Origin of the sequence: Limnoraphis robusta BA-68 BA1, assembly GCF_034932365.1 — a bacterium.
In the GTDB taxonomy this organism is placed as follows: Bacteria; Cyanobacteriota; Cyanobacteriia; order Cyanobacteriales; family Microcoleaceae; genus Capilliphycus; species Capilliphycus robustus.
On the sequence record NZ_JAYGHR010000068.1, the window covers coordinates 1 to 57,671 of the forward strand.

A 57,671-nucleotide genomic window follows, 5' to 3' on the forward strand; every position below is an offset into this window, starting at 1 on the left:
TAAATCAGCCTGAAATCTCGACCTATTCTTGTCAATTAGAGGGGCAACTTTTGTTGTTTCCTGATGGGGTGGGTTAGGGATAGAGCCTCTGCCAAAAGCTTTGCGTTGGCGATGGGTAGTTTACTAGATATGATGTAAGTCTAGCCTGAAATTACTGTCTGTTGGGGAGTGATGGAGAATTTAGAGAGTATCAAGTTTAATTTGTATTTTTAATTGTTTTTAGTTTTAGGTTGTCAACTACCCAGTTTCTTTTTTGCCCAAGATGGATCAACAAACCCTTCCCATCGACAATTCTGATATTCTCATTGTTGACGATCAACCTGCCAACCTGCGGCTTTTGTCAAGATTACTCAGTCGCAAAGGATATGAGGTTCGTCAAGCGATTAACGGTACAATGGCGTTACAAGCGGTTCAGGCGAAGTTGCCTCAGTTGATTCTGTTGGATATTATGATGTCAGATATCGATGGTTATGAGGTCTGTTCTCGTTTGAAAGCTAATCCCGAAACGGCTGATGTTCCGGTTATTTTTTTGAGTGCGCTTGATGATGTTTTTGATAAGGTGAAAGCGTTTACGGTGGGGGCTGTAGATTATATTAGCAAACCGTTTCAATCTCAAGAAGTTTTAGCTCGGGTACAACATCATCTCGCCTTACAAGCGGTGAATCAAAAAATTTCTCTACTGAATGCGGAACTTGAACAACAAGTTAAAGAACGGACTCATCAATTGGAGGAAGTTCATGCTAAATTGACTAAAATGGCGTTTCACGATGAGTTAACAGGTCTACCTAATCGAGCCTTATTTATAGATCGATTACAAGAGGCACTCAAACAAGCTCAAGCTGATTCTTCTTATAAGTTTGGATTGCTGTATATTGATTGCGATCGCTTCAAAGTGGTTAATGATTCTCTCGGTCATTCGGTTGGTGATCAGTTATTAACGGCTGTGGCTCATCGATTAGCAGAGGCTTTACCCGAGGTTAATATATTAGCACGGTTAGGCGGCGATGAATTTGCGATTCTCCTGACTCAAGTTGCAGATATTACGCCAGCAGTAGGGGTTGCTGAAAAAGTAATTGAAACTTTATCTTGTCCTTTCAAGCTGCGAAAATATGATGTTTATGTGAATGCGAGTATTGGTATTGCCTTGAGTAACAGTAGTTATACTCAACCTGAGCATATTCTCCGAGACGCAGATGCAGCGATGTATCGGGCTAAAAAACAGGGAAATCGCTATCAAGTTTTTGACCCGGCAATGTATCATAAAGCGGTGCAAACGCTGCAAATTGAAACGGATTTACGGAAAGCGATTTCTCTCAATGAATTGAAACTCAATTATCAGCCGATTATTGATTTAAAGACGGGGAAATTGATGGGGTTTGAAGCTTTAGCACGCTGGATACATTCAAATCTGGGTTTTATTTCACCTGCTGAATTTATTCCGATAGCCGAAGAAACAGGTTTAATTATTCCGATTGGTTATTGGATATTAGAACAAACTTGTCAACAACTGAAAACCTGGCAAATGAACGGTTTGGCGGGGTCAGAAATTACAATTAATGTCAATTTATCTGCGCGTCAATTTTCTCAAATAGATTTGATTTCGCAAATTGACAAAATTTTAGAAAAAACGTCTCTAGACTCTCAATATCTAAAGTTTGAGATTACAGAAAGTGCGATTATGGAAAATCAACAAAAAGCACAAAATGTTTTAGAACAACTTCGTGAGCGGCACATTCATATTTGTTTAGATGATTTTGGGACGGGTTATTCTTCTCTGAGTTATCTTGATTGTTTTTCGATTGATACCTTGAAAATTGATAAATCTTTTACAGGACGTTTAAATGGAACTGCTGAAAAACTGGGGTTAGTACCTGTTATTATTAATATTGCTCATCACATGGGGATGAATGTTGTCGCGGAAGGGGTTGAAACAGTAGAACAATTAAACCAGTTACAAGAACTCAATTGTGATTTTGGTCAAGGTTATTTATTCGCAAAACCATTGGATGTGGAAAATGCAACTCAGCTCTTAGAATCATCTCTTCAATGGTAAACCCCATGAGTCGCAATTGTATTTTTGAAAACTCTGGCATTACTACACATAAAAGGCTCAAACTGTGTAGCCTGAGCCTGTGAAAATTTATGCTAAAATCGGTGTAATTGAAAACACGATCTAAAAAATCATCAAACTCGAAAACAGAGAAAAAATGCGTTTTCTATAAGAGTTTTCATCCGTAAGGGCGGGTTGAATTGCACTTTATCGATTGATAGAATGGCGAATCTACCTATCCCAAATCGGCTGCAAAAACTCTATACACACAAGTTATGCCAGTCCAACTAATTTAGCACTTAGTTCCCACAACCGTTCGGCTTTACTATCGTCGAGGGCTTCATTGGATACCTCTTGAACAAAAGACTGGCGACCTTCTTTTTGTCGATTTCCCCAACTCCAATAAACACCAGATTTGTTGTATTCGGGGTCAGCTACAACCATCGCCACCCGTTCACCTGCGAGTTCTTCGGAGACAAATCCGCCTGTTATATTTTTTTGGAACCAAGGAAAAATCTTCTGAAACAGAGGATAATGATTTCTGAACAAAGCTGTTGTCGCGACACAACCGGGATACAGAGAACTAAACACAATTCCCGTCGATTCGTGATAACGACGATGCAACTCCCGCATCGTTAAAACATTGCAGAGTTTACTATCTTTGTAGGCTTTACCCGATTTAAACTTTTTACCATCAATCATCGTAATCGGGGCTTTAAATCCGGCTTCTAATCCTTGCAGATTTCCTAAGTCGGGAGGTGCAGGAATGGGAATTTTTCCGCCTAATTCTTTGGGGTTTGCGGTTACAGTTCCTAATATAATCAGTCGGGGTTCGGAAGTGCCTGAATGCTTCAAATCCTCTAACATCAGGTTACACAGCAGAAAATGTCCCAGGTGGTTCGTCGCCACACTTAATTCATAGCCATCTGCACTTCGTAACGGTTCCTTCTCTAAGGGGAGATAAACCGCCGCATTACACACTAAAGCATCGAGAGACTTTCCGCTTTCCCGAAATGTCTTGACAAACTGGCGAACACTCTCTAGGGAGGCTAAGTCGAGAGGCATGATAGTATAGCTGTCGGCGGGAATTCCAACGGACTGAGCGGCTTTTTCCGTTTTCTCTACATTCCGACAAGCCATCACCACATACCAGCCCTTTTTAGCTAAGGCATTTGCGGCTTGTAAACCCACTCCTGACGAGGCTCCGGTAATTACGACCGTTGACTTCTGATGTTGTTCCATGGTGTTCAGACTCAGTAGATCGCTATTAATTTTTTCAGGATCTAATACTACTCAATTACAAGATGATATTGTCTCATTCTTGGTTACTGATTACTTTTGTTGCTGAGGCGAAGTGTTTGGAAAGCTTGTCTGCTATTGGAAAACCGGAACGTAAAGAACTATTACAACTGATTTCAACTGATTTCTCTGTTCGTTAGCCGTTTCCGACAGCACCTCTGACTTGCGATAGAAAGGGCAAAATCGAAAAGTCTATCTTTAGACAGTGGTGCAATTGGGTTTGTCGATGTGATAATCAATCCAGAATGAATGCGTTTGTTTGTTCCTTATCGACAAGAAAGACTTGAGGGTATTTTTAAGGGACTGGGCAGTTAACCCAGTCCTTATTTTTTTGCAAAATCTCACGAACACCTTAGATTTGAGTGAACTTACTTCTGAGAATCTATCGAGCAAGTTTCAAAACTACATTGATTAAAGCGTTTTCTTCTAGATGCAACAAACTTGTAAATCTTAGGGCCAAAATTCGATGAACCTGGAAGATAGAGAACCAGTTGTAACGGCCATAAAATCGGAATATACCGCAAAATTTCTCGAAAGGCAAAAAATCCCTTTCTGACCGCTCCATTCGGTAAAATTAAGTGCATTTCCTCTAGACAAGCTTGCAGTGAAATCTGTGGATGAGTCTCAGCTATCCTTGGCCATCGTTGTTCTAAATCACTGTAAATTAGACGATTAAACCAATCAAAATAACACAATACTGTCATTGAGCGAATACACAGAGGACATAGACCATCATAGAGAATTTCCGGTTTCTGATTTGAGGCGGAAGACCAGGGACGAGTCGTGAATTTTTGAACAATAGAAGCCCAAGGAATAAACACCGCATAAAGTGCAATAAACTGGAAAAAAGGCGCTCTCTGGGCTAAATAAATGCCGATGTGAAGAGATGCTCCTAAAGGAATATAAATCCAGACAAGTTGTGGAAAAATCAGCACGAGAAAGAAAGTGGCTTCAAACCCAACCGCCATCAATGAAGATAGCACCGCCATTGTATGATTATGTGCGAGCCAGACTCCTAAATCACTTCCCCAGCGCAAACCATCTGTTAGCAAATAGTATTGCAGTGTATATCCATTGAACCAATCTAATCCATCATTCGTGAGTTTAGCTAGTCCTGCACTCAGATAAACCAATGCAAACATCCACTGAACAAACAGTAACGGCCAGCGAGCAAAACTGCTATTTTCCTCTACAATATTGAAGGTTTCAAACTTTCGTTTTTTCAGGTTAAATTGAATCCGTTTTCCGATGTCATCAATCGATAAAACTCGACCAGATGGACTGAGTGCCAGCACAAATAAAGCCATCATCATTAAAGCTTCAGGATGATGATATTTTCCAAAAGAATAGAGATATTTTTGCATCCAAAGACAGCCGAGTGAGAAGGGGATTAAACTCAAGTTGGTTTTGAAACCGAGTAAAGCAAAAAGCCCTGTTCCTACGGTAATCCAGTAAATCGCAAATATAAAAATATCGGGTGGCGGTTCACTCCAGCCAAAGGGTAAAGTTAGTAATTGAACAAAAGGTAAAGGAGTATAAACAGCATCAGGCCATGAGGCTCGATTCAAGATATTATTGAAATAGTCTGGTTTGAGAATATAGATGAGTTGAAAGGTGACAAAAATAATCCGACAAATAGCCAGATTAAACAAGGGTGCTGGACGAAACCAGTAATTATTCCAGATTTCTAAGATTGAATGTTGACGTTTTTGTATTTCCATTTTTTTCTCCAGACTATTTTTTAAATATAGTTTTTGTGACAGTTTCAGGAATGATTTTAATACCGTCTTTGGTAATTTTATAACTGTCCACGTTTAACAATAGTTCCTGAATCTGCTTTCCATTTTTAGCTTCATACAGTTTGATAAATTCAGATAATGTCTGCTCATCCTTTTGTATATTTGCTGTATAAGTTTTAAACTTATAATCTTTCATTCCCAGTGATTTATGATTGAAAACTCCTTCTGTTCCATCGGTTAATTTACCAACTAAAGTATACTTTTTGACGGTTTCTCCTTCATACTTTGCACTGCTATACATTGCATAGGATAAAAAAGGATAAAGTAGCGGATCACAACCTACATTAACAGCAGCAGGTAAAAAAGAAAAGATCTGCCCTAAGCAAAAAAATCTAACCGCAGCCCCTGTTTGCAAAATTAAGCAGATCAGGATCAACGGAGAGATGAGCTGTTTTGCTCTGTTTTCGAGATTTATGGAAAGTGTGGTTTTCATTGTTTTTCCCTGATATTAATGCTTGTTTCCGTTAAAAAACTTGAATCACGACTGAACTAAAGAAAAAATGAGAATGCTTTTTTGAATCGATAAACTGCTTGTTTAAACCCTTGGATAAATTGCTGAACACTTTTTAAAGCTAATCGTTTTAATCGATAACGAACAACTTGATAACGATGATCAATTGTCGGCATTCTGAGCAAGATATAAACAGCTTTTCGAGTCAAACGAGCGAGAAATCCTTTCAGTTCTATTCCAAAACTAGAGACAGTTGCAGAGTGAACTCCTAACGTTAACATCTGTCCTAAATGTAAATAATGAAACGCTCGTAAGGGTTTTTTATCAATTGCTGCTTTGAGATTTTTAGCCGCACAATTTGCTTGTTGAAATGCGGCTTGAGCCGTTGTTGGAACTTGTTGACCTTTGCGATCGCGTATATCTGCTAAATCACCTAAAGCAAAGACTTCAGGAAAATCAATCAGTTGCAGTGTCGGTTGAGTTAGTAGCTGTCCTTGACTATTATGTTGACATGAGAGAAGATGTAGCCATTCTCTGGCTTGAGTTCCAATGGTTCCAATCACTAAATCCACAGGAACAGTATAGGTTTGACTTCCCTGAATTATATTAATAGAATTTTCACCTACCGCCTCAACTTGGGTTTGAAACTTGATCTGAACACCCCGATTAATTAGGGATTTATACGCCACATTTTGGCAACAGGTAGAAAAGTTTTTGAGGATTTTTTGACCTCGAACAATTAAAGAAATCTCGCCTCGTTCTCCTAAACGATCTACTAATTTCCCTGCTAATTCAACTGCATTTGCTCCGCCACCGAGAATTCCAACTCTAATTTTAGATAAGTTAGAATTTTCGAGAATGTGTAGTTTCTCTTGCAAACGTATTGCATCACTTAGGGTTCGGAAAGCATAAGCATGAGTCGAGACACCTGGAACATCAGAATAGGTTCGTCTTCCAACAGCGAGAACTAAATAATCGTAGAATAAAGCAGGGCTATCTTGCAGTTGAATTTGATGTCTTTCTAAATCAACCCCTTGGATCGTTCCTTGACGAAATTGCACCTCAGTGTCTATTAATAATTTTCAAAAGGGAGGCGCAACTTCCCAAGTTTGAAGTTCTCCTGTGATTAATTCATAGAGAAAGGGAGTAAACAGGAAGCGATCTTTTTGATCAATTAAAATAATTTCGGGTTTGTTCGCTTTAGATCCAAATAGACGATCTAAGTACAAAGCTGTGTATAACCCCGCAAACCCACCCCCGAGAATACAAATTCGAGCTTGATTGCTCGACCCTGATTGTAAATTTTTCAGCATATATTAGCCTCTTACATAGAGAGGTTTGTCAATAGCTTAATTAGACCGATGAACGCTATCCAAGCGATAGCAGTGACTGGGTAAAGTTTAGAGGTTTTTTTGAAACTTTCAAGGATTTTATCAAACAATAGAAATGAGCTTATGCGGTTCAAATGACTAATACAAGATACTTATGTAAAATAATCCGGGTGGAATGTAAAGGGTTTGTAAAATCTCTCTTGATTTTTTAGGGATTTAGCTTAAACTTGATCCATTTTTCCAAGATTTGAGGCGATCGCATTTCTCGGGCTGAGGTTGAGGGACTGATGTTTTTCCCGAATTCCTCAAATTTATTGGATTTTATTGATTAATCTAAGTAGTCGGACATAAATCAACCAAGCTGTGTCAACAACTGTAAATCTTGCTCAATTCCTTACGGTTCCCAGATCCGCCGGAACCTGTTCCCTTGTCTTCACGATTAACTTGACTTTTCCCCGACGACTTATGCTATAATAGAATGCTAGGAATAAGCGGACGTGGCGGAATTGGTAGACGCGCTAGATTTAGGTTCTAGTACCGCAAGGTGTGAAGGTTCAAGTCCTTTCGTCCGCATTAACTTCATCAAAAAAAACACTTAAGGGACAAGGCTTTCACTTGCGGATTCACATATTTGCAGAATCTCAATGGTTTTGACCGTAATAAACCTAACTTGGTTTTATTACTAAAGACGTTATACAATATGTCGAGTATCAAATTATATTTCGTTTTCTCAAATTAATTTCGCTAGAATAAATTAGCTGAAATCATCTTATAGCAATACTTTCAAGGATTATAGCCCGATTTTCGCAACCCAATCAATTTCACAAATTAGTTTTCGTTTTTTAAAGAAATCACAAATTAGTTTTCGTTTTTTAAAAAAGCGGCGATTTTAAGTATTTTTCCATCGATCACAAATTAAGCTTCATTTTTTAAAATTTTTGTGATATCTTGATTTTATTGTGGCTGTTGACGAATTACTCTATACCAAGCAAGATTGCCCAAGACAAACCCATGAACGACTCACTCGTCAATAAGTCTAACGGTGATTCATTTCAACTCAATCTTTCTTCAATTTCAGAGGAGGTTCCCGAAGTTACAGAACCTTCACACCAAACGGAAGGGTACGAGATAGTAACAGAACTTTCCTCCGAAGCCAAGCTCAAGATGGAATGTGTTCAAAACATCTTATCTGCACCCAATCGCAAAATTAGAGGAGAGAGAGTTAAAGAAGCCGCAGCTAAGTTGGGGAAAACTGTCCGAACAATTCAGTATCTACTCAAAGATTATAACGAGAAAGGCATATCTGCCATCACCGTAACAGAACGCTCGGATAAAGGAGAATATCGGATTAGCCCACAATGGCAAGATTTTATTATTAAGACTTACAAGGATGGTAATAAACAGGGGCGTAAAATGACTCCCGCTCAAGTAGCGATTCGGGTAGCAGCAGAAGCGGATCGGCAGGGATTGACAGAATTTCCTTCTCGGATGAGTGTTTATCGGGTTCTCAACCCCATTATTGAGAAGAAACAGAAAAAGCAAAAAATCCGTAATATAGGTTGGACAGGTTCAACGCTTTCCCATAAAACTCGTGCGGGTTCAACAATAGAAGTCAAGTACAGCAACCACGTTTGGCAGTGCGATCATACCCCACTCGACATCATGCTCGTTGACCGATACGGTAAACCTCTAAGCCGTCCCCGGTTAACGAAAATCACCGATAGCTATTCTCGCTGCATCATGGGAATTTACCTGGATTTTGACTCACCCAGTTCTCAAGTGGTATCTTTGGCTTTGCGTCATGCAATTTTGCCCAAAAAATACAGCCCTGAATTCAAGCTCAATTGTGAGTGGGGAACTTATGGGGTGCCGGAACATCTGTTTACCGATGGAGGTAAGGAGTTCAAATCCGATCACTTGAAACAGATTGCTTTTCAACTCCAGATGGAGCATCATTTGCGCGATCGCCCTTCCGAAGGGGGTATTGAAGAACGTGGGTTTGGAATAATTAATACAGATTTTTTAGCGGGTTTCTCTGGATATCTTGGTTCTAATGTTCAACAACGCCCTCCCGAAGCTGAGAAAGAAGCTTGCCTAACTTTGGAAGAACTTCACCAATTGATTGTCCGCTATATTGTGGACAATTACAACCAAAAAATCGATGCTCGTAGTGGAAATCAAACTCGGTTTCAACGTTGGGAAGCAGGTTTACCTGCGCTTCCGCGATTGATCGGCGAGCGAGAGTTGGATGTTTGCCTGAAAAAACAAACCCGACGGACAATTTATCGAGGAGGATATCTAACCTTTGAGAATATCCGATACCGAGGAGACACTTTGGCTGCCTATGCAGGGGACAACGTAATTTTGCGTTACGATCCCAGAGATATTACAACCGTGTGGGTTTATCGCTTAGACAAGGGAAAAGAAGTCTTTTTAGCACCTGCCAATGCGATGGACTTGGAACGAGAATGTTTATCTCTTGAAGAAGCCAAAGCCGCAAGCAGAAAAATACGGGCCGAGGCGAAGACGATTAGCAACCATTCTATTCTCGAAGAAGTACGCGATCGCGATGCTTTTATCAAGGATAAGAAAAAGAAAAAAAGTGTTCAGCAGCGAAAGAAAGAGGAACAGAAATTGGTTCATCCTTCTCCAGAGCCAATCACTCAACGAGAAGAACCTGCTGTAGAACAAACTCTTTCTCCTGTTAAGAGGCGAGTTTTTGACTATGACCAACTCCGTAGAGATTATGACGGGTAGTTTGTTGAGCGTGTTGAGAGAGGATTTCAAGATTGTTTAATTAAATATTTTTGACCTTGGTGCAGAACTTAAAATATCATGGCAGATGATTTACGCAAATGGATAGAAAATCTCTGGGGAGACGAGCCTCTGACAGCAGAAACCCAAAAAGAACTGGAACGTTTAATCTCTCCCCAGGTGATTGAGCTTGATCATATCGAGAAAATTCATAGTTGGCTCAATGATTTGCGCCTGATGAAACAATGCGGCCGAATTATTGCACCGTCTCGAACGGGAAAATCTGTGACTTGCGACATTTATCGGCTGCTAAACAGACCTCAAAAACGCTTGGGAAGAAGGGATATTATACCCGTTTTATATACGCAAGTTCCGGGGGACTGTCAGTCGGGAGAATTATTATCCTTGCTACTGGAAGAATTAGGCTATGATGAAACCTCGGGCAACGTGACTCAACTTCGCCGCCGCTTACAGAGGTTACTCAAAGAGTCAAAGGTGGAGATGATTATTATTGATGAAGCCAATTTCCTCAACCTCAAAACCTTGAGTGAAATTGCGCGGATTCACGATATTTGCAGAATCTCAATGGTTTTAACTGGAACAGATGAATTAGATAATCTAATAAAAAAAAAGGAGTACATTCACAGGCGATTTGTTGAATGTTATCGGCTCAAAGCCCTAACAGAAAATCAATTCCCTAAAGTTGTTCAAATGTGGGAAGATGATATTGTTAAGCTGCCCGTTCCTTCTAACTTAACAAAGCCAGAAACCTTGAGACGATTGTACGAGAAAACGGGTGGCACAATTGGTCTCTTGGATCGAGTTTTAAGAAGGGCTGCGATTCTTTCATTGAAGAAGGGCAATTCCAAGATTGATCGGGAAACTTTGGATGAAGTTCTGGTTCGATATGAGTAATGAGATATGACTAATCGAAAACCTCAGCTTTTTACGGTTGAACCTCTCAAAGGAGAGAGTCTCAGCCATTTTTTGGGCAGGTTTCAGAGGGAAAATTATCTCAAGCCTGCTCAACTGGGCAAATTAACGGGATTGGGGGCTACAATCTCCCGGTGGGAAAAACTTTATTTGAACCCTTTTCCTCAACCTCAAGAATTGGAAGCATTGGCGGCTATTGTTCAAGTTGAAGTTGACAGACTGATGCTGATGCTTCCCCATCGAGGGATGACCTTACAACCCAGACCGATTTTGTTGTGTGGCGCTTGCTACCAAGAAAACCCCTGTCATCAAATTGTCTGGCAGTCGAAAAATAAGTTTGGGTGCGATCGCCATCAACTGCGTTTATTATCGAAGTGTACCAACTGTGGAACCCCCTTTTCAATTCCTGCTCAATGGATACAAGGAGAGTGTCCCCACTGTTTCCTACCATTCACAACAATGCTAAAATGTCAAAAGCACCTCTAAATACGGCTATGGACTCGACTACCGAAACGTTGGAAAACCCATATTCTCAGTTTCAAGCTGCCTGTTCCAAGATTTACATCGAATTGGTTGACATGGAGTTGACAGTCCAAGCAATGGTATCAAGGTCTGAGTCCAGCGCACCTGAGTATGAAGTGATCGCACCGTCTGAGGTGTCCCAAGAAGCTCAAGAAGGGCTAAAACTTTACTACGATAACGGTGGCCAGAAGACCTGGGTTTTATCGGAAGCTTTAGCGAATGGTCAACCGATTACGAATCAGCAAATTGACGAGATGGTATCATTTTTTAATGATGCGATCGCCAAAAGAAATCAACCCGAATGGAACGATATTAATGCTCCCTTTCAACCTTTGATTTGTTGGAAATTGATGGGAGGGGATTTTGGTAATCTTTGGTCAAGAACAACGAAGGAGTTGTATGTGAGTATCAAAAAGCAATTAAGTCAGCAATAGTTTTATCTTGAAAAAAGTGGCAGGGAGTTGTTAGAAAAACTTTTGATTTCGGAAAATTATTAAGCATCTAAATTAGATGCACTTGGAAAAGTAAAGCTGCAAAATAAAACGGGTTTCGTCTTTCATTGAACACAACACCCGTTATAGGCGATGGGGGAATTTGCGTTGAGATACAGATACTTTAGCTGAAACCCTTGGCTTATCGACTTCTGACTTCTGACTTCTGATTTCTGACTTCCGCGAAGCGGTATTAAGTCCTGGGGGGGACACATACCACACGAAACCCGATAGTGAAGTTGGCGCTGGCGGGGTTATTGATCCTGCGGAACGCGGAGCGGCAGCGGCTTGGATTGAGATCCGAGGAGCCGCCACGAAGGACTCTTGTGTTATATGCAATATATGTAGTTTTTTTATTTTCTGACAACCACGCACGACCATCATCGGGTGCGCCTTCATAATTGTCGTGGAAATTATCTTCGCACCATTCCCAAACGTTGCCGTGCATATCGCACAAGCCAAAGGGATTCGCCACTTGGAAGTAGCCAACCGGAGTAGTTTGTTCTCGATCTTCTCCTTTGGGGCCTCTGCCGTAGGAACCGCTATAGACGGTTTTGCCGCCAAATTCTTGATCCGTTCCACAATAGTTGGCCAGATCTGTGGTGATGGTTTCTCCAAAGTGAAAGGGTGTTGTGGTTCCGGCGCGACAGGCGTATTCCCACTGGGCTTCGCTGGGCAGGCGGTAATCTCTGCCCGTTTTTTGACTCAATCGGGCGCAAAATTCTTTGGCATCAAACCAGGAGACTTGCTCAACTGGGCGACTCCAACGGTCGTAATTTTCGTAGGCATCTTTGAAGCGGGAGGGGTCGGGCTTGAGATCCCGTTCAATCTTTTCAGTAGTTTCAACAACGGCTTTCCACTGACCCTGGGTGATAGGATAACGCCCCATAAAAAATTCTGAAATGGTAACTTCGTGTTGACGGCCTTCATCTTCGGAGCGTTCCAACTCATCCTCAGTCGAACCCATGAGAAACCTTCCTGCGGGAATTTTCATCATTGCCAGTTCAACATTATTACCCAACATTTCGACATAAAACTGGGCTTGTCCCGTTTGCTTGCGAATTGTTATTTTTGCCATTTTGAAGTCAGAAGTCAATTTTGAAGTCAGAAGTCAGAAGTCAGAAGTCAGAAGTTAAGAGTTAAGCTGTTACACATCTAAAATTACACGACACCCAACACCCGTTTGAAGTCAGAAGTCAGAAGTCAGAAGTCAGAAGTCAGAAGTCAGAAGTCAGAAGTCAGAAGTCAGAAGTTAAGAGTTAAGCTGTTACACATCTAAAATTACACGACACCCAACACCCGACACCGATCTCTACAATGCAGTTTAAATGCACAACAGCTTAGGAGTCAGAAGTTCTAGATTTATTCTTTGAGTTTTTTGAGAGTTGTCACTAATATTTTAATGATTTCTTCGGTTTCTTGGGTCAGTCCTTTGAACTTTTCTAATGATACCAGTTCTGCTTCTACGATAACTTCCAGCCAGAATCGCGTTTCTCTTGCTTCCTTAAGAGCAATTTCATATTTACTAATAAAATCTCTTTTAGATTGAGCGGACTGAGCTTCACTGCAACTTGTTGATTACTCACACCATCCGCCAACATTAATCTTTCTCCCTAATTCTATCTCATTACTTCTGACTTCTGACTTCTGACTTCTGACTTCATCTAGATTGTCCTTCTAACCAAGTGCAAGCTTTGACTATTCTAACCGCAAACTTTTTGGTTCTTTCCTGAATAGAAACTTGTTGATTACTCACACTATCCGCCAACATTAATCTTTTTCCCCAATTCTATCTCATTACTTCTGACTTCTGACTTCTGACTTCTGACTTCAATTGAGTTTCGGAGTTTGTGGGTGTCGCCGTGACGCAGGTGCGCCTCCCAACTTTGCATTCGCTGTTTTAATTTTTCCAGGGTAAGAGAACCCCGTTTGTACTCTTTCTGCATGGTTTTTAGCCTCAGCCTCCCCCGTCTCAAGTTATCGTTGCGAACCCGAATTTTCTCGGGAAATACTCTAAATCCCACGAAGTTTGCCCCGATGCGCGTTTCAAACAGTTGGCTTTTTATAGGATGAATTTTCAAGCGCAAACTTGCCAGATTTTCTTCGATTTTTTGTCGGGCTTCTGCTAACATTTCGCGATCGCCTGCAAAGAGCGCAAAGTCATCAACATACCTCAAATATTTCTGAACGCGCAGTTTTTCTTTTACAAAATGGTCGAAGCTATCGAGGTAGAAATTTGCTAAGAACTGACTGGTTAAATTTCCGATGGGCAAGCCTTTTCGTCGCACTACCGGAGTTAGCAAATCATCCCCCGGAAAATACTCGATTACGGGGTCTTGGGGGTTGCTACCATCAATTATAGTATCGATTAGCCACAGGGTATCTTTACACTTGATTTTGCGCCGGATTTGGGCTTTGAGTATTTCGTGGTCTATGCTGGGAAAGTATTTGCGAATGTCGCACTGCAATACATAGCTGCTGGAACGGGCAAATTGGGTGAAGCGTTGCAGCGCTCGGTGGGAACCGTAGCCTACTCGGTTGGCGTAGCTATCCCGAATAAATGACCGCTCTATCCGGGGGACGATAACGTTGCAGAGGGCGTGGTGAACAACCCGATCTCGGTAGGGTGCGGCCGAAATTAACCGGGGTTTGGGGTCGTAGATTTCAAAGGTTTTGTAGGCTCCGGGGCGGTAGGTTTTGTCTGTTAATTCGGTTTGGAGTTGAAATAAATTTGGCTCCAGGTTATAGTTGAATTCCAGTACGTTTTCTCGATATCGTTTGCCTTTTTGGGCGAGACGGGCGGCTAAATTTAAGTTCTCCCAGGCGAGAATTTCTGACCAAAGGTTTCCGTACCGCTTCATCCTATCTGTTTACCCCCTCTGCTGCTTGATCCATCCGCCTAGATCGTACCCTATTGCGCCGATTTGTTTGTTGATATATTCATAACGCTGTCCGGAAATGAGTTGAAAATCGTACAGCAAACGGGTTTGATATCGGATTATATCGAGTTGAATGTTAATACTTTCCAGGTGTTCTAATTTTTCTCCCCTGCTGAACCGGGCGCGAATTAATTTTTCCAGCAATTCATAGAGGTTGTTGATGATGCGATCGCCCAAACTAAATCGGTGATCCCTCGGCAAGCGATTCAAAATCGGAACGTACCACTTGATTAAATCATAGGTCTTCTGAATAATGGGCAGTTCGTTCATATTTTTTAACTTGAACTAAACATCAATATCTCCTCAAATTTTCGACTCGCCAAAGGCGAGCATCCCGGAGGGCAAGAGGGCAAAGGGCTAAGTCCTGGGGGGGACGCACACCACACGAAACCCGTTATAGTCGTCGACGTTGCCGGGGAAAGTGTCGATGCGGTACGCGGAGCGGCAGCTCCCTGGATTGTCGTTCCAGGAGCCGCCACGCCTAACCCTTGGGCGATCATCCTCTAAGGCGTTGATTAAAAAATCATTATCAAACCTTTGATAGAAACCGTCGCCATTTTTTTCGTCCCAGACCTGACCGTTGCGAGCGTTGCCTTCATAGTTATTATGCCAGGGGTCGGCACACCATTCCCAAACGTTCCCGTGCATATCGTACAGGCCAAAGGCATTGGCAACCTGAAAACTTCCTACGGGGGTGGTTTCATCTCGATATTGTCCTTCTAGCCCCTCTCCGTAGGTGTAGTTGCCGTTATAATTCGCCAAGTCGGTTGTAATCGTTTCTCCAAAGTGAAAGGGGGTTGTGGTTCCGGCGCGGCAGGCATATTCCCATTCCGCCTCGCTGGGTAGCCGATAAACTTGTCCGGTGTACCGGGAGAGTCGGGCGCAAAATTCTACCGCATCGTACCAGGAGACACTTTCAACGGGTCGATTGTCCCCTTTGAACGTTGAAGGGTAGGGGTTGAGGTCGCGCTGGATTTTCGGCACGCTGGTGGCGATCGCTCTCCATTGGGCTTGGGTAACGGGATATTTTCCCATAAAAAACTCTGAAACGGTAACTTCGTGTTGGGGGCTTTCATCTTCGTGGCGTTCGGGTTCATTTTTTGGAGAACCCATCAGAAATGTACCACCCGGAATTTGCACCATCTCCAATTCAACCCCATTGCAGTCTTCGGTAAAATATTGATTTTGTCGATCATCAAAGTGAATCCTTAAGCTAGGTTGAGAGTCCCACCGTTCTATGACTTGTCGGGCATTGTTTTTATTGACTGTTTCACCCAGAACCTCTGATAAAATTTTCCAAAGCTTTCTCCCGACACGAAGTAAAGAATTTCTAGAGTGGGGTGTTGATCCTGCTATTTCGTTATAGGTTTGATTGGCAAATGTTCCCTTTAAAATAAGCTGTTGAGGTTCATTCAAATGTTGTCCCGTTTTCTGAAAAACTTCCCCATCCAAAATTTTTATCAGATCCTCGGGGTTTGATGGAGTAGAGGGATTAACTTTTTCTATTCGCGCAACTTGGAATTTAAAGGGCTTTAGGTTAATCCCAGAAGGGGTGCTAGGCTCATCCTCAATCGATACAGTTGCAATTTTAAATTCAAGGGTTTGTAGAGGTGGAAAGTTTTCAATTGTATTACTCCTACTTTGATTGCGTAGTTCTTCGGCAAAAACCGCGTATTCTCTTCCCAAATTTTCTAAGACTTCTGCTGCGACTTGAGCGAAGGGTAATAGTTTTTCCTGTTCTGACCCAGTTAAGTTTTTGTATTTTGATAGAAATGCAGGAAAGTCCTTAATTGATGAATCTAAATTTTCGGCGACATATCTCGATACTACATCTAACACCTCTTCAGTTTTTTCTAAATGAATCGCCCGATTGAGTAGTTTTCTAACCTTTGGTACAAAATCATACTGGGGAGGCTCATTGTTCTCTAAAACATTGGTTCGCCGGATCATTCCACTTAGAAATACTTCGGCTACATTAACAGGCGTTGATTGATTGGGCAAGAATATTTTTTGAATGAGATTAATGACAGGTAAACTCACGGGTGCTGCTGCCATTAATCCGGCTAATCGTTGTGCCGTAGGTGAAGCGGTTGCCAAAAACCGATCTACTAGGTTTTCGGGTGATACTTTCTGGGGTTCATCGGTTTCTGCCGCTTCTATTTGTTCGCTTACGAAATCGAGATCCAGAACAAATCCCGGTGTTTCGGTATTTCCACAACCTGCTATAACTTTTGCCCATTTTGCGAGTGACGAAGCCTCTAGAGTAACAACAGGCAACTTCAAGATTTGTCTTTCTTTAATGTCTTCTTCCTCTTTAATTTCTGCCCAGAGCGACGGCAACACTAAATCTGAGTTCGGTACGCCAGGGTTAAAGGCGCCCAATGGCAATTTGTAGCCGAAACCTAGCTGACTGCTTTGCCATAATCTCTCCGGAAAAAGCTGCACGATAGCTGTGGGAACCTTTTGTGACCAATTTTGCAACCATCGGTAAATTGTTTTTTGCTTCCAGATACCAGAGACACAATCACTGACAACTAAAATTAAACCTCGTCCATTACTGTGAATGAGTTCTCGATAGTGATGCTGACAGCGACTTTTTTGACCATCTTTCTTCCGTCTCGTTAGTTGTAATTGCTGAGTTTCTGTACTTGATAAATTCCACGCTCTGAGGGTGCGAAATGCTCCCTGATTCTCCAACAGTTTTTGGAATTCATCAATGGTTTCTGTCCAAATAAATGAAGAACGAGATTCTTCAACGACTAATTCTAGATCCAGCCACCGTTCAGGTTCAGGTTGAGCCACAGGTAGCCAAATATTTTGTTCTACAATGCGGGTAACAGTGGCTTCAGCATCAAGAATTGTTCTCATTGTAGAAGGAACTTTCCGCATCAGGGGTCGCAAAGCTCTACCGATGGACAGTTTATTTTGCAAAGCGGGAGCCGCTGGCGCTTGAAAGGGTGAACTTTCGGCGCCGGTTTCATTCTCTGATTTTCCTGGGGGGCTTGGATCTTGAGAATAAAGGTTGAAAGTTGATTCTGTCTGCGTTTGCTGTTTTTCTGAAGTAGACGGAGAACTTGAATTTGTCTTCGATGGGGGATTTTTTTGGCTCGAATTTTGTGAGTGATTGGGTTGTTCTTTCGGGATTTTAGGTTCTACAACACCCATTTGTAAAGCCAACCAAATTGCATCAATGATGTCTTCATCACTCAGTTCTAAACGTTCTATTAACCCACTCAGTTCTAAGTGAGAAAGTAAGCGTTCAATGGCACGATGACAAGAGAATTCATTCATCTTCTTCTGTCTGACCTAAATCTTTAAGAAGTTGTTTGATCAGTCCATCTTTTGTAGATACTCGTCCTTTTGTTACCATAAATAGGGCATTAAGAAGTTGATCGTTTGCCAATGTTTCTGTTTTCCGATTTTCTATAAATTGGTCAACTAGGGCATCGAGATCTTGATCGGTTAATTTTTCAGAATTTTCTGCAATACCAATCTCCTTCCCTAACTGAGCCGCAATAATTTTAACTAAATGCGGTTTTTCAGGTTCTTTCATTGTTAAACGCAAACATCGTCTCAAAAACGGTGGCGGAAAATCTCGCTCTCCATTACTGGTTAAAAGCACAAAAGGAAAGGCGGTGCAGAATATGCGTCCTTCAGAAATATCTGCACTAATATCGGCAGTGTAAGCCGTGCGGACTGAGGCGGTTTTTACTTCTTTTTTTATTCTCACAAGTTCGGGAATTTTAAAGCTTCCTTCTTCAAAAATAGTTAAAAGATCGTTGGGGAGATCAATGTCACTTTTATCAATTTCATCAATCAACAAAACGCGGGGTTTGTCCGAAGGCAGCAAAGCCGTTCCTAAAGGCCCCAAAGTAATATAATTTTCAATACTTCTGAGTTGCTCTTTGAATCGTTTTTTTCGTTCATCAGGCGAAAGTTGTGAAAAGTTCGGGGGTTGCTGTTCCTTCTCTTCTTGTAATCGTTGTAGTCTGGCGATCGCATCGTAGTTGTACAGTCCATCTTTTAGCGTTGTTCGAGTTGTAATCGGCCAATACAAGACTTCTCCTAGTTTTAACTCTTTTGCCACTGCATAAGCTAACGAGGATTTCCCTGTCCCCGGTCTTCCCGTAACTAATAATGGTCGCCGCAAGTACAAAGCCGCATTCACCATTTGAATTTCTTCCTCTCTGGCTTGGAAGGTTTCTCCTCTGATTTCGCGCCGACTTTCTCCCGAAGTGATATCTTGACCGAATGGCCGCCAATTCGGAGGCTCTGGTAATTTCCAATTATCGTGAGGTTCGCTATTTCCGGTAAAAATTTTCCAATCATTCATAGCAATTTATCATAACTTGTTTTCAGTCAAAGCTTGTTCTGGTGGTATTATATTGGGGTCATCCCAAAGCAAACACAAATGACGACCAATATGATTTTCAGGGGGTTCACAATCCATAGCTTCTACTCTTTTTGATTTTACTTGGTTTGGTAGTGACTGTAGATAGCTATCTTTAAGAAGTTCATCTAGGACTGTCTGGTTGTTAATCTGAGGGAGTTGTTGTCGAATCCATAAGGCTAAAGGAACTGCTTTTCGCCAAAGTAAAGTTCCCGGCTCTTTTCCCTGAAAAACTGTTGTTATTTTTATAGCGATCGCTTGTTGATCTTGTGTGACTTTCTTTTGTAAGCTTCTGCAATTTACGCTATCTCCCAAAATAAAAATTTCCTCGGCAGGTTGAGCTAATTTAGACTTCAAAATCTCTCTTTTTTGATACCACCTAACCCTAGCTGGAGTATTGCCTTTTAATCTTTCTGAACACCGCAACAAAACTTCGTAATCTTCACCAATTGTTGTCATGTAGTCTTCGTCTTCATCCTCTTGCCAACTTTCCCACCAGTCAACCGCATGATTCATCAGTTTTGCAGGTAAAAAAATATGAATTTGTTCGAGGTCTTTTGAACACTCCTCTAAACTTTGAGAAATTAAATCTTTTAACAGTGCCGGGATATTTTTTAACGCTTCATCTGTTTGTATTGTATTATCTTGGTTGTTGAATTTAAGTCGTTTATAATTAGATGAGGATTTTTTAACATTGTAGTTCAACCAGGCTTCAACACTATAGCTTCCTTCCAGCTCTTGAATTACAATAAAAAGACCCGGAACATATTCCTCCTCTTGTTGTTGTTCTCGCTTTAATTGTTCAAGTAATTTATTACATTCTTCGATATTATTTTCTATCCACCTACTTAAGTCTTGTTTGAGTTTACAATTTATCTTTGGATTTAAAAATAAGTGACCGATAAATTTTTCTATACAAGTGTAATTTTCTTCCTGGCGAGGCAATTGTAAACTGTTAATCAACTCTTTTAATGATGCAGGTGATTCCGGATCAATTAAATATTTAGGTAAAGATAATCTATAGGCTTTTTTAATTTGATATTTTTCTTGATCATAGTAAGGTTCGATATTTTTTATGACCTCCTCTATGCTAAAATTTTGACTTTGTTTGTTTAGGTCTTCAAGCTCTTTCTCTATTCTATTTATATCTTCGCCTAATTCCTCTAATTGAGCTTCGAGACTATTTCTTTCTGCTGGATTCGTTTCTCTCCTATATTTGCGAGCAACATCTTCATAATCTTGTCTACGAGCTTCTAACTCGGCTTCCAAACTTTTTTTTTGAAGTCTGATATATAATAATTCCTTCATTACATGAACTGATTTAACTCTTTTTCAATCCGCTCAAGATCTTCGCCTAATTCCTCTAATTGAGCTTTGAGGCTATTTTTTTCTGCTGGATTTGTTTCTCTCCTATATTTGCGATTAACACCTTCATAATCTTGTCTACGAGCTTCTAACTCGGCTTCCAAGCTTTCTTTTTGAAGCTGCTGCGCCAAAGTTAAGGATTTGGAAAAATTGGAACTTTTTGGAACCTCAGTCTTTTTTGATCCTTCCTCTTCTGAATGAGCAAAAAGTTGTCCTCCTTCATTATCCTGCCAACGCAAATATAATACCGGACGATACCACTGGTTTCCTTCAATTCCGATTGCACTCTGTCCATGTTTTAATGCAACCGCCAACGGTTTTTTTTCTCCAAGAGAGCGGTAAAAATATTCGGAAAAAGCACAAGCAGCATCTACACGAATAGAATACTGCATGGCGACAACTGCCGGAATACCTTGACCAATCAGATTTTGTGCCACCCCATTGAAAACACTCTCACTCGAACGAGACATCCCACTTCTGCAAGCACTGAGAACGATCAAAGCTATTCCCGGTTCTGAGTTGGGTTGTTCTCGACGTTGCGAATTTCCTAGCAGTTCGCCCAGTTCTTTAGCACTTACAAAGTCAGCCGTTCCATCGGTTTGTTCAAAAACCAAATAACCTTGGGGGTGTCCCAAAGCAGCACCGCATTCGCACTGAGTTTTATTCTGTTTATAGGCTTTCCTGCACCGAGGTTCGTTACAGCGCTTACCCCAAAAACCGTGACCATCAAAATGCAAGATATGAGGATTTTGTTGATTTTGGCATTCGAGCAACCGAGTTCGCAGCGTGTTGAGAGTGGGAGGATTTAGAGTTTCTAATTTAACTTTTTCTTGCTCTTGAGCTTTTTGCAATCCACGAATAATTGCTTCTTTTTCCCCGGAAGATAAAGGGTTTAGGTTCAGCCTTTCATCCCCAGCACCCGACGAAATTAACAATATATTTGGTCGTTCAACGGGGGGTAAGTTGGGGCGAGGACTGCCATAGGCAATATAGCGGGAAAAAGTTGTTCCTTGATGTGCTAAAAAGCCATAATCATTGTGAAGTAACTCCCAAGGATAATCGGTTAACGGAAGATATTTAGGGCCATCTTCGGGAAAATTAAACTGAATATGCAGCCAAGTATTACTGCGTTTAGCTTCTGCGACTGCGGTTTCCATGCGGTTCTGAATCTTTTGACCCAGTTTTTCGTAAAGTCTACGTCCTATCACCTCCAGATAGTTGGGCTTAAAATTGGTTTTATCTTTGAGTAAAAGCTTCTCATTGATTAACCAATTTTGCTCGGATTCATCAAAATTATCCGGTTTAAAATCGGTCAATTCTAATATCTTAGTAATTGTGAAACGCCTGTCTTTAATTTCCGAGCTTTCATTCTCAAAAAAAGGTAGAGATGGTTCGTAATGAGCTTCCCCGGATGAACCTTCTACAGTAACTTTGAAACGGTGTGGGTTTCCTTCAATTGGATAGAACCTCACTTGCAGCAGCTTCATTTATCTGTTCCCCAATTACTCACCCAGGTCTTCGTTCAGGTTACTGTCATCATCCCCTTTGAGAAGACCTCCAACAGCATTTTCTGCGATCGCTCGTCTTTGATCCGGATGCAAAGCTTCGTACCACTTAATCAGACGTTCCTTATCAAAAAGTGGAGATAACTTCACTTTCACTTTCTGAATTTTTTCTTGACTGACATCGCCACCACCTTCACCACCAATTTCCCCTCCAGTTCCCCAAACATTAATTTTGATACTTCCCTTACCGCTCCCTTTACCCGTTCGTTTGGCTGTAACTTGTAATTCCAGTTCCACGGACTCAACAAATAGAAAAGGAGCATCTTTATCCTTTCCAGGCGTTACCGAAAGTAGGTCTTCCTTCACCTGTTGAATAAATTCAGCCAGTTCTATTGAGTCTTTCTCATCTTTGGACATCAGTTTTGCCTTAGCCTCCTTACTTTTCTCTCACCACATCAAAAAAGTGATGCTAAATCTCCCCTTGAATACAAGTACCCGCGCCCCCAGTCGATTTGACCCAAAAACGGGAGTATTTACAGCATTATAGCTAAAATAAGAGTACATTTTCTGAACTTGATGATCGTGTCAAAAATTTATTTTAAGAAGCAACGCTTAACCGTCCAATTACCAGTAGAAGTAATCGAGAGAGCCAGAAATTCGGTTTATTGGACACCCAGCTTAACCCTTGCCGGACTGGTAGAAGAAGCTTTGGAGAATTGGATTAACCAACTTGAAACGGTACATGGCGAGCCTTTTCCCCAGCGTTTGGGAGAACTTAAGACGGGTAGACCAATTAAGTTATGAGCTTTTTCTATGATTGACACTTGATAATGAATTGTGTTCTAAATTCTTGATCTCTATTCGAGATTTAGCACCAGTTAAAATTAGGTTTTCATCACTTTATTAACTGAGTAAATAGCCGTTGATAAAATTTCAGCAGCTTGTTCAATTTCCTCGTCGGTCGTCAACTTACCAATTCCCATTCTTAACGCGCCCTCTACCAACTCAGAAGGTAAGCCCAAAGCTTGCAGGACATGGGAAGGTGCCTCTACACCCGACGAACAAGCAGCACCCCTAGAAATGGCTAATTTTGAACGCACTCTGGCAATAATGGCACTGTTAGGAATGCTGGGGACTGAGATGTGGAGGTTTCCCGCCAAACGGCAGTCCGTATCTCCATTGATAACTAGATTTGGAATAGCATCGGACAAAAGCTTTTGGAGTCGATCTCGCTTGGCTGCTATCGCCAATTCATCTTGTTCCATCTCCAGCTTTCGCAACCGACACGCTTCTCCGAGTGCAACGATTCCCGGCACGTTGAGAGTTCCCGATCGCATTCCTTTCTGATGTCCGCCCCCGTAGAGAATGGGTTTTAGGCTATGTCCTTTCTGCACCACCAACGCCCCCACACCTTTTGGCCCGTAGAGTTTATGAGCGGAAATCGCAAGATAGGTAATTCCCCACTCTGCAAAATTAATCGGAATTTTACCAACAGCTTGGGAAGCATCGCAAAGGAACGGAATGTTATATTTTTGGGCAATCTGGCCAATTTGTTGAATTGGATAAATATTACCAATTTCATTATTAGCTGCCATAACGCAGAGTAGAGAAAGACCGCCAGCGCAAATTTTATCTAAATATTCGAGGTCAATTTTTCCTTTAGAATCAACTAGAATGGAAATCACTTCTGCAAGCCCTTTTTTGGCAATTTCTTCGCAGGTATCTAAAACAGCTTGATGTTCAACAGTTGTTATAGCGATTCGAGGTAATGTTTGAGATTTTCTATTAATTAATTTATCAATAATCCAGTTGAGGATTCTTTTGAATATAGATTTTTTAGCTAATATTTTATTTTTGCGCTCATTTCTTTGCTGATTATTCCGATCAAGGCTGCCGAAAATAGCAAGATTAATACTCTCCGTTGCTCCTGATGTCCAAACAATCTCTTTGGGGGAAGCTCCAATTAAATCTGCAACATGAATTGCAGCCTGATTAACGGCTTTTTCAGCTTCATCTCCATATTCGTGATCGATACTGCTGGCATTTCCAAATGCTGTGGTCATATAGTAAAGCATTCGTTCCGCCACTCTTGGATCAATTGGAGTGGTTGAATGGTAGTCTAAATATATTACGTTGTTATTTTTATTACTACTCATACACAAAACTATTTAGCTTCTACATGAATATCTCGACCAAACTGTCTAAACTCATCGTCTAGATAATATAATGAGTTGCGAATTCCTTGGCGCAACTTTTGAGCAGGTTCTAAGCAGTCTCGCTGGTAATCCGTCAAGGTTAAATCAAGGTGAGGATAAAGAAGTTTAAGAAAACCGGCCGATGATTTTAAAATTGAATTTTGATCGCGCACTGAAACATTTTCAAAATGTGTGTGTTCTTGAACATAAGAGAAAAAACTATGTTCATAGCGTAAAGAAAGTAAGACTTCTCCAAAAAAGTCCATCTTTAATCCTACTTGTGTTGCAGCCATTTCTCTGCGGAATTTAGGAATTTCCCAACCGGGGATAATACCAGCAAAACGATCTAAAAATGCAGTTTCTGAAAAGAATATAGGTAAATTCTTAATAAGATTTTCCTGATGTCGTGGTTTTAAATATTCATCGAGTTCAATATTGGCAAGCATTACAAGAGAGCAGTCACTAGAAATATCTGCGAAGCCAGAACGGTTATATCGACCATTAGCGAGATAAGTTTTTAAAACACCAATGACTTCATCAGGATTGTCAAAAGTGAGACTTTGAACTTCGTCTAAAACCAAGACATCATTCCGCCCCAGCAGCCCAATTTCCTTCGTTTTTCCATTGACAAATAATTGGGCGGGGGTAACTTTTCCTCCACCAATAACTGTGACTTTACTGCTGATATTTTCAAAGACAAAACTTTTACCTGTACCTTTAGGGGCAAGTTCTATAATATGAAAATTGGGTTCGACTAAAGGTAAAAGACGAGCTAAAATCCAAGTTTTTGCTTCGCTAGTGTATTTAGAATGTTCGGGATTAAATCCCATCGAACAAAACAGTAAATCCTTCCATTGTTCCGTATTAAATTGCCTTCTACATTCTGCATAAGCTTGTAAATTAACTTCAGAATACTGAAAAGGTTCAAAATCGAGAATTTCTACTGTTCCATCGGGTTGTAAGCCGAGTAAAATTTTTCCCCATAAACCGTGACGGAGTAGCTTTCTATGCTGGTTGATTAAATGAGTTGAGATTGAACAATTATTTAAGTTAAGAATTGGAACTCTAGCAAAAGGTTCAGGTATAGTTTTTGAATTTTGTTCTAGAATAACCCGAGCTTGCATCAAAGCAATTAACTTTACAGTTTCTCCTTGAGATAGATTAAACTGAATTTCATTGCGATCATCTTTACGAGGAAAAGCTTTTTTAACAAATGTACTAACTTTATCTAATTCTGCTTGAGTGAGATTACCTGTACCTGGAACAATTTTATCCAATAGCCATTCTGCTACAAAACTAGGAACACCAACGGCTGTGAGTCCGCTAGAAGGAAGTCGGGCTTTATCAATACAAAGTGTTCCAAAAGTTTGGCGAACTAATTCATTTTGATAACCCGTTAAATTAGAGGAATTCATCAATATCTAGTCCACTACTAAAAATTTGTTTAACAATAAGGCTTGATTCTAATATGTTCGCTTTATCAGTTTCAGCATTGGTGTATTCAAACGTAAGGTAGCCAGAAAGTTTAATACTTTGTTCATTGACTTGGGAAGGCAATTCTGGAAAAGCTGGAATTGGAAGGTTGAGAACTTGTTTTTCATTTGCTGAAATAGTATGGAGCAAAGGGTATCCCTTTTGAAAAGTAGGTAGTTCTTCAATATAAAGCCATAAGTTTGTTATGGAAATTGAGTTAGGGTTGTCTATCGTAACTTTAATTTGTCCAGGTTCTCTGGGTTTCCCTTCTCCCCAACAAGAAACAAAAATAGGAAGTCGCTGAGTACATTGACGCAATACTGAAAAACCAACGATAACTTCTTCTGGAAATAAACCACCATGAGAGCCTATGACTTGTTTTTCTTTAGTGTAGCTGAAAGCGTTGACTGTAGCCGAACTGCGAACAATGCTAATGTCATGGGGAAGATCATAGCGATCGCAGTCTAATACAACAAATCGAGAATCATCAGTTTTACCGATTCCCATTCTACCCTTTGCTTGCAGTTCTGATGGACAAGCAGACAGAAAGTTAGATAAGCCCAAGATTTGACCGTGATCGCTAGCGATCACAACAGTTAGGTTCTCAGGTTGAGGATGTTGTTTAATACAGTGATGAATTTCACGAGCAATTTGTTCTAAAATTGAAGGACGCTTTACTTGATAAAAGTTAAGCCAATCAACACGATCATGATATAATTCATCAAGCTTGGTAGTATCCCAACAATAAAGTAAATGTTTGTTTGCTTTTAGATCTTGATATAGACTGTCCATTTGTGTATCCGTGTACCGTTTTCCCTTCCCTAATTTTTCAAATACTTTACTGCAATTATTTGTCCAATCTAGCGATTTTGGTGTTTTTTGAGCATAAAGTCCCCATTTTGCGTATTCAGTTTTTGTAGGTAAAAGACTAAACCGAGGTTGAATTTCGGTTTCAAGGTTTAATCCATAAGAATCTTTCAAGTAAGATAATAAATCCAGGTGATCTAGCCATCCTAAACCATCTATAACAACCCAAAAAACTGGATTTTTATTGCATAAGTTTAGAGTATGCTCGGTAACGTTATAGTTGAGCAAAGAACTATTTACAGGAGCAACTTTTAACTGAGGATAATATTCCAATAACCATTCAATAAAACTATCAGCAAGATAATCACTAAATTTTTCCGATGTTGATACTTGCTGTAGCATAATCTCCCAACGTCGAAACGGTAAATATTTTTGCGTTACCCAATTAAGCGTTTGCTCGGGTGTTGCAGATAAAGGTAAAGGCTCGGGTTTAAGTGGTGGCTGACAATTATGAAGATGTTGTTTTTGCTCTTGATTAAGATAGTTTGCTAGTCGCTTTTCTCTATTGTTGATAATCCATTTTTGCCGATTAGAAAGAACTTGATAAGCTACATTAGCAACCCGTTTCATATCAGCTTGTTTTGAAGGAATAAGCTCGTCAAGAATTTTGCACTCAGTTTTATAAAGTTGCTCTTGCCAATAACGCTCAAATTCTACAGACAACCAATTTGGAACAGGATTAGGAAAAACATCAATTTCGTGAACTTGAGGCTCTGCAATTCCTAACCATTGCCTTAGTAACTGAACTTTATTATCAGTTTGGTAATAGGAAGAAAGATTTGAATTTTTGCGTTGATGTTGCCAAACTTTTTCTAATGGTTGATACTCAGCACTAACTTGAATACTTAACCAAGCTGCAAGGTTTTCTTCAGAAGGTTCCTTTTGCCAAAGGTCGTTTTGAGTTTGTTCTGTTAAGTAATCTGCAATGGCAGTTTTTCTGGGATAGCGGCTTAATTGAGTAGCAAGGTTGAGTCGCTGTTCATTTGTCCAGTAATCAGGAATAGGTACAGAACCAAAAATAGATTCTAGCTCAATGCAAGGATCTTTTTTGATCTCTAGGATCGCATCAGTTTTATTCCATACCCGCAGCCATTCTTGAGACCAATCACAAAGTTGCTTTGCATTAGATCCTTTTCCTGTTACCCAGTAGCGCCCTGGCAAAACAAAAAATGACTTTATCCATTCAACTTCAGTTTTTATTACCGTGTAACCCTGGGGAATATCATACAGTCCAGTGGGATCTAATACAACTGTGAAGTCACTAGAAGCAAGATAATTAATCATTAGTCTCCTCTAATTTAATATTTAACAATTGGGTAAGTTTTTCATAAATACTTTGACGTTGAAGCAGAGGAAGTTGGCAAAACATTGTAATAATTTTATTCGCCTGGTCTTTATTCTGCTCTTCTTGACATTGGCGTTTTATTAAGTTTAATGATTCTTGATTGGCAGAGTTTAAAAATTCTATATATTGAGAAGTTTCATTTTGAATTTTAGCTAATAACTGATTTGCAACTTGCAGTTTTTCTGTATCATCAAGTAACGGATATAGTTTTGTTACTTCTTGCTGCAAACCTTCTAGCCAAACAAAAGCTTGAGATTGTTGGTGTTCTCGAAGAGTATTTTGGGTGCTTTCAATCTCCTGATAAAAAGTATCAAATAACTCTTCGGTTATTGGGGTGAGAGCATCGGACGTTCGCTTCCAACCGATCAACTTGTCTAAACATTCCTGGCAAGATTTAATGGTAGAGTGAGAAATAGAAGAAGTAATCTGTAGAATGTCAATTGCTTGTCGAATGTTATTTTTAAGTGTTTTATAGCGTTCTTCTTGTACTGAACCTAAGTACAAAGATGAAATTTCTAGAACCTCTTCTAGAAGCTGTTGGGCTGTCGCAATATTGCTTAAAGATTGCAGTCTGTTTTCAAACTCTGCTAAATTTAGAGTTAAACTTCTTATTTTTTTCCGGATATTTTCTTTTGTAGTTATAATTCGGGATTTTATTTTATCCTCCAATTCTTTATTTTCTACACTGTTAAAACTCTCAATATCAGCCAATAACTTGGTTAATTCAGCAAGCCTTGTTACCCGATTTGCTTCAGAATCCCAGCGTTCAATTTGCTCAATTATTGATCTTCTAGAAGCAAACTTTTTCTCTGTCTTCTGATAATTATCGTATTCATTAGATTGCTGAAAAATTATATCAAGCTTGATATAATTCTCTTCTAATTTCTTAAACTCTTTTAAACTATCAATTTTTTCAAGGTAATTACTTTGAGCTTCAAGATTGGCTTTATGATTGAGAATTGTTTGTTTTAATTTTTGAATATGATTCTCAATTTCTACTTCATGGTCTTGAATATAGAACAGTTCACTTTTCAATTTTTCTATTTGTTTGATTCTTTCTTCGCATTGAAAAACGTTCAAATTATTGTCAAATTTAAACTGACGAATGCTTTGAAGTATTTTTAAATCATTATCTTTTATCTTCAACTGTTCTTGTTCTTCTGTTAAGTCTTTATAATCAACTTCTAGGTTCTCAATAGCTTGATTAATATCAGTCTGAATTTCTTGAAAATCTTCTGATTTTTGTAAAATTTTTGTGATTTCATTTAAACGATTTTTAAGCTTTTCATATTCATCTAGACGAGGGAGTTTATTACTTATGCTATTCTTAATTTTTTCCAAAAATGTTATTTTACTTTGAGACTTAATATCTTCAAGTTGTTTTTGGTACTGTTCTAGAGAACTTACCTCCAAGTGACTGGTTTGTAAACTACTTAAGGTGATTTCTTGATACACAGAGAAAGCTTCCGATATCTTTGAGAAGGGTAAATCACGAATTCGTTGAAGCTTATCTTGAACTTTAGAAAGTTCTGAACGCAGTATTTTCTCTGCATCGCTTTGCTGTTGAATTACGGACAACTCTTCTGTTAGTTGAGTTTGAAGATATTGAATTCGAGAACTACTTTCTGGTTCAGTAAATCGATTAGCTTGACTTTCAATTTTTCTAATTAATTCTACAATTTCACTGGGGGAGGTCACAACAGCTAACTGTTCTTGCCAAGCATCTAGCTGTTCATTTAATTCTTGATACTTAATATTTATCTCCTTGATAATTTGCTGAATTTCAATTAGAGAAATGGTTTGAGGAAGAGAAATCATTATTAACTCAATTTCTGATTGAGCCTCAGTAAAATCATGCTGAGTTGAATTTTGATTTAAGTTTTGATAAAGTTCCTGAATTTTTTTAAGAGATTCATCAGTTTGAGCTTTTTCTTGAAGTTTAAGTTTGGAGTTTTCAGACCTATTCTTAGCAGATTGTAAGGTTTCAATCAAGTGTTCTGGAAGTCCAGAAACTTCACTAATTTTTTGTATATATTCTTCTGCTTTATTTATACATATATCACATTCTTCAATCGTATTTAGAGATTCTGAACCTTCTCTAAAATCTGATACTAGCTTGCTAATTTTGTCGAATAACGCTTGTTTTGCTTGCGTATAGCGATTTTGCTGTTCTTGGGTCGGTTGAACTGAGATTCCATCGGAGGAGGTTTGAACACTTGGAGAAAAGGGAAGGAATTTAGGATATAACTTCAGTAAACTGTTCAGATCTGTTGACTTAGATAAGTCTTCTACTTCTACTATGACAGCAAACCCATCATCAATTTCCTTCACTTTATTAGTGATTTGTTCTTGCTGTTGACGAAGTTTTGAAGTTTCTGTTTGATCGGCTTCACCAGAATTAAGAAACTCAGTTATAGCTTGTAAATGCTGTTGCGCTTTGTTGTAATCTATCAATGAATCAAGAAGTTCGGGAACTGTTAATCGTTCACGACGGATCAATTTTGCTCGATGAGTGACAATCCATTTTTCAACGAAGTCTTTAGGTTTTTTAAAAATGTCAGTATTAGCCCAATCTTGTAAAGGAAGAGTTAGTATAGAAACTGGACTTCCCTTTTTGACTAATACTGTACTTGCCCCTTTCAAAACTATCTCTTTACGATGGTAAGCCATCCATGAAACTATCAAAACAGTGAACACATAATCATTACAACCAAAAGGCGGTTCGGATAAAGCTTTCCAAACTTTTTCAAGCTCAATAATTTTTTCATTCTTATCCTTCAATTCAGTTAATTCAGAAATTTTATCCCAAGCTGCTCGGACGTGTTCTTCGGTGGGAGGTTGAACAACATATTTCTGAGAGGATTTTTGAAAGAGCTTCCAACAACTACAGAAGACTTGATCAATAGTATTGCGATAGAAAGATTGAGTTGGTAAACCTTGAGGCGTAAACTGATCGGCAGCAAGTTGTTGAGCTACACAGGCTGCAATTTGCGATCCACTTGAATGGCCTGAGCGCATTTTATCAACTTTAGCCACTGGAGGAACAAAGGGATATAATTCTTGTAGCAAGGCGCTGATAATTCGCTGAGGCACGTTTTGGGCAACCGAGGGGATTTTATCACTTTGACTGCAATGATAAGTGCAGTCAGTCAAAATATTTTTAAGCTGTGTATCAAACTGTTCTGTCCATCGTTCCATCAATCGGTTGTAAGCTATTCCCATAAGCCTTTTTTCAGAAGGTTGTTTATTTTTCAGTTCTGTTATTCGTAGAAGAACTCGATCTAAATCTCCTGTTTCTTGATTAGGAATTGCTATTGCTATTCGATTTTTATGATGAGAACTAGCCAAATGTTTATTTACATTTTTACGAAACTCTTGCAATTCTTCTTGGGTTTTAGCTAAAACATAAGTCAAAATTCCCCTGGCTGAAACGTTTTTTAATGTCAGATGGCTAGACAATGCTTTTTCTAATTCATTGATGGTATAAATTTTATATTCATATTGCCAATCTTCTCCAATTAATTGATTAGTTTCTACAAACTCACTGGCAACTAAAGTTTCATTGCCCAGGTAGGTTTTTATATCGCTATTTGCCTGGACTACAACATCCGTAATAAATGATGGTTTTCCTTTTATTTTTTCTTCAATTTCATCTTCAATTCCTCGAGGACTAACCCCTTCAAAAAATTTGTATAGTTTGATTTCGGGACGATAGTAGATTAGATCATGAATTTCTTTAAGTTGATTTAATGCTATTTTTAAAGGAGAACGATTTAAGCCAGTCAAACAAGACAATATATCTTCATGATCTTCTCGTTCAGGCTTGGTTAGCCTTTCTCCAGCCGCATAGTATAAAAATAAAGCTTTAAGAACGGTGATAAGTTCATCTGAGTTTTCTGAACCTATCACCTGCTTACAAGCTTTTTTATAACTTTCATAAATGGGCTGATTTGAGAAATTCTCACTAAAAGTATCAACTAGAGAAATAGGATAAATATAGTTCAAGTTGCTATTTGATTCAAGTGACTGTTCTTGAATAAATGTCTTAACGTAGCCTTTGATAAATTGAAGGGCAGTTCTATCTTGAGTAAAATCTAAATAACACAGTAAATAAGTGGTAACGGGATGAAGAGGAAAACATCCGATAGAAATGTGTTCATAAAACTGCTCAAAAGACCAACCCTTTTCTTGATAAATTCTTGTTACTTTTTCAAAGGTTTTCCTTCCTTCGGACAAGAATGTATTATCCCATCTTGTTTTTAATTCTTGCCAAAGTTTAGTTTGTTTTTGAATTAAGAGATTGCCAATTACTAACTCAAGACAAGAAGTCAAACCATCATAAGTAGTGTCTTTGGGGGCAAGTCGTGTAGAAATTTTTAAATAGCTTTCTCGGTTATTTTCTGAAATTCCTACTGCTTTGTCTGGATGAATCTGAGTAAAACTGAGGAGAGAAATTTTTCCTCGATATCGTTCACAGATGTTAGTAATATTTTGTAGAGCTGTTCCTCCTGCTCCTATTTGATCAGCAGCCCAAGATTGAAGATAATAATTTAATTCATCAAAAAGGATAAGAATTCCTTGAAAACGGCAATTTTCACCCGAGCAAAGATTTTCAATTAAATCGGAGAGAATTGCTTCAATATCAATATCAACAGAAAAGTCAGGTGTCAAGCGTGCAATTTCTTTGGCTAAATCTATTACAATCTGAATAACAGTCGGGTTATTTTCTTCTAAAAGTTTAATAATAGTGCTGAGATCCCCTTGAGAAATTTCAAGACTTTGTAAGTATTTCTCAGCTTTTTGACGTTCATTTACATCTAAACCTTTTAAATACTTCAGTGGTTCGCTGCAAATATGTTGAGCTATTGTATTCTTGACACCTGCTTCTTCAAGGGTTTTTAGCAGCTGTTGAAGAAAATGCTTGCGAATATTTCCTCCCCTATCCCCGCTCAGACAAATAACTAAATGATTATTTTTTACTGTTCGTTTGTAGCCCTCTAAACCCTCAGCTATAGCAGGAGATGTTTTGGCAGAAGCCACTTTTACTTGATGTAAGATCCCTTCAACTTCGGGACTGCTATAAGATTGTTTAAAAAAATTGGCGATTGCAACAGCAAAATGGGATTTTCCTCGTCCGTATTGTTGAATTATAAGATGAATATTGGGTTCGGTGCGGCTGTGAAAACTTCTCCGTAAAACATCTAAAATTCCTACTGTGGAAAGCGTGGGTTTTTTTGAATCATAATTCAAGATAAACCCCTCGCAAAGACTACCATTCTTCTCGGGGTGATCTATCATGTTTAAGCTAACAGCATTGGCAACGATACCTTTTTCATTGATTTCTACAAACTGTGAGAGAAGCATAATAATCTCGAATTTTATGTAAGACTTGAACAAGTGAATAAATTAAATCAAGCAGTTAAGTTAAAAATTTTTACAGAAGATATCAAGCAGATGAAATTCTTTTAATTCGGTTTTGTGGCCAAGTTGCAGGAAGCAATTTTTGAGGTAATAATATCCATAAAATTTTTTCAAGTTTGCGAGTTTTTTCTAAGTTATTCCAAAATAGAGTAACATGACCTTCAGATTGAATCCGCAAATAAGTAATCAAACAGTCGAATCCTTCGAGCAAAATCATGCTTTGACTGACTCCACAACACATCAATTTTACGGCTTCTAATTCTCGCTCTAAGTGGTGATGAAAAACTAAAAATTGATCGTCATCCTGAATTCGCCCCAGTAAATTTGTTCGATAGTTTACTCGGCAGGCATTATTGTAGAAAGCCAAGTCAATCAATTTCTCTTCTGTTGGAGTATCCCATAACAGTAAATGAATACGATCATCTGGACGGGAATCCCATAACCGAAGATTAGCGTTCATTTTCATAAGCTTTCTCCAAAAGTGTTAAAGGATTATCCCACCGAGGAATGACTTGAAAGGGACAAATTAAGATATTAACTAAAACTCCATTCAGTAGAAAAGCCTTGATTTTTTGCCAAATTCATTAGCGGAATTAGAGTTAATTCATAAGCATTTTTAAGCCGATCTAAATCCAGCAAGTCTTCTGAAGATAGTTTGAGATCGCTGGTGTAAGGTTCTACATACTTTTCCCAAGTATTTTTTTTCATAAATTGATGAGACGTAACTAATCCCAAATGCTGAATCTCGACAAATTGAGTAAAATACTTTTGAGAAGGTAAATTATTAGATTTTGATGAATTAACTTCTGGCACAATAGGAACTAAATTCCAAAGTTGATCGTGAGCAACAAACGACCAAGGCAAATAATGATCTAAACTTAACCTTGTTGGATTTAAAATTTGATTGGAATAAATGCAGCAAGTTTCGGGGCGCTTCTCTAAAATTAGTTTCCAGTATTTTGTCTGTTTTGATAGTGATTCTCGCTGAGAAGGCATAAACAGCTTATTCACCAAAGCGGGCGTACTGGGATTACATTTCTGCATATATCCCAACCACTCCCAAGCCGCCCAAGCCCGAACAATTGAATAGTTTTCTTCTAAATACTCAGCCCAACTTGGATGTAAAATAATAGACTTGCAATTTCTCTTTTCATTGGAGTCGAAACGATACAAAGGCTTTCTAGATTCAAAATAGTTTTCGGCAATCTCTGGCATTGCATACTCTAGATCTGTTCCTCTACCTGAATTAACGTTGTGTAGTTTAATCTCTTGCTTGAAGAAGGGACTAATTAAGCGGAAAGGAACATATTTCGCCAAACTTGCAACAATATCTTTTAAATCTTGAGAGACGATTGTTTTCCTCAATAACTTTTTGTCGGCATCTGTAAAGTTGAGAATCGGTTCATAAATTTCTAGTTTTAAAGCGTCTAGCTTTTGAGAAATTTTATCTTGAGAACCAAATGATAGTTTAAAATAAGTATGAGGATACCAAGCATTAGCTAATACTTCTACAATAATTTCTTCAAAACTAATCGGTGATAAAACCTCAAACAATCTTCTTTTTAAAATATCCAATAAGGAAATAAAAAATAGATACTTATAAGAATTTGTTGTGTCTGCAAACAATCTCGATAAAGCTGAAACATCAACTTGATCGGAAGAAGGTAATTCTGTAGGTTGGACTAAGACAGACGGCTTTGGCTCTATTATCCAGTCTCCCAGATACAGTTTAACGAATTCCTGTGATGCTTCAGGATTAATGTTTTGCAGTGCTTTAAGAATGTCTACAACGGTTTCTGCTGTTGGATCTACCTGACTGTGAAACCATCGATTGATGACCGGACGCTTCGCATTCAAAGCTGTAGCCAGTTGGTTCTGGCTGATTTTGTAACTTTCAAGCGTCTGTTTTAGTGCTTCACCTGCTTTGCCCATACTCTCTATAGTGCCAAAGAGCGGGAAAATCGTAAATGTAACTATGATTGTTTACATATTTTTTACTGCTTGTTACTATATATGATAACAAAATAATAGAGAGAGTCATGCAAAAAGCCTTCAATTGTCTAGTTTGTGGAAAAACAGTTAAGCCGGGTTCTGCTCATCCAGCTTGCCGTCGAACTTGCGGTAATGCTGAATGTCAGGCTATCTACCAGAAACAATGTTCTGCCCTAATTGACCAATCTCGCCAGCGTGAGCGAATTAAAAAACTTCAGCAACAGGGCATAGATCTTGTAACTTGTGCTGTGTGCAATCAACAATTTGAGATGATCCATCACAATCATTTAAAAAAACATGGATTAACCGTGAAAGAATACAAAAAGCTTTATCCAGAGCAGCCAATTCTAAATTCGAGAACAAAGCAAACTCGGGGGCAAGGATCTAAAGTACAATCTCACTATTTGGCATATCCGGGAAAAAACTTAGATGAAAAAATTTATGAATTTTTGACGGGTACTTTGTTGGGCGATGGCTCTATAGAGAAGGGAAAAAACAAACAAAATGCTCGATATGTAGAAGGTGGTAAAAATCAAAAATATCTAGAGTGGAAGTATAACTTTATCAGCGAATATTTCCCCTGTAACTTTCAAGAGCGGCTATCCGCACCTCATACAAAAACTAGAAAGCAGTATCAAGGCTGGTGGCTAAGAACTAAAGTTCATCCTGCTTTAACGGATTTGCACTCTCAATGGTATGTGCAGAAAAAAAAGATTGTTCCCCAAAATTTAGTCTTACAATATATGACCGAATTTGCTTTGGTAATTTGGTTTTGTGATGACGGATGCTCTACAGACTCAATTAGATTGTATACGCTGTCTTTCGATGAAAGTGAAGTGATTTTTTTGGCGGACTTACTCCGGTGTAGATTTGCATTGGATAGCACAATTTTAAAAAATAAAAATAATCAATATTTTATTCGGCTAACTGCTAATGCTAAACACAAAATAAGAGAAATTGTTTCGGGTTATAACATCCCCGGCATGGAATATAAACTTAACTTTTAGTTCGGAATTGAATTCAAAGTTTTTTTGAGGAAAGAACTTAATTATAAGGACAGGTGCGATCGCCTGTTCTGATCGGCTTTCCTCATGGTTCTTCATGTCGTCGGGAAAAAGCAAAACCGTACGTAACTAAAAATGATAACTAATTTTGAGATGTGTTACTATATATGCTAACAAAAAATCTTGAGTTAGCCTATGTCCTACAAACGAAGCCTATATCCCTGGTCAGTAGTTCGCTTGCTACCAGATATGCGACGGATCACTGTTGCTCGATTCTCGAATCGCTCAGATGCAGATGGACACATGGGACTTCTGCGCCAGTTGATTCCAAAAAGTAAATTTGTTGTTGTATTCGATCCTCCGGTTCTCTCGAATACTCCCAAAAAATAGCTAGTTCTTATCAAATATTTTGGTTAAATCTCTAGGGGGGTTTGTCTTGATGTGGCGAACCCCTAAAAGATTATTCAGATTAATAAAAAACTTATAAAGTAAAAACTAAACTAGGTCAAAAATTCTCTTTTTCTCAATTCAAAAAGGAATAGTAAATACTGACTTCCGGCCCGTATCCTGTCCTACACAACCGCTGTTGATCTTGGAACTCAATCATCGCCTCAATCAGTTCCCGTCTGGCTTTCGCGCCTTGAGAGGTCAGTTGTCTGCGGTTGATCAGTTCGTTCCAGAGAATTGGACTTTGGGAATAAACGCGATCGCAAACTTGGGAAAGTTGAGCATTGAAATCGGTCACATGACTGATCGTTTTTTGATTTCCCTGTATCCAACAGACGTTTTGCCCCGCAGCCACATCAAAAGCCCGTTCCAGTGTCTCGTCGAGCGCTTGTTCCAATTGCACCAAACGATAGCGCACTTCCCGTCTGGCTACCCCATCAGTTTGCAATTCGGGAGCTTTCTTGTTCAGGGTGGATAAAGCCGAAAACTCCCGAGTTTGAATTCTCAAAATATCTAACTGAGCCGCCACTATCAAAATCAAGGGCTTGCCATCTGCTGTAGTTTGGGGAACCTCTTGGGGTGATTCTATATCGACCCAATATCCCACCAACCCGTCATAACTGCTATCTTTACAGCGCAACTCACTTAAGATTGTGGAATTATCCAGATAGCGACGTTCAAAGTAACGCAGCGTTCCCGTCCGATAACTATGGCGTTGGGCGACAACGGGTTTCAGGGGGCGAAATTCATTTAAAAGTGTAACTATCGGGCGACGCTCTTGCTCTATGTAAGCGGTAAGTTCCAAGTCCACATTAAAATCCGATCCCTGCCAGATTCGCAACTCATCAAGCTGGCGTTGGTGAGTAATCAGGCATTTATCGATGAGTTTGTCTATCGCTTGCTCCCACCTAGAAAGTTGATTTTCTAATTCGGCACTATCGGACATTGCCAACAACACTAACTGTTTGGTAGCCCGCACTGCTCCGGTTGTGGTTATCAAATTTAACGCACCAATCGTTTTTAATACTTCCAAACAATCCGCATCCAGGTGTTTGGCATCACCAACGACCCCTTGAACCTCAACCCATTTTTGTAAATTTGGCCGGGATGTTAATCTCATACCCACCGCTTCAATAAAATAGTCGTAAACCCTTGCCAGTTTTACTGTCGGGAGTATCGAATCTCGGTTAACGGTGGTTTCTTCTAGAAATTTTCTAAACGAGTAAGGTTCGGAACTGGTGAGGAAAGTAAAGAGGGAGCGGTCATTTTGAGCGTAGCGCTCACATAACGTTGGCAACACCAACGCCACAACTGGATGTAGGGGATAAGTTGAGGCTAGTAAATCTTGTGTGACATCGGCTATGATATCCGAAGGTAGCAGTTTAAACCATTCGGAGGCTTGGTTGGAAATCGCACAGCGAAACGGATCGGCGTTGTCGGCATCAATCGCCTGTCCGATCAGTCGCATCATTTGAGCGGAGGTATTAACAAACGGAATATCTTCAAAGCGTCCCTGAATTTTTGCCCACTCGTTGCGCTGGACGGAAGCCAACCGTTCGCCGTAGTCGGCAAAAGACTGATGCAGTAAGCCAATCAGATAAACTCTCCCCTGATTTTGAGGCTGAAGTTCGGCAAGTTGCTGGAGAAGGTAAAGATCTTCTGCCCCCTGGTTATGGGAGGCGTACTCCAAATTTTTCCCCAACTCGTCAATAATCAACAGGACATCCGTTTCCGCCGCTTGAACAATTTCTTGAATGAGCGACAAAACTGTGCCGCCGTCTATGACACGCTCAGGAGTCAGATCCGTAACTAGATCAACCAGTTTCTTGGCAAAATCAAATTTAGCCAGCTTTTGAGCCGACGAGAAACTGTTAATCCCGCGATTAAGGGCGCGGATAATGGTATGGCTGACGGGTTCTCGCGCTCCAGTTGCAATAGCCCGAAATAAACCCGTTTTGGGAATGCGCGAACTAATGGTTTGATATTCCTCGCTGTCTGCTCCCAGAGTTTGTTCGGCGATCGCAAGTGCCGAAGTTCTCATGGTTGATTTAGAAGTCCCGCACAGACAAGCCAGGTAGTGAGCAAAAGCAGATTTACCCGTTCCGTAAACACTGGTTATTGTCCAAGCTTGGTTCCCCTGGGGTTGAGTCAAACCCGTGAAGATTCTATAAAGCGCATCAACCGCTCTGTCGGTAAGAATGTAGCCATCTATCGCTTCGGGGCGTTCTAAGTCGCGCTCCAAGTTAATTGAGCGAGAGTAGCGGCGGTTGAGGCTGAAATAGTGAGATAGGGGTTTGTTCATCGGGATATTGGGCTACGTCTGCCTTGATAGTAATAATCTAAAATATCTGTGGCGAGTTTGAGGGGTTCGGCATCAAAGGAAAATTGAATCAACCCCGCTTGATCAGACAGGAACAGCGAGTTAAACTTTTGGCTAACTCTTTCAATAGCATCGCACACTGCACTTTCGGATAATTTAAACACCATACCCGGACTGCTAGCATCGTAGAGTAAGCGAGAAACGGCGATTGTTTTGGAGCGACCAACCCAAAAAGCATATTCGAGTGCAGCATAAACAATAACTTCTGGTGGTAAATTTCGTTTCTCACCAATCCGAAAAGTATAATACTGTGTGTCCCGATCTGTATGAAGAATGCCGAGTTCGCTAAAGGGGCAGTCTAGTGTATCTTCGCTCGCTTTGCCTTTAATGGGTTGCCTGGCGTACATTCGCAAGATACAGGCTATATCCTTACTTATAGAAGAATCAGCTACCTTTGTTCCCAAACCGTCACGGTACTCGCACAAAGCCTTGTACAAGTTTTCCTGAGTGAAATCTTGGTTGTTGTACAAATTGAAGGTAAAGTACCAAGCAGCCGCATTGCAAGGCGGTTTGAGCAGGTTCCAGTGCAGCAACCACAAGGAAGCGGGATCTTCACAAAACGGATCGTAACCAACATCTGCCATCAATTGGTTGGCAAATTCGGTTGGCTGATCGTCTTCTAAAATTTTGAAAGCATCGCACCAGTAACGAATAGAGCGAACCATGTTCTTCCCTACTCCCAGCCGAACCGTTGCATCATCAGCTAGAAATACTCCAGAATCTTCTAACGCAGCATCAAATCCTTTCTTTAGCCAACCAAAGCGCGGATGAAACGTCTCGTGACGAGCAAAGACGGAATTAACCCACTTAGCAGGTAAAATCTGGTTAATCAGGGGAAGAGTCTGTTGTATCATTAGTGAGACAAGCTAAAGAAAAATCTGTACGCTTGAAATTGTAGAAACTTTTTACAATTTTTTTTGATTCAGGCAGTCACAAGGTTACAAACTTTTGTTATATAAAGTTTGCGATGATTTCCTCAATTTTCTACTCGGAACCATTTCCCGGCATCGACCCTTCGGGAAACCTTTCGGGTCGGCAGGAACTTAATTATATAGCAGCATTGTCGCTTTTTCAAGTGCCAAGCCATAAAACTTTAAAATCAACTTTTCTTGAACGAATCTTTTTTAGAAGCTAGCAAAGCTATCAGGTAAAAAATAAAAATTTTTCAAAAATCAACAACTATAATTTTAATTTATTTTAGATATTTAAAGCGGAGATTTAATGATGAAAATTGGCAATTATATTTTTATGAAACCCCTGAATTTTCTCAATCTATAATAAGCATTGTCATTAATAGCACCAACAATCATCAATAAGCTGTTGGGCTATCTGTTCGGCTGCCTATTCATCTGTCACTCCTTCCCGATAACTTTTTTACAGTTTTCTAAATATTCATAGAAACCATAAGTTTTAGGGGGAACCTCTAAACGAACCCATACTTTTTCATCAATTGAATCACACCTGTCTTGATCAGTCATAAGAAAAAAGCTTTTAAGTTAAACATTGATTTGAGAGAAAAGTTTTCAGTGCGATGTGTTTGGCATTCACTTACAGCCAATTGAAATATCTAACAACTTCTCACTGATTTAATATCAACATCTACTCTTCTGTTCAAATAAAAACTAAATCATGAGTTCAGTTAAGTTCTCTTTGAGAATCGTCTCCTGGATCTTTTTGCTTGACCTCAATATTATAATTCACAAAGAGATCGGAGATACTTATGTCCAATGCTTGTGCTAACTTCTCTACATTTCTCAAGGACGGATTGCGATTTCCATTCTCAACACTAGAAATGTAATTACGATGGAGTCCAGAACGCTCCGCCAATTCCTCTTGAGACAGGTCTAGCTCCCGCCGTCTCCGTCTGACTGCTCTCCCGAATCGATACTCAATACTCTGTTGTTGGTTCACAGAATAATCGTCAGAGAGTCGCAGCGATTAGTCCAGACACAATAAGTGTAGTTTTGCACACTATGTGTTAACCTGAGATCAATCAGCGTTGAAGAAGACAGGATTTCTGGCTTCTCCCACGCATTATTTTTTGCTCTCATCGTCTGCGAGAAGCTCTTGTTGTTCCTCTTGTTCATTGATCCAATTGGTAATCAACTCCACCAAGACCTCGCTCATAGAACGGTCTTGTGCAGCGCAGAGGGACTTAAACTTCAGTTTTAACTCTTTCGGGATGTAGCCATTGAGTTCGGACATCCCAGGACTTTTTTTGCTCATATTTTGATTCTCGCATGAGCATTTCCCTAGTTTCGCGGTTTCGCGCTTGCGCGAATTCGAGTCTTGATGTAAATTGAGAATGATCGACTCTATCTCTGAGTCAAACCATCGGTACAACCGAGTTGGAATTATGTCCGAGCCAATTTCTTAAGGTTCTCAAAAGCTTTACTAACCAAATCCGGATGAACTCGACCTGTTCTCTCAATGACGAGCAACAGCAATTAATTGCTCGCCTGTGTGCTGCGAGTTTGGGAATTTCACCCCAAAAATTTCGTCAAAAGTGGGATATCAGTTATCAACAGATGGCTGATATTTGTCACTGCACTCCCGGTACAGTTCAGCGTTGGTTTGAGCGAGGGAGAAATTATCGTCGTCCGAGTCAGTATTCCTGTTTCAAGTTGGCGATCGCCGACTGGTTGTTAGAGAACTATCAAGACATTCCCCAAGAATTGCTGGCTCGAATCCTCTCCTAGTTTTAATCAAAACTTAGCCAAATTCAGCACAAAAGAGTCCATTCTTCCACTCTTTCAGATTCCATATTCGCAGAAGGATGGAATATATAATTTAATTTTTGTCAAGTCTAATGAGCAAAAACCTATCCTCTGGTTATGTTTCCGTTCACAACAGCAGTATTGCTGGGTCATTAACGATAAGGTTGATGAGGAAGTCACTTATTGTAACCGCTTTATGACTATGAATGCTTTATCAACCTACGACCTCATCAAAGAACCGTTACTCGACTTGCTGCAAGATATCAAAACCGGAAAAATCCAACTCGTAGACTTTCAACGTTCCTGGTGTTGGACAGAAGAACGAATTTCTGAAGCGATCGCTTCGGTTTCTCTTGGCTTTCCCATCGGAGCGGTAATGTTATTGCAACGAGGAAATCCCGATATCAAATTCAAATACCGTCCTATTGAGGGGGTAGCTTCTGACAACTTGATAGAACCCAAAGGATTAATTCTCGACGGACAGCAACGCACCACAACGTTGTGGATGAGCTTACTTTCAAACCAACCCGTTTGGATTGATCGAGGAAAACGCTATAAACCCGACCAACGTTGGTACTATCTCGATATAGAGAAAGCGTTAGATTATCCCCACACAGATCGCGTAGATGCCATTATCGGATTAAAAGCGAACAAGAAGCTACAGCAACTCGCAGAACCGACCATCGATTGTTCGACAACCGAGAAAGAATTTGAATTGGGTTTATTCCCCGTCTCGGAAGTCTTCAACTTTATGCAGTGGCGAAGCGGATATTGGAAATATTGGCAGGGGAATTCCCAAAAGATCGAGTTAATCGAACGGTTTGAACGAGAAGTCATTAAGCAGTTTGAACATTATCAGATGGGATTATTTGTCCTCCGACCCTCACTCCCGAAAGAAGCAGTTTGTTATATCTTTGAGAAGCACAACCAAAAACAGCAGGAACTCACCCAGTTTAATTTATTAACCTCCTCCTTTGCCGCCGAAGATTTTAATTTGCGTTTCGATTGGCAAAACCGGGAGAAACGGTTTGCAGCTTATCGAGTATTAAGGTTATTAAAACCCAGTGATTTTTTACAATCCATCGCTTTAATCGATAGCTACACTCAACGGATGGAAGCAATAGAAAAGGGAAGTTCTGCCGATAAACTCCCCTCGGTGAGTATGAGTCGGAATCGAATCTTGAATTTAAGCCAAGACCAATATCAAAAATGGTCGGAACCGATTTCTGTTGGGTTAGAAAAAGCCGCACGGTTTTTACACGAACAGGCAATTTTTGACGCGGATGATTTACCCTATCCCATGCAATTGATGGTGATGGCACCGTTATTCGTTATTTTGGGAGAAGGAGTTAAAGTTGATGCAATTCGCAGGTTATTATTACAATGGTTTTATTGCGGTGCGGCATCGGGAACTTATTCGCGGGGACGGGAAGGAAAAGCGGCAAAGGATTTGATTGAAGTTCCCCAGTGGTTGCAAGGTGGAAATGTACCCGCAACGGTACTCGAAGCTTTTTTAACGGAGGAACGGTTGCAGAATTTAACCAATTCTCAAGGTTCAACTTATCGGGCAATTTCGGCGTTGTTAAGACGGGAAGGGGCGTTAGACTTTTTCAGTGGAGAATCGATTAATTCGGTGCAGTATTTTGATGAAAAGATTGAAAATCATCATATTTTCCCGCAGCAGTGGTGCAAATCCCAAGGAATTCCTAGAACTCGATACAACAGTATTGTAAATAAAACGCCTTTGAAGTTAAGGACGAATAAGTTTTTGGGCGGGAAAGCCCCTTCTGAATATTTAGCTAAATTGCGGAAGGAGGGAATGTCAAAAAAAAGGATCGATCAGATTTTATTCTCCCATCTGATTGAACCCTACACGCTTTGGACGGATGATTTTGACGCTTTTTTTGAATATCGCACCGCAGCACTTTTGGGTTTGATGACTGAAGCGATGGGTAAGGATACCGTTCAAACCAATGGATTCCATTCAAAACTGAAAAGATGTTTGATTGTGAATCAATATTAAATTGGTTACTTCATCTCCAGAAAATAATCTTTATTTTTTAGGGATTTAATAGCAAACTTCACTGCTCAAAATGTATAATGTATAGGATTATTCAAGGTTTTGATCTGCCATGAGTGTCATTACAATTCAGTGCCGTTTAATGGCTCAGGAATCTATCCGGCAACAATTGTGGGAGTTAATGGCTGAAAAAAATACGCCGCTCGTGAATGAGTTGTTGGAACGAGTCAGTAGCCATTCCGAATTTCTAACCTGGGTTGAAAAAGGTCAAATTCCTCAAACCTTTATCAAAGAACAATGCAATATTCTGAAATCCGATCCTCGTTTTAGCGATCAACCCGGTCGTTTTTATTCTTCAGCAATTGCTGCGGTTAATTACACCTATAAAAGCTGGATTGCTATCCAAAATAAATTGAAGCAAAGGATTAAAAATAAACAATTGTGGCTGGAAGAAATCTTAAAAAGCGATTGGGATCTTGAACGGGAATTCAATCTCAGTATAAATGAAATTTGCACTCAAGCTGAAACCATTCTCACGGCGGTCAAATCGGAAATTCAAGAGTATAAAGCTGAAGTCGGATCTGGGGGAAATAGCGGTCAAACTTCCGGCTCCAATAAAAACTCAAAAAAACGTAAGCGGTCACAAACTAAAACCGAAGCCAACTCAACCTTTAAGGGTATCTTTCAACAATATAAACAAGCAACCGAACCTCGGCTTCGTGCCGCCCTAATTTATTTGTTAAAAAACAATTGTCAAATTAATGAAGGGGAAGAAGATTTACAACAATTATCTCAAAGACGGGGTAAGAAAGAAATAGAAATTAACCGCCTCAAACAACAACTTAAGAGTCGAGTTCCTAAAAGTCGAGATTTAACCGGGAATCAATGGTTGGAAACCTTGGAAACCGCCACAGATACCGTCCCCGAAAGTGAAGAACAATTTAGTTTTTGGCAAGCTGGAATTTTAAAAAAATCTTCAACTCTTCCCTTCCCGATCTCGTATGAAACTAACGAAGATTTGAAATTTTTAAAAAACAAGAACGGTATAATTTGTGTTTGGTTTAACGGTTTAAAAAATCTAGTTTTTGAAATTTGGTGCGATCGCCGTCAGTTACATTGGTTCGAGCGATTTCTTGAAGATCAAGAAACCAAACGCCTGAGTAAAAATCAACACTCTGCCAGCTTATTCACATTGCGAAGCTGTAAAATTTCTTGGCAAGAAGGCGCGGGAAAAGGTGAGCCGTGGACTATTCATCATCTGAAACTCTATTGTAGCTTAGAGACTCGTTTATGGACGGCAGAAGGAACTCAGCAAGTTGCCCAGGAAAAAGCTGCCAAAATTGAAAAAACTCTTGAAAAAAGTAAAGAAAAGACCGATTTAACGTCCAACCAGGAAACCTTTATTCGCCGCCAACAATCTACACTTGAGCGCATCAATACCCCTTTTCCCCGTCCGAGTAAACCGATTTATCAGGGTCAATCTTCGATTATTGTCGGGGTCAGTTTGGGATTGGATAAACTCGCAACCGTCGCTGTTGTTGATATTGTAGAGCAAAAAGTATTAACTTATCGGAGCATCAAGCAGCTTTTGGGAGACGACTATCATCTACTGCAAAAAATGCGCCTTCAACAACAACGGGACTCGAAGAAACGCCATCAAGCTCAAAAACAGTCGGGAGATAATCAGTTTGGTACATCCAATTTAGGACAACACATTGACCGACTGCTGGCTAAAGAAATAGTTAAAATTGCACAAACCTATCGAGCTGGGAGTATTGCTCTTCCTCAATTAAATAATATGCGGGAGATTATTCAAAGCGAAGTTCAAGCCCGAGCCGCAGCTAAGATTCCGGGTTATAAAGAAGGTCAAGAACAGTATGCTAAACAATACCGAGTTAGCATTCATCAGTGGAGCTACAACCGACTGAGCGAAAATATAACACAGCAAGCAACCAAGGCGGGTATTGAGATTGAACTCACCAGACACATTCCCTCGGGTTCACCTCACGGGCGTGCCGAACAACTGGCGATCGCCGCCTATCAAGAACGTTTATTGTCTGTTGCTGGCAACTCCGAGAAAAACCTTGCTTCTTGAAAATTTGATCAATATAATAAAGAGACAACAGTGCCGCAGTTCATACTCCATTGAGTCTCTGTTCTGCGAATAATCTGGGTTAGTTTGTCTGCTCAACGGCAGACTTGCTTTCTGACCCTGATAGCTGCCCGCTTGTGATGTTGCTTCTGTTAGAAGTCTCCTCGCTACAGAAGGAAAGTTCTGAGTGTAAAGGTGCTTCTATTTCCTTTATACCTCAGACAGGCGCACTCCCGGCAAAACAAGTAAGGCTTAGATTAGGGAAGAGGAAATTTGCCCCGAGCCTAGTCCTGTTAAGGATGCGGATGACCGCAGTGGTGGCTATCGAATCACCTCCTTCATCGGAGGAACTCTCCTTATTTTTCGCAAACCCAAGCGGGGTCAAAATTCCTGGGGGGTTGACGAAAAATCCTAAACTCTTTATGCAGTATGGGTTTGAACCGCTCTGTTGTGTTTCAGAAGTGTCCAAATTTTTAGCCCATCGCCTCAATTTTCAAGCAAATTTTGTAGGTTCGCGAAAACCTGTGTTTGAAAGCCGTGTCAGCAAGAGTTTGGGCAGTCAGGGTTGCATAAGCCCTTTTGCTGGGGTTCGAGTTGAAAGGTTTAAAGGCAAAACAACTTTCCTTTCTTCAATCCTTGTTGCATAAGCCCTTTTGCTGGGGTTCGAGTTGAAAGAGGTTCGATTCCTCACCCCCCGCCCCTAAAACAGTTGCATAAGCCCTTTTGCTGGGGTTCGAGTTGAAAGGCACTATTTTGAGCAAGCATGATATCCATCATCGTTGCATAAACCCTTTTGCTGGGGTTCGAGTTGAAAGATTTTCTAAGTATTTTGACATTGTTTCTCCTTTTGGTTGCATAAACCCTTTTGCTGGGGTTCGAGTTGAAAGATTCTAAAACCTTCATCTCTGTTGGCAACCCGTGACAGTTGCATAAACCCTTTTGCTGGGGTTCGAGTTGAAAGTCTGATCCGATTTGCAGGTCATACCATTGTCGAGGGTTGCATAAACCCTTTTGCTGGGGTTCGAGTTGAAAGTGGTCATCTCGCGAAGCGTACTTCCCACTGGGACTAGATGGTTGCATAAGCCCTTTTGCTGGGGTTCGAGTTGAAAGGCGCAACAACTTTATAACATGATGGTGCTAATCGCTGTTGCATAAGCCCTTTTGCTGGGGTTCGAGTTGAAAAGCTGTTGTTGTCCCCTTGTAGGCGGGGAGACTCTGGCTGTTTTATCACTATTGCCCTTGAAAAGTTAGAGCCGAAAAACGGCTATAGCATTTATAATCAACATTAAGGAGAGTTGAAAGAGGTCACGAGTTCAATCAATTCTAATCAATTGTTGAACGAATAGCGAAATTAATTTGTGATTGATAGATCTCGGAGGTTGAACGAAATTAATCTGTTACAACGAAATTAATTTGTGAAAATAGCCCAAAATTGGAGCTTTAACGAAATTAATTCGTTACTAACGAAATATAATTTGATACTCGACACAATAAGGGTTTTGCAAGCTCAATATCAAAGCCCGTGACGAGGATTGAACTCGTGACCTCACCCTTACCAAGGGTGTGCTCTACCACTGAGCCACACGGGCATTAATTAGAAATTTGAGGTGGGCCGAGCTGGATTTGAACCAGCGTAGGCGTAGCCAGCGGATTTACAGTCCGCCCCCATTAACCACTCGGGCATCGACCCATTTATTCTACAATAAATCAATGTAGCAGGATTTTTCTGAAAAAGCAAGCATTTTAGAAAAAAAGTTGAGCTAAGAATTGGGGTTTTCAGAAGAAGGCGATCGCGGGCGAGAAGCAGATCTCGGAGTTGGCGAGGGTTTCTGAGGTGTTTTAGTGCGTTTGCTGAGAGTAGAAGTAGCCGAAGCTGCCGAAGATCTCACTCGAGTCGTGCGACTGGGAAAATCACTCTCATCGTAAATTTCGCCAACCAACTCCTCTAAAATATCCTCCAACGTCACCAATCCCACAGTCCCGCCATACTCATCAACAACAATCGTCATGTGAATGCGCTGTTGTAACATTTCCTTGAGCAAATCTCCGACTCGTTTGGTTTCAGGAACATAAACGGGGGGACTCATGGCTTCCGTGACCAACTGCGAGGTATCATGTTCGTGCGATCGCAATAACTGTAACGCTCGTTTGAGGTGAACAATCCCGACAATTTCATCTTTCGACTCACCTTGAACCGGAATCCGCGAATATCCGGTTTCCAAACACAAATCAATAACGTCTTGAATTGTCGCCTCGTGAGAAATGGTTCGCATCTCAATGCGCGGTTTAACCACTTCTCGCGCCATCAAATAATCCATCATCAACGCTTTATTCAACAGTTGATGTTTTTGCCAGTCTAGTTGACCTCGACCCCCCAAAACCTCAATCATCAGGCGCAATTCCTGTACGGACATACTGGGTTGAGTCGCACCCCGATTAAACAAACGAATCACGCTTTGAGCGATCGCTTCAAATAAATAAATAACCGGAGCCAGTATAATCGAAAGGAAATAAATCGGTCGGACAATCCCCTTAAAAATCGGTAACGCATTGCTAATCGCCAGAGATTTCGGGGTAATTTCCCCAAAAATCAATAGCAGAAACGTTACCACCGCAGTCGCAATTCCCAAACCCGCATTTCCTAACCACAATGCAAACAGGTTACTGGTGAGAATTGCGGAAAAATTATTCACCAGATTATTCCCAACTAAAAGCGTGGTAATAAATCTAGCTCGATTCTCTAAAACCAGGGTATACATTCCATTAGGATCACCTTGTTCCTTGATTAATACCCGCAGTTTCAGGTTATCCAAGGAAGTAATCGCTGTTTCTGAACCGGAGAAAAAAGCTGAAAGTGCTAGCATCAAAGCTAACACTATCCCATCAAGCCAAATGTTTCCCAGCAAAGGCGTGGTTTCAGAAACGACGATCAGGTATTCGAGAGAGGGTGCTGCAATCACAACAGAACAGGGTATAGATAACTGTTTTGATTTTAGAGCATCATGGAAAAACCGGGCTATCAGTTAAACAATTCCCCCGTTTCTTGCAGCAAATGTAAACGTCGGTAAATTCCCTGTTGGTTCAACAATTCCTCATGGGTTCCCACTTCAACGATTTTACCTTGGTCTAACACCACAATTTTGTCAGCTTCTCGAATCGTACTCAGACGGTGAGCAATAATAATCGTCGTTCGAGTTCCTAAAATATTGTGCATCGCCAACTGAATCGCTCGTTCTGATTCATAATCAAGGCTAGATGTCGCTTCATCAAACACTAACACATCAGGATTGACTAACAATGCCCGAGCAATTCCGAGACGCTGTTTTTGACCCCCAGATAAACGCACGCCTCGTTCTCCGACAATGGTATAGTATCCCAGGGGTAAATGAGTGATAAATTCATCCGCTCGGGCAATACGACAAGCGTCTTGAACTTCCTCAAAAGTGGCTTTGGGATTCCCATAGGTGAGATTATCTAACAGGGTTCCGTTGAATACATCTACTTCTTGATGAACGATTGCTAACCGTTGACGATATCCGGTAACATTCAAGCTGCGAATATCTTCCCCATCGATCAAAACTTTCCCTTCGCTGGGTTCAAAATACCGAAAGAGTAACTTGACTAAGGTTGATTTTCCCGAACCCGAACGTCCGACTAAGGCAACAGTTTGATAGGGTTCAATTAGCAAGTTGATATCCTGCAAAACAGGTTTTTCTGGACTGTAACCAAAGGTCAAATGAGACAATTCTACTTTTCCGTTAAACTGATAATGAGGGGTCGATTGTTCGTTTGGGTTAACGCTTAGAACAACGCCATCTTGACCTTCTGGGAGTTGTAGAAATTCGTGAAAACGAATCATCGAAGCATAACGACGGGCAAAAACTTCGGCGAGTTGACTAATCGGCGTGAGTTCTGAATAAGCCATACTCGCTAAGGTGTAAGCAGTCACAAAATAACCCAGAGAAATTTTTCCGCCTACAGTTGCCGCTAACATAAACCCTAACACAGCAAACAAACAACATTGAACAATGGTCGTTTGATAGGTGCCGAGTATGACATAGCCTCTGTGAATGCGATGAATCACCATGAATAATTCTCGTTCTAAACGAGTGCTTTGTCGCTTTAATTCTTGGGCTTCTGTCGCAAAGGCTTTCACCGTTTTAATATTGGTGATAACCTCCGAGTTGCGGCTTTCTGTGTTTTCTTGGTAACTGTCTAAAACTTCTTCTAAGTCCGTCAACCGTTTGAGGGTTTTGAGGGTTAACCCTAAAATACCAATAAAAGAAGTTAAAAACAGTAAGGCAATACGCCACTGAATGATCCAAAGGACAACAAAAATCCCCAAAACTCTCACCAATTTCGGAATCAGTTGACCTGCTATTTCCGGGTATGTCCAAGTTTGGCTGGCAATGCCTTTTGCAACACGACTGGCAACCCGTCCAGGGTTATTTTCATCGTAAAATTCTAGGGGAAGGGTTAAAATTTTGCGAATGGCAAGACGATAATAATCTCGCCGTGCTTTTAACGGAATGACCCAATGAAACCAAACCCCTAACCAGGGTTGAACCGGGGCTTTGGCAACTGTTACCAAAAAAATTAAACTCGACAGTACAATCAGAGAGAGTTGACTGTTAACGGGGTTTCCTGTCAAATTGGCGATCGCACTCACAATAGTTTGCATGAGGCGATCAAGGGGTTGATTGGATAAAACGTTTAAAATTTGACCAATTGCATAGGGAACCACCAGATCGAGAAGTTCAAACACACAGGCGGCACCAATGCTGAGGATCGACAATGGCAAATATTGCCGATAATAGTTGCAGATATCCCGAAAGGTAGCCATAAGTCCGGTTGATATGCACCATACGACAACAGATTACAATTATACTACATTTCTCAAAAAAATAAAGATGCGATCGCCATCGCATCTTCGGGTGAGGGATGAGTTTCCCTCTGTTGTTGATTTTCCTTGCGGTTGTATATTCTGAATTTTGGAGTTTTAGAAGGAATAAGCGGTTTGAAGCGCCCAAACGACGAGAAAACCGACTCCTCCCAAGACAAGGATAGAGGAAACCAACACCACAACGGGGCTGTCGGCTCCCTGAAACTTCATAATTCCACGATTCAAGTCAGACATAGCAAATTTTACCCAACTCTACAATTAATGTAGCAAATTGTCTGTAAAGATGATCGTCGAGAAAGTTAAATCATTTTGTAGTTTTTAATTGAAACGTTTATCCTTTGAGTTGGTTCTCTCAGCTAAAGATGTCAAAACTGAACATCATGGCGAGCAATCAAAATAATTTGATCATCTTGTTTAAAGGTATAATGATTCGGATTGACACAATATCCTCCATTGGCTTCATCAACCGCAATTAAAATCGCATTGTGAACTTGTTTGAGATGAATAAATAACTCTAAAAAGGTGTGATCAACCCATTCAGGTTTTAAGGGAATTCGATAAAAATGATTGCCACCTTGATAACTCAAAAGTTCTCCAAAAACTTCCATTAATCCATGATTGAGAGCCACTTGAGCGAGTAAAAATGCACTATGTTCTTGACTAACAACATAAGCATTCACATTTCCCAGTGCCAGATGAGAAGCATATTCACGATTAATCAATTCGGCACAAGTATAAACACTGGGATTGAGTTTTTCAGCCGTTAAAGCCGCTAAAATTGTCCGAGCGTCTGCATCTTGTTCACTGCGTCCATGACTTTTATCGGAGAGAATAATACAAGTATTGGCTCGACGAATGCCTGCTTTTTCTAAAACGGTAACTTTAGTAAAATCATCATCAAGAAACCGCACAATCGATCTTAAATCTGGATCGATAATCGTGTGTTCATCATCGACAAACGCAATCACAACAACAGGTGTATCTTTAGTCTTTCCGGCGGCTTTGTATTCTCGGACAATAATTTCTGCTTTGCGATTCCAACCACAAATAATGGTATGATCACTTAATTGATCGAGTTCCATAAGCGTATTTTCATTGCGAAGTTTATCTACCATAAATGCTGAGACGGTTCCGGTAAATACAACAAACAAAGTCATGTGCATCAACATCAAACAAACCGTCATAATTCGTCCGCCTAAAGACTTGATCGGACTGAGGACAGGTTCACCGGAAAAGAGAGAATAGATACTATACCAAAGGGCTTCTTCTAAGGTTTCGATTTCGGGATTATTTCCTCTTTCAAAACCAAAAATGATCATACTTCCAAATAAAACGGTGAGCAACAATAGCTCAAAAATTAGAAAATATTCAGGAGTACGCCGTTTGAGGTTTAACGGTAACATATTAGTATAATGAATGATCAGGCTAAATAATCGCAAAGCCCGCAATAATCTTAATAATTGCAGAACCGCAGGCATTCCCACAAATTGCAAAAGCGGTAATAGGGCGATCATATCGAGCCAATAGGAGCGAAAAAAACGCTGTTTAGAAGTAGCGGCGAGCCAACGCAATCCTAATTCAAGAGCAAAAGTTGCTGTAATAATTTGTTGAATTGTTTCAATTTTTCCGGTTGAGGGAAAAGCATTCGGTTGAGACAAGGCAACGAGAGTTAATCCCACCGATATCACGATTAATAAGGCTAGGGTTAAGTCAACAATTGATTTTCTAAAAAAACGATTGAGTTTTCCTTGAAAACTTTTAAGTTTTTGCTTGATTTTTGGTTGAATACTTTGTAATACGTTACTCCAATTACGAGGAAGCCTCATGTCAATTTCCCCAAAAAATACTCAGACCCTTTCCCTACTGAATTTAACAGTAAACATCAATCAGTGATCAGGGCATATAGCAGTAAGCGAATACATTAGGACATTTCTAAATCCTAAAACCCCTTCACCGTCTACTGTTCCCTCTCTTGCAAACTGTGCTTCTGCCGGAAACCGCGCCCGCCGCAAGTTTGCGCTGTTCCCTGTTCCCTGTTCCCTGTTCCCGATTCAAGTAGCGCTATAACTGTAAAAGCCTCAATTAAAGTCCCCGTAGAAGTCCTGACTAACGATCTTTCTACGGGGAGTATCACACAAAACTCTTAGAACATCGCCTAGAATGTGGCGGAAGTCGAGTTAATCATTCAAACTATCTAGACTCAAAGGCACCAGATCTCCATTACTCGTAAACCCTAATAACATCGGTTCTTGTGGTCGAATGATTTGGCCTGTGAGGACGCAACGTTCCTCCTGTTGTGCTGTCGCCGATAAAATGGCTCGAATATCCTCTCGGGAAAACTGAGGTCGATACTCGCCCGATTTTTGTTGAACATAATTCCATAAAATGTCTCGAATTAACGCTTGATAGCCTTGGTTTTTGGCAAGATCTTTTAATCTCTCCTTCAGTTCCCGCTCCAAACGGATGCTGGTTACTTCCATGTCAGTGGTTGAAGTCCGAGGTAAGGTATACATGATTTTTTCCTCCAAAAAGGTAGACAGTGCTGTAATACTTAGTGTAGTATAAACAAAGTCAGATTCAAAATAGCTGCAATGGAGGTATAGCTTTCTCGTGACATTATCCCTGACCCGATTGACCAGAAAGCGCGGCAAGCCCCTGCCTTCAGGCATGGGGAAGGATAGCGATGCGACCGACCAACAGGAGGAAGCAACTATACCAATTGTTGGTCTTTAATGTATTGCTTGATCACTGCCAACGGCGCACCTCCCACCGTCGCCACAAAGTATGAATTTGTCCAAAGAGTAGGGATTCGAGATTTTAGCGCGGGGAATTCATCGCGTAATAGCTTGGAACTCCGACCTTTCATCCTTTTTACTACTCTGTGAATACCAAACTGTGGGTCGCAACTAATCAACAAGTGAACGTGGTCTTTGTCTGTCTCCATCTCATAAAGCTCACACCTCACATCAACGACTACTTGAGCCAAGATTTCTTTCAGCCTAGCCTCAACGTCTCCTATCAGGACTTTGCGACGGTATTTAACGCACCAAACAACGTGGTACTGGCAGTTGTAAACAATATTGTTGTTTGATTTGAATTCCATATTGTGTTAGATAGCTGCAAGCTGTATAATATCATCAGGAGGTAAAATAATGTTTGGATGTCAGCAAATCCTGCTCAATGCAGACTCATCAATACGGGGGATTCTTGAATTTCTCTGCGGTGAATCAAATAAGCTGCATAACTGTGGTGTTTATCTTTCTCGTCAGTTGTACTTCAAGACTGGCAAGATTCCTAGCAAGTTTGATTTGCATCGAGAATTGAAAGGCAACGAGCATTTTCAGGCGATGTATTCTCATGTGTCGCAGCAATGCCTAACAACTGTAGCAGAATCGTTTAAGTCCTATTTGGGGCTTTTAAAGGGTATTAAAAAAGGTACTGTCAATCAACGACCAAAGTTGCCAAACTATCGCAAGCCAGGATTGAATTTGGTCACGTTCCCCGGTGCCGACGTGAAACTGAAGCCAAAGGGGTTGCGCTTTCCGCTTGGCAGACAGGTTAAAGCATGGTTTGGGTTGGATGCTTTCTATTTGCCAATGCCGTCAAACCTAGAATTCAAGGCGATTCGTGAGTATCGAATCCTGCCTCGAAACGGCGCGTTTTACCTTGAATTGGTCTACAAGGTTGAATCTGTGCAATCTGATGTTGATGCGGCTAATGTTTTAGGAATTGATCCGGGATTGAATAATTGGATCACCTGCGTGAGCAACATCGGAACATCATTCGCAGTTGATGGGTTGCATCTCAAATCCCTGAATCAGTGGTACAACAAGCGAGTATCTGTGCTGAAAGAGGGTCAGCCTCAAGGATTTTGGTCAAAGCAGCTATCCGGGATAACTGAAAAGAGGAATAGGCAGGTGCGAGATGCCGTTAACAAAGCGGCTCGAATTGTACTGAATCATTGCATTGAGCATCGAATCGGCACAATAGTATTCGGCTGGAACAAAGAGCAACGGCAAGAAATCAATCTTGGCAGTAAGACAAATCAAAAGTTTGTTCAGATCCCGACTGCCAGACTGAAAGACCGCATCGCTCAACTGTGTGAGCAGTACGGCATTCAGTTCGTCGAAACCGAAGAATCGTACACCAGTAAAGCTAGTTTCCTAGACCTTGATGAACTACCTACATTCGGTGCAAAACCCTTATGGTGGAAAGAGTCTGGGAAGCGTGTTAAGCGTGGGCTGTATCGGTCTAAGGATGGCTTCAAAATTAATGCCGACTGCAATGGTGCGGCGAATATTTTGAGAAAAGTAGCGGCGAAATTGGGTTTCAATCTCGATGGAGTCAGTAGGGGTGCTTTGATTGCGCCTTTGAAAGTCCGGATTTGGGCTGTTCAAGAATCCCCGTCCCTTTAGGGCTGGGGAGTATCAATGGCATCTTTGCTCCCAACTTCTTTGGCAGTTGGGGAACTCTCTTACAATGCGTTTCTCCGGCGATCGCAATACAAGAGAGTCAGTATGATCGTGGTTATGGAATCTATCAAGAATCCTTTAAACGGGTGAATCATCTTTTAAAACCTGAAGGTCTGCTGATTAATGCAGAGTCAGACAAACATAAACAAAGCGGGAGGTACGCACAGGAGAATGCCGTACCACAATAAACCAAAAAGCAATTATTTTTGCTACCCCCGCTTCAGAACTCTCTAGGCGGGGGTTTGTAGTTTAAAGTTATAAACAAGAAGTAATCATGGAGGAAAGCCGTGACCAGCACAACTGACGTATTAAGGCAATCTGTCGTGGTGTTTTCAAAAAATTATCTACCAATGAGCCGGATCGATATTAAACGAGCGATCGCGCTGTTAGTGACTGGTAAAGCGGAACCTCTAGATGCCTCCAAAACAGCCCCCGGATGGTTCGTCCGTTCTCCTAGCGTTGTGCTGCACGTCCCCGAACAAATTCGTTTGACGATGGCAGGTAATGAACGACTTTGGAAAGTGCCACCTGTTAACCGTAGAGAAATTCTGCGTCGAGATCATCACAAATGTCAGTATTGCGGAAGCACCAAACGTTTAACCATTGACCACGTTCTTCCCCGTTCCAAGGGTGGAACCCATACCTGGGATAACGTTGTGACAGCCTGCGAACGATGCAACTCGCTCAAAGGCGATCGCACCCCAGAAGAAGCCAAAATGCCGCTCCGCACTCCAAAGGCACCCTTACATCCGGTTGTTGCCTTCGCTGAACAGTTCTGGCGCGATCACCCACTTGAATAATTGTCATTTGTTAAGCCCTATCTGTCGGTTTTTATCCAGCGCATAACTAACAAATGACGAGCTATATGTAGAAACAGGCAGTGAAAGGGGACAAAATTACCAATGTTAAAGTTAACCTACACTGAAACCGCTTTTCACATGGAGCGTCTGACTCAATCTCCCGAGCAGCTTGTCTCGCTGCGAGTTCGGTTGGCGATGCGAGTCGGTCAAAGCATTCTGGTTGAACCAAGTTCTGCTGCTTTTCTGCTTCCCCGTCATTTGCCTATGTTGCCAATGTTAGAGGATGCTTTATCAAAACATAACTCCGATGCGATCGCTGTGTGTGTCGCGGATGCGGAGTCTGTTGAAGTTAGTTTGACTGGAACTTGGATCACCACTGATCCAGACGAAGAAAATGGTATATTCATCACGCTTTTGGATGAATACACAGAATATTTGCTGTTTACATTGTGGCAAGAAGCCTACATCGGTGCATCTGTTATGAAAGAAGCCGGAGAATAAGACAGTGAATAGTAATCACTGATCGGTAAGAGTTATTCAGTTTCCTGGCTTCTGTTAACGGTAGCAATCCTAAATGAATCGTAAAATAATGAGCAGTGTGAGCGTCTCGCTCACTAAAATCCCACTCACCTAATTAGCTGAAGTGTGCAGGATGCCCACACTACTTTTTGTATCATTCAGGAGTATTATTGTACTGTAAACTGTAAGAGGGTTTCACTTTTTAGTAAACAAAAATAAGCGGGATAAAAACAACATTTGACCGGAGGGTTAACAATATTTATGGGACTAGACTTTACAAACTTCTACAAAGCAACAAACCCCAGTATGACACTAGATTTAGAAAAGGAGGAGGATCGGAAACTTTACATTGATTTTTCGGGTGTACGGGGCGAAGAAGTCATTGAACAGTTGAAAGCACCGATTACCCTGTTTTCCCCCGATGAACCGACTTGTCAACTGTTTACAGGACATATTGGCTGTGGGAAATCTACCGAATTGTCACGGTTGAAGTCTGATTTAACCAAAGAAGGCTTTCATGTGGTTTATTTCGAGTCAGATCAAGACTTAGAAATGAACGATGTTGATGTGGCGAATATTTTATTGGTGATTGCGCGTCAAATTGAAGATAGTTTACTTTCAAATAAAATTCAACTTCAGCCTTCTAAACTAGAAGAACTGATCCGGGGTACGGTACAATTATTAAATTCAGAAGTTAAAGGCGTTAAATTTAAAATTCCTAAAGTGGGCGACTTTGGGATTCAGGAAAAAGATGGACAATTTACCCTTTCGGCTTGGATTGCTGAAATTAATACTCAAGCCAAACAAAGTCCCGAACTCCGCCATATTTTGCGAGAGTATTTAGAACCCCGAACCAAAATTATTTTAGATGCGGTCAATCAAGGCTTAATTGAACCTGCGATCGCCCAACTAAAAAAGCAGGGTAAAAAAGGATTAGTTGTTATTGTTGATAACCTAGATCGGATTGAACTTGTACCCAAATCTTGGGGAAGACCTCAGCCCGAATATTTATTTGTTGATCGAGGTGAACAGTTGCGTCAATTGCGGTGTCATCTCATTTATACTATTCCCTTAGTGCTGCGATTTTCTAATGATATTGTCCGTCTGACAAGTCGTTTCGGAGTTGACCCCATTGCGTTACCGATGGTTCCCGTTAAACATAGAGATAGTCGCGAACATTCGGAAGGAATGGTAT

At 40.5% G+C, this 57,671-nt stretch carries 45 protein-coding genes, 3 tRNA genes and 1 pseudogene (1 of these 49 running past the window's edge); 16 read left to right on the plus strand and 33 right to left on the minus strand.

Annotated elements, in window-relative coordinates; genetic code table 11:
* Window positions 1-262: 262 nt before the first annotated feature.
* Window positions 263-2,053 (plus strand): two-component system response regulator, encoded by a 1,791-nt coding sequence (locus VB836_RS18325; protein WP_323221359.1) that lies wholly within the window; start codon window positions 263-265, stop codon window positions 2,051-2,053.
* A 270-nt stretch (window positions 2,054-2,323) separates the two neighbouring features.
* Here the strand turns inward: VB836_RS18325 and VB836_RS18330 are convergent, their stop codons facing one another.
* From VB836_RS18330 to VB836_RS18350, 5 genes are all read right to left on the minus strand, one after another.
* The gene (locus VB836_RS18330; protein WP_323221361.1) at window positions 2,324-3,292 is read right to left on the minus strand and encodes a protochlorophyllide reductase; all 969 of its coding nucleotides are present in this window, start codon (window positions 3,290-3,292) and stop codon (window positions 2,324-2,326) included.
* A gap of 425 nt (window positions 3,293-3,717) precedes the next feature.
* Entirely contained in the window at window positions 3,718-5,070 is a 1,353-nt protein-coding gene (locus tag VB836_RS18335) for a DCC1-like thiol-disulfide oxidoreductase family protein (protein ID WP_323221364.1), read from the minus strand.
* A gap of 13 nt (window positions 5,071-5,083) precedes the next feature.
* The gene (locus tag VB836_RS18340; protein ID WP_323221365.1) at window positions 5,084-5,581 is read right to left on the minus strand and encodes a hypothetical protein; all 498 of its coding nucleotides are present in this window, start codon (window positions 5,579-5,581) and stop codon (window positions 5,084-5,086) included.
* Between the two features lie 56 nt (window positions 5,582-5,637).
* The gene (locus VB836_RS18345; protein ID WP_323221367.1) at window positions 5,638-6,660 is read right to left on the minus strand and encodes an NAD(P)/FAD-dependent oxidoreductase; all 1,023 of its coding nucleotides are present in this window, start codon (window positions 6,658-6,660) and stop codon (window positions 5,638-5,640) included.
* A gap of 21 nt (window positions 6,661-6,681) precedes the next feature.
* Window positions 6,682-6,912, minus strand: a complete 231-nt coding sequence (locus VB836_RS18350; RefSeq protein ID WP_323221369.1) for a hypothetical protein — start codon at window positions 6,910-6,912, stop codon at window positions 6,682-6,684.
* A gap of 509 nt (window positions 6,913-7,421) precedes the next feature.
* Between VB836_RS18350 and VB836_RS18355 the strand changes: the two genes are divergently transcribed.
* The 5 genes from VB836_RS18355 (at window position 7,422) to VB836_RS18375 (ending at window position 11,573) form a co-directional block, all read left to right on the plus strand.
* Window positions 7,422-7,503 (plus strand) — tRNA-Leu (locus tag VB836_RS18355).
* Window positions 7,504-7,941: 438 nt separating this feature from the next.
* Window positions 7,942-9,687 (plus strand): Mu transposase C-terminal domain-containing protein, encoded by a 1,746-nt coding sequence (locus tag VB836_RS18360; RefSeq protein WP_323221371.1) that lies wholly within the window; start codon window positions 7,942-7,944, stop codon window positions 9,685-9,687.
* Window positions 9,688-9,765: 78 nt separating this feature from the next.
* Window positions 9,766-10,599 (plus strand): TniB family NTP-binding protein, encoded by an 834-nt coding sequence (locus VB836_RS18365; protein WP_323221373.1) that lies wholly within the window; start codon window positions 9,766-9,768, stop codon window positions 10,597-10,599.
* Window positions 10,600-10,605: 6 nt separating this feature from the next.
* Window positions 10,606-11,103 carry a TniQ family protein gene (locus tag VB836_RS18370; protein ID WP_323221375.1) on the plus strand — a complete coding sequence of 166 codons (498 nt, stop codon included), beginning with the start codon at window positions 10,606-10,608 and terminating at the stop codon, window positions 11,101-11,103.
* On the plus strand, window positions 11,085-11,573 hold the full coding sequence (locus VB836_RS18375; protein ID WP_323221377.1) for a hypothetical protein: 489 nt from the start codon (window positions 11,085-11,087) through the stop codon (window positions 11,571-11,573). Before VB836_RS18370 ends, VB836_RS18375 begins: the two co-directional genes overlap by 19 nt.
* Window positions 11,574-11,823: 250 nt before the next feature.
* Here VB836_RS18375 and VB836_RS18380 read toward each other — a convergent pair whose 3' ends face one another.
* The 9 genes and pseudogenes from VB836_RS18380 to VB836_RS18425 form a co-directional block, all read right to left on the minus strand.
* Window positions 11,824-12,708: a formylglycine-generating enzyme family protein gene (locus VB836_RS18380; protein WP_323221379.1), complete on the minus strand. Its 885-nt coding sequence runs from the start codon at window positions 12,706-12,708 to the stop codon at window positions 11,824-11,826.
* A gap of 284 nt (window positions 12,709-12,992) precedes the next feature.
* Window positions 12,993-13,187, minus strand: a pseudogene (locus VB836_RS18385) (four helix bundle protein); the annotation flags it as partial.
* A gap of 200 nt (window positions 13,188-13,387) precedes the next feature.
* A complete protein-coding gene (locus tag VB836_RS18390; protein WP_323221380.1) occupies window positions 13,388-14,491 on the minus strand; it encodes an RNA-directed DNA polymerase in 1,104 nt (367 codons plus the stop codon).
* Between the two features lie 9 nt (window positions 14,492-14,500).
* A complete protein-coding gene (gene avd / locus VB836_RS18395; protein WP_323221382.1) occupies window positions 14,501-14,839 on the minus strand; it encodes a diversity-generating retroelement protein Avd in 339 nt (112 codons plus the stop codon).
* Window positions 14,840-14,926: 87 nt separating this feature from the next.
* On the minus strand, window positions 14,927-17,860 hold the full coding sequence (locus VB836_RS30390) for an SAV_2336 N-terminal domain-related protein (RefSeq protein WP_407659698.1): 2,934 nt from the start codon (window positions 17,858-17,860) through the stop codon (window positions 14,927-14,929).
* The gene (locus tag VB836_RS18410) at window positions 17,853-18,902 is read right to left on the minus strand and encodes an AAA family ATPase (RefSeq protein WP_323221384.1); all 1,050 of its coding nucleotides are present in this window, start codon (window positions 18,900-18,902) and stop codon (window positions 17,853-17,855) included. The genes VB836_RS30390 and VB836_RS18410 overlap by 8 nt, the downstream gene beginning before the upstream one ends.
* Before the next feature lie 9 nt (window positions 18,903-18,911).
* On the minus strand, window positions 18,912-20,267 hold the full coding sequence (locus tag VB836_RS18415) for a VMAP-C domain-containing protein (protein ID WP_323221386.1): 1,356 nt from the start codon (window positions 20,265-20,267) through the stop codon (window positions 18,912-18,914).
* Window positions 20,267-21,811 carry a CHAT domain-containing protein gene (locus VB836_RS18420; RefSeq protein WP_323221388.1) on the minus strand — a complete coding sequence of 515 codons (1,545 nt, stop codon included), beginning with the start codon at window positions 21,809-21,811 and terminating at the stop codon, window positions 20,267-20,269. Before VB836_RS18420 ends, VB836_RS18415 begins: the two co-directional genes overlap by 1 nt.
* Window positions 21,812-21,826: 15 nt before the next feature.
* Window positions 21,827-22,246, minus strand: coding sequence for a trypco2 family protein (locus tag VB836_RS18425; RefSeq protein WP_323221390.1), 420 nt, complete (start codon window positions 22,244-22,246; stop codon window positions 21,827-21,829).
* 159 nt (window positions 22,247-22,405) lie between these two features.
* Here VB836_RS18425 and VB836_RS18430 point away from each other — a divergent pair, with 159 nt between their 5' ends.
* A complete protein-coding gene (locus tag VB836_RS18430; protein WP_323221392.1) occupies window positions 22,406-22,633 on the plus strand; it encodes a hypothetical protein in 228 nt (75 codons plus the stop codon).
* Window positions 22,634-22,713: 80 nt separating this feature from the next.
* Here VB836_RS18430 and VB836_RS18435 read toward each other — a convergent pair whose 3' ends face one another.
* The 6 genes from VB836_RS18435 to VB836_RS18460 form a co-directional block, all read right to left on the minus strand.
* A complete protein-coding gene (locus VB836_RS18435; RefSeq protein WP_323221394.1) occupies window positions 22,714-23,985 on the minus strand; it encodes a cysteine desulfurase family protein in 1,272 nt (423 codons plus the stop codon).
* A gap of 8 nt (window positions 23,986-23,993) precedes the next feature.
* Complete coding sequence (brxL, locus tag VB836_RS18440) at window positions 23,994-25,439, minus strand: BREX system Lon protease-like protein BrxL (RefSeq protein ID WP_323221396.1); 1,446 nt, start codon at window positions 25,437-25,439, stop codon at window positions 23,994-23,996.
* On the minus strand, window positions 25,426-27,648 hold the full coding sequence (locus VB836_RS18445; protein ID WP_323221398.1) for a hypothetical protein: 2,223 nt from the start codon (window positions 27,646-27,648) through the stop codon (window positions 25,426-25,428). Before VB836_RS18445 ends, brxL begins: the two co-directional genes overlap by 14 nt.
* Window positions 27,641-33,073, minus strand: coding sequence for a hypothetical protein (locus tag VB836_RS18450; protein WP_323221401.1), 5,433 nt, complete (start codon window positions 33,071-33,073; stop codon window positions 27,641-27,643). The genes VB836_RS18445 and VB836_RS18450 overlap by 8 nt, the downstream gene beginning before the upstream one ends.
* A gap of 82 nt (window positions 33,074-33,155) precedes the next feature.
* Window positions 33,156-33,596: a hypothetical protein gene (locus VB836_RS18455; protein ID WP_323221403.1), complete on the minus strand. Its 441-nt coding sequence runs from the start codon at window positions 33,594-33,596 to the stop codon at window positions 33,156-33,158.
* A 68-nt stretch (window positions 33,597-33,664) separates the two neighbouring features.
* Complete coding sequence (locus tag VB836_RS18460; protein ID WP_323221405.1) at window positions 33,665-35,062, minus strand: HNH endonuclease domain-containing protein; 1,398 nt, start codon at window positions 35,060-35,062, stop codon at window positions 33,665-33,667.
* Between the two features lie 107 nt (window positions 35,063-35,169).
* Here VB836_RS18460 and VB836_RS18465 point away from each other — a divergent pair, with 107 nt between their 5' ends.
* Both VB836_RS18465 and VB836_RS18470 read left to right on the plus strand, forming a co-directional pair.
* The gene (locus VB836_RS18465) at window positions 35,170-36,129 is read left to right on the plus strand and encodes an LAGLIDADG endonuclease (RefSeq protein ID WP_323221407.1); all 960 of its coding nucleotides are present in this window, start codon (window positions 35,170-35,172) and stop codon (window positions 36,127-36,129) included.
* Window positions 36,130-36,321: 192 nt separating this feature from the next.
* On the plus strand, window positions 36,322-36,516 hold the full coding sequence (locus VB836_RS18470) for a hypothetical protein (RefSeq protein WP_323221408.1): 195 nt from the start codon (window positions 36,322-36,324) through the stop codon (window positions 36,514-36,516).
* Between the two features lie 133 nt (window positions 36,517-36,649).
* Here the strand turns inward: VB836_RS18470 and VB836_RS18475 are convergent, their stop codons facing one another.
* The 4 genes from VB836_RS18475 to VB836_RS18490 form a co-directional block, all read right to left on the minus strand.
* On the minus strand, window positions 36,650-38,875 hold the full coding sequence (locus VB836_RS18475) for a hypothetical protein (protein WP_323221410.1): 2,226 nt from the start codon (window positions 38,873-38,875) through the stop codon (window positions 36,650-36,652).
* Complete coding sequence (locus tag VB836_RS18480) at window positions 38,872-39,807, minus strand: DUF4007 family protein (RefSeq protein WP_323221413.1); 936 nt, start codon at window positions 39,805-39,807, stop codon at window positions 38,872-38,874. The genes VB836_RS18475 and VB836_RS18480 overlap by 4 nt, the downstream gene beginning before the upstream one ends.
* Window positions 39,808-40,588: 781 nt before the next feature.
* A complete protein-coding gene (locus tag VB836_RS18485; protein ID WP_323221415.1) occupies window positions 40,589-40,864 on the minus strand; it encodes a helix-turn-helix domain-containing protein in 276 nt (91 codons plus the stop codon).
* 123 nt (window positions 40,865-40,987) lie between these two features.
* Complete coding sequence (locus tag VB836_RS18490) at window positions 40,988-41,179, minus strand: plasmid partition protein ParG (RefSeq protein ID WP_323221417.1); 192 nt, start codon at window positions 41,177-41,179, stop codon at window positions 40,988-40,990.
* Between the two features lie 182 nt (window positions 41,180-41,361).
* Here VB836_RS18490 and VB836_RS18495 point away from each other — a divergent pair, with 182 nt between their 5' ends.
* The 3 genes from VB836_RS18495 (at window position 41,362) to cas12k (ending at window position 45,785) form a co-directional block, all read left to right on the plus strand.
* A complete protein-coding gene (locus tag VB836_RS18495; protein ID WP_323221419.1) occupies window positions 41,362-41,652 on the plus strand; it encodes a helix-turn-helix domain-containing protein in 291 nt (96 codons plus the stop codon).
* A 220-nt stretch (window positions 41,653-41,872) separates the two neighbouring features.
* Window positions 41,873-43,693 carry a GmrSD restriction endonuclease domain-containing protein gene (locus VB836_RS18500; RefSeq protein WP_323221421.1) on the plus strand — a complete coding sequence of 607 codons (1,821 nt, stop codon included), beginning with the start codon at window positions 41,873-41,875 and terminating at the stop codon, window positions 43,691-43,693.
* 109 nt (window positions 43,694-43,802) lie between these two features.
* On the plus strand, window positions 43,803-45,785 hold the full coding sequence (gene cas12k, locus VB836_RS18505; protein WP_323221423.1) for a type V CRISPR-associated protein Cas12k: 1,983 nt from the start codon (window positions 43,803-43,805) through the stop codon (window positions 45,783-45,785).
* Between the two features lie 684 nt (window positions 45,786-46,469).
* On the opposite strand, the gene VB836_RS30395 is transcribed toward cas12k, so the two are convergent.
* The 9 genes from VB836_RS30395 to tnpA all read right to left on the minus strand — a co-directional run bounded on the left by VB836_RS30395 (window position 46,470) and on the right by tnpA (window position 53,788).
* Window positions 46,470-46,862 carry a hypothetical protein gene (locus VB836_RS30395; RefSeq protein ID WP_407659699.1) on the minus strand — a complete coding sequence of 131 codons (393 nt, stop codon included), beginning with the start codon at window positions 46,860-46,862 and terminating at the stop codon, window positions 46,470-46,472.
* Between the two features lie 437 nt (window positions 46,863-47,299).
* Window positions 47,300-47,371: transfer RNA gene (locus VB836_RS18510), tRNA-Thr, on the minus strand.
* Window positions 47,372-47,390: 19 nt separating this feature from the next.
* Window positions 47,391-47,472: transfer RNA gene (locus tag VB836_RS18515), tRNA-Tyr, on the minus strand.
* A 70-nt stretch (window positions 47,473-47,542) separates the two neighbouring features.
* Window positions 47,543-48,646 carry a hemolysin family protein gene (locus tag VB836_RS18520; protein ID WP_407659702.1) on the minus strand — a complete coding sequence of 368 codons (1,104 nt, stop codon included), beginning with the start codon at window positions 48,644-48,646 and terminating at the stop codon, window positions 47,543-47,545.
* A gap of 155 nt (window positions 48,647-48,801) precedes the next feature.
* On the minus strand, window positions 48,802-50,625 hold the full coding sequence (locus VB836_RS18525; protein ID WP_323221427.1) for an ABC transporter ATP-binding protein: 1,824 nt from the start codon (window positions 50,623-50,625) through the stop codon (window positions 48,802-48,804).
* A gap of 156 nt (window positions 50,626-50,781) precedes the next feature.
* Window positions 50,782-50,919 carry a hypothetical protein gene (locus tag VB836_RS18530; protein ID WP_200906355.1) on the minus strand — a complete coding sequence of 46 codons (138 nt, stop codon included), beginning with the start codon at window positions 50,917-50,919 and terminating at the stop codon, window positions 50,782-50,784.
* 131 nt (window positions 50,920-51,050) lie between these two features.
* Entirely contained in the window at window positions 51,051-52,511 is a 1,461-nt protein-coding gene (locus tag VB836_RS18535; protein ID WP_323221429.1) for an ion transporter, read from the minus strand.
* Between the two features lie 351 nt (window positions 52,512-52,862).
* Window positions 52,863-53,198, minus strand: a complete 336-nt coding sequence (locus tag VB836_RS18540; RefSeq protein WP_046278399.1) for a ribbon-helix-helix domain-containing protein — start codon at window positions 53,196-53,198, stop codon at window positions 52,863-52,865.
* 197 nt (window positions 53,199-53,395) lie between these two features.
* On the minus strand, window positions 53,396-53,788 hold the full coding sequence (gene tnpA, locus VB836_RS18545; protein WP_046278398.1) for an IS200/IS605 family transposase: 393 nt from the start codon (window positions 53,786-53,788) through the stop codon (window positions 53,396-53,398).
* A 49-nt stretch (window positions 53,789-53,837) separates the two neighbouring features.
* Between tnpA and VB836_RS18550 the strand changes: the two genes are divergently transcribed.
* From VB836_RS18550 to VB836_RS18565, 4 genes are all read left to right on the plus strand, one after another.
* Window positions 53,838-55,100: an RNA-guided endonuclease InsQ/TnpB family protein gene (locus VB836_RS18550; protein ID WP_046278397.1), complete on the plus strand. Its 1,263-nt coding sequence runs from the start codon at window positions 53,838-53,840 to the stop codon at window positions 55,098-55,100.
* Window positions 55,101-55,507: 407 nt separating this feature from the next.
* Window positions 55,508-55,957, plus strand: coding sequence for an HNH endonuclease (locus VB836_RS18555; RefSeq protein ID WP_323221432.1), 450 nt, complete (start codon window positions 55,508-55,510; stop codon window positions 55,955-55,957).
* A 102-nt stretch (window positions 55,958-56,059) separates the two neighbouring features.
* Complete coding sequence (locus VB836_RS18560) at window positions 56,060-56,458, plus strand: alr0857 family protein (protein ID WP_323221434.1); 399 nt, start codon at window positions 56,060-56,062, stop codon at window positions 56,456-56,458.
* Window positions 56,459-56,737: 279 nt separating this feature from the next.
* Window positions 56,738-57,671 carry the 5' portion of an ATP-binding protein gene (locus VB836_RS18565; RefSeq protein WP_323221436.1) on the plus strand. It continues 419 nt past the right edge of the window, so the window shows 934 of its 1,353 coding nt (coding positions 1-934); the start codon lies at window positions 56,738-56,740; the stop codon falls past the right edge of the window.

Excerpts from the sequence above, each read along its gene's own strand:
- VB836_RS18325 (WP_323221359.1), top strand. The coding sequence starts at position 263 with ATGGATCAACAAACCCTTCCCATCGACAATTCTGATATTCTCATTGTT.
- VB836_RS18330 (WP_323221361.1), bottom strand. The coding sequence starts at position 3,292 with ATGGAACAACATCAGAAGTCAACGGTCGTAATTACCGGAGCCTCGTCA.
- VB836_RS18335 (WP_323221364.1), bottom strand. The coding sequence starts at position 5,070 with ATGGAAATACAAAAACGTCAACATTCAATCTTAGAAATCTGGAATAAT.
- VB836_RS18340 (WP_323221365.1), bottom strand. The coding sequence starts at position 5,581 with ATGAAAACCACACTTTCCATAAATCTCGAAAACAGAGCAAAACAGCTC.
- VB836_RS18350 (WP_323221369.1), bottom strand. The coding sequence starts at position 6,912 with ATGCTGAAAAATTTACAATCAGGGTCGAGCAATCAAGCTCGAATTTGT.
- VB836_RS18360 (WP_323221371.1), top strand. The coding sequence starts at position 7,942 with ATGAACGACTCACTCGTCAATAAGTCTAACGGTGATTCATTTCAACTC.
- VB836_RS18365 (WP_323221373.1), top strand. The coding sequence starts at position 9,766 with ATGGCAGATGATTTACGCAAATGGATAGAAAATCTCTGGGGAGACGAG.
- VB836_RS18370 (WP_323221375.1), top strand. The coding sequence starts at position 10,606 with ATGACTAATCGAAAACCTCAGCTTTTTACGGTTGAACCTCTCAAAGGA.
- VB836_RS18375 (WP_323221377.1), top strand. The coding sequence starts at position 11,085 with ATGTCAAAAGCACCTCTAAATACGGCTATGGACTCGACTACCGAAACG.
- VB836_RS18380 (WP_323221379.1), bottom strand. The coding sequence starts at position 12,708 with ATGGCAAAAATAACAATTCGCAAGCAAACGGGACAAGCCCAGTTTTAT.
- VB836_RS18390 (WP_323221380.1), bottom strand. The coding sequence starts at position 14,491 with ATGAAGCGGTACGGAAACCTTTGGTCAGAAATTCTCGCCTGGGAGAAC.
- avd (WP_323221382.1), bottom strand. The coding sequence starts at position 14,839 with ATGAACGAACTGCCCATTATTCAGAAGACCTATGATTTAATCAAGTGG.
- VB836_RS30390 (WP_407659698.1), bottom strand. The coding sequence starts at position 17,860 with ATGAATGAATTCTCTTGTCATCGTGCCATTGAACGCTTACTTTCTCAC.
- VB836_RS18410 (WP_323221384.1), bottom strand. The coding sequence starts at position 18,902 with ATGAATGATTGGAAAATTTTTACCGGAAATAGCGAACCTCACGATAAT.
- VB836_RS18415 (WP_323221386.1), bottom strand. The coding sequence starts at position 20,267 with ATGAAGGAATTATTATATATCAGACTTCAAAAAAAAAGTTTGGAAGCC.
- VB836_RS18420 (WP_323221388.1), bottom strand. The coding sequence starts at position 21,811 with ATGAAGCTGCTGCAAGTGAGGTTCTATCCAATTGAAGGAAACCCACAC.
- VB836_RS18425 (WP_323221390.1), bottom strand. The coding sequence starts at position 22,246 with ATGTCCAAAGATGAGAAAGACTCAATAGAACTGGCTGAATTTATTCAA.
- VB836_RS18430 (WP_323221392.1), top strand. The coding sequence starts at position 22,406 with ATGATCGTGTCAAAAATTTATTTTAAGAAGCAACGCTTAACCGTCCAA.
- VB836_RS18435 (WP_323221394.1), bottom strand. The coding sequence starts at position 23,985 with ATGAGTAGTAATAAAAATAACAACGTAATATATTTAGACTACCATTCA.
- brxL (WP_323221396.1), bottom strand. The coding sequence starts at position 25,439 with ATGAATTCCTCTAATTTAACGGGTTATCAAAATGAATTAGTTCGCCAA.
- VB836_RS18445 (WP_323221398.1), bottom strand. The coding sequence starts at position 27,648 with ATGATTAATTATCTTGCTTCTAGTGACTTCACAGTTGTATTAGATCCC.
- VB836_RS18450 (WP_323221401.1), bottom strand. The coding sequence starts at position 33,073 with ATGCTTCTCTCACAGTTTGTAGAAATCAATGAAAAAGGTATCGTTGCC.
- VB836_RS18455 (WP_323221403.1), bottom strand. The coding sequence starts at position 33,596 with ATGAAAATGAACGCTAATCTTCGGTTATGGGATTCCCGTCCAGATGAT.
- VB836_RS18460 (WP_323221405.1), bottom strand. The coding sequence starts at position 35,062 with ATGGGCAAAGCAGGTGAAGCACTAAAACAGACGCTTGAAAGTTACAAA.
- VB836_RS18465 (WP_323221407.1), top strand. The coding sequence starts at position 35,170 with ATGCAAAAAGCCTTCAATTGTCTAGTTTGTGGAAAAACAGTTAAGCCG.
- VB836_RS18470 (WP_323221408.1), top strand. The coding sequence starts at position 36,322 with ATGTCCTACAAACGAAGCCTATATCCCTGGTCAGTAGTTCGCTTGCTA.
- VB836_RS18475 (WP_323221410.1), bottom strand. The coding sequence starts at position 38,875 with ATGAACAAACCCCTATCTCACTATTTCAGCCTCAACCGCCGCTACTCT.
- VB836_RS18480 (WP_323221413.1), bottom strand. The coding sequence starts at position 39,807 with ATGATACAACAGACTCTTCCCCTGATTAACCAGATTTTACCTGCTAAG.
- VB836_RS18490 (WP_323221417.1), bottom strand. The coding sequence starts at position 41,179 with ATGAGCAAAAAAAGTCCTGGGATGTCCGAACTCAATGGCTACATCCCG.
- VB836_RS18495 (WP_323221419.1), top strand. The coding sequence starts at position 41,362 with ATGAACTCGACCTGTTCTCTCAATGACGAGCAACAGCAATTAATTGCT.
- VB836_RS18500 (WP_323221421.1), top strand. The coding sequence starts at position 41,873 with ATGAATGCTTTATCAACCTACGACCTCATCAAAGAACCGTTACTCGAC.
- cas12k (WP_323221423.1), top strand. The coding sequence starts at position 43,803 with ATGAGTGTCATTACAATTCAGTGCCGTTTAATGGCTCAGGAATCTATC.
- VB836_RS30395 (WP_407659699.1), bottom strand. The coding sequence starts at position 46,862 with ATGCAACCATCTAGTCCCAGTGGGAAGTACGCTTCGCGAGATGACCAC.
- VB836_RS18520 (WP_407659702.1), bottom strand. The coding sequence starts at position 48,646 with ATGCTAGCACTTTCAGCTTTTTTCTCCGGTTCAGAAACAGCGATTACT.
- VB836_RS18525 (WP_323221427.1), bottom strand. The coding sequence starts at position 50,625 with ATGGCTACCTTTCGGGATATCTGCAACTATTATCGGCAATATTTGCCA.
- VB836_RS18530 (WP_200906355.1), bottom strand. The coding sequence starts at position 50,919 with ATGTCTGACTTGAATCGTGGAATTATGAAGTTTCAGGGAGCCGACAGC.
- VB836_RS18535 (WP_323221429.1), bottom strand. The coding sequence starts at position 52,511 with ATGAGGCTTCCTCGTAATTGGAGTAACGTATTACAAAGTATTCAACCA.
- VB836_RS18540 (WP_046278399.1), bottom strand. The coding sequence starts at position 53,198 with ATGTATACCTTACCTCGGACTTCAACCACTGACATGGAAGTAACCAGC.
- tnpA (WP_046278398.1), bottom strand. The coding sequence starts at position 53,788 with ATGGAATTCAAATCAAACAACAATATTGTTTACAACTGCCAGTACCAC.
- VB836_RS18550 (WP_046278397.1), top strand. The coding sequence starts at position 53,838 with ATGTTTGGATGTCAGCAAATCCTGCTCAATGCAGACTCATCAATACGG.
- VB836_RS18555 (WP_323221432.1), top strand. The coding sequence starts at position 55,508 with ATGAGCCGGATCGATATTAAACGAGCGATCGCGCTGTTAGTGACTGGT.
- VB836_RS18560 (WP_323221434.1), top strand. The coding sequence starts at position 56,060 with ATGTTAAAGTTAACCTACACTGAAACCGCTTTTCACATGGAGCGTCTG.